We start from the raw sequence: 57,671 nt of genomic DNA, 5'->3' as shown, positions 1-57,671 counted from the left end.
GTCCTGTCCGTTCCCAGTCAATACGTGGAACCCGAAAGCCTGTATCATGTTGAATATTTTCAGCCATTTCAGATATAGCTGCTGCTTCTAGGCGTAAATCCATTTCAAGCCGTGTTGTTTGTGCTAAAGTATCCACTACACAAACAGGACGAAGCCTTCGAGAGGCAGGGATATAGCGCTCTTGTAAATGAGCAATGAGATAGAATCCTCTAAGATCTTTAGAAAAACGTGCTCTGATATTGGGACGAATAACTTTTACAGCACATTTTGTCGTATGGCCAGTTTCATCACTGTATTCAGCTGGATGAACTTGAGCAATAGAAGCGGCGGCAATGGGGGGATAAAAATTTACGAATAAATCATCAATAGAGCGACCAAGAGAACTTTCAATTTGAGCAATAGCGGCGGTACAAGAAAATGTTTGGACGCGATCTTGTAGTTGTGACAAATCTTTCGCAATATCATGGCCGACAATATCAGGCCTTGTTGCAAGAAATTGACCAAGTTTTATGTAAGAGGGTCCAAGCTTATTAATGGCATACGAAATATTTTCAGATCGCTGTTTCTTTTTTGTTTTGCGTCTTGCTAATGCGCCCGCTATACGATGACATAGCGCTGGAAATCCTTGAAGATCATCATGAGGAAGAGCACTTAAAACACCTTCACGTGTTAAAACCCATCCTGCACGCATCAATTGAAAGTAAGGGGAAATTTGCACCATTTTTAAATTTTCCAACCTGAATGCAGCGCTGCAATCGCACCGGTGAGATTGCGGTACGATACCCGCGAAAACCCCGCATGCTTGATCATATGGGCAAAATCATCTTGCTTAGGAAATTTGCGGATAGATTCAACCAAATAACGATAAGCATCGCCATCATTTGCGATAAATTGACCCAGCGTAGGGATAGCATGGAAAGACCAAAGATCATAAATTTTATCGAGCCAAGGCATCTCGACATTTGAAAATTCTAAACATAAGAAACGTCCACCGGGCTTTAAAACACGAAAAGCTTCTCTAAGAGCTTGATCAATATGAGGAACATTGCGAATTCCAAAAGCAATCGTGTAAGCGTCAAAGCTTTGATCTTCAAAAGGTAGATTTTCTGCATTGGCTTCAACAAAATCAATCAGAGGGGCAAGACCATTTTTTTGTGCGCGTTTTTTGCCAACGCTGAGCATTGAGCCATTAATATCAAGTACTGTAGCATGGGCTTTTTGGCGTGAAGCATTAAGAATACGAAAAGCAATATCACCTGTACCGCCAGCGACATCAAGAACTTTCCAATGAGAAAGTGCTGGTGGGGAAAGCCAAGCAACCATGGAATTTTTCCACACACGGTGTAGCCCTAAGGATAAGATATCATTCATCTTGTCATAATTTTCAGCGACAGAATGAAACACACCATCCACCATGGATTGTTTTTGCGTTTCATCTACTCTTGTAAAACCAAAAGAGTGCTCCATGCCACCCTTGGTTCCTACACGTTCTGTTTCAATTGCCATGTATATGATCTTCCTTATTTTTCTTTTATCGTAAATGAAATAGAGAGGGAATGTTCAACTACGAAAAAACAACGTATAAAACTACGACATTTACACAGCCAAAAACAGAAGAGTACCTTTAGATATCAAGATTGGCAACGTTTAAGGCATTGTCTTGAATAAAAATACGTCTAGGTTCAACTTCATCACCCATGAGACGAGAAAAAAGTGAATCTGCATCGGTTGCATCATTAATTTTTACTTGTAAAAGAGAACGTGCATTGGGATCAAGCGTCGTTTCCCAAAGTTGTTCAGCATTCATTTCCCCAAGACCTTTATAACGTTGAAGAGTAACACCTTTTTTACCGTTTGTAAAAATGCTTTCTAAGAGGCTCATAGGACCAAAAATACGCTCTGTTTTATCTTTGCGACGTAAAAGAACAGGAGGATGATATATGTCGATAAAATTTTGGGAAATGCGATCAATTTGACGTGCATCAGTTGAATTTATAAGTCCCACATCAAGCGTAACAACATCTTTAACACCACGCAAAATACGCTCAAAACATAAACTTCCATCTGCTGTATATTGTCCACTCCAACCTTGTTCCATATCATCAGCAATCAGATTAAGGCGGTGTGCTATAGTATCTGCTATTTTTTGCGCTTTTTCTTGTGATGCAAAGACTTCAAGATTAAAAGCGCCAACAATTGCTGCTTGTTCAACAATATTACGATCATAACGGGTATGAAGACCATTTAAAAGTTGACGTAATATACGAGCATCTTTAGCGAGTTGATACAAATCAGCCCCTGCACGAACTTCTCCCGTTGAAAGCTCAAGCGTTGTTTCTTCTAATCCAGTATCGATCAAGAATTCTTCAAACGCTGCTTCATTTTTAATATATTGGGAAGATTTTCCACGCGATACTTTATAAAGAGGAGGCTGAGCAATATAAAGATGACCACGTTCAATCAATTCAGGCATTTGTCTAAAAAAGAAAGTAAGCAGCAAAGTTCGAATATGGGCTCCATCAACGTCCGCATCCGTCATGATAATAATCTTATGATAACGTAATTTATCCGGTGAAAATTCATCTTTACCGATAGACGTTCCAAGAGCTGTAATAAGTGTTCCAATCATATCAGATGAGAGCATGCGGTCGAAACGTGCTCGTTCAACATTGAGGATTTTACCACGAAGGGGTAAAATTGCTTGATTTTGACGTGAGCGCCCACTTTTTGCTGAACCGCCAGCCGAATCCCCCTCGACAATAAAGATTTCTGATTTTGCAGGATCACGTTCTTGGCAATCGGCAAGCTTTCCTGGCAGAGAAGTGATATCAAGTGCCCCTTTTCGTCTTGTGAGTTCACGTGCTTTGCGCGCTGCTTCACGTGCTGTTGCAGCTTCTACCACTTTACTAATGAGAAGTTTTGCTTCATGAGGATGTTCTTCCAGCCATACTGAAAGACCTTCATTGACCAAATTTTCAACAATAGGGCGCACTTCAGAAGAGACTAACTTATCCTTTGTTTGTGAAGAAAACTTTGGATCAGGAACTTTGACAGAAAGAATAGCTGTTAATCCTTCACGGCAGTCATCACCGGTTAAGTTCACTTTTTCTTTTTTAGCAATACCTGAAGATTCAGCATAGCCATTAATTTGGCGCGTAAGGGCACTTCTAAAACCTATCAAATGAGTTCCACCGTCACGCTGAGGAATATTATTGGTAAAACACAAGACCTTCTCATGATAGGAATCATTCCACCATAGGGCAACATCAACGCTCATACCATCCTTTTCACTTGCAATATAAATAGGATTATCAAGCAGGGCTTTTTTTGATTGGTCAATATATTTGACAAACTCCGTTAATCCACCTTCATAATGCAATTCAACTGATTTAATATCAGCATGACGCTCGTCAACAAGAAGAATATAAACCCCAGAATTTAGAAAGGCTAATTCCCGTAAGCGGCGCTCCAAAGTTTCAAAATCAAACTCAACCATAGTAAAAGTTTCAGAACTTGGTAAAAATCTGATTTCTGTTCCACTTTCTCTATCGCAATCGCCAATAACTTTTAATGGAGCATCAGCTACCCCGTGGGTAAATGATATTTCATGAATTTTACCATTGCGTTTGATTTGCAATTTAAGCCAAACGGATAATGCATTCACAACAGAGACACCAACACCGTGTAATCCGCCTGAAACTTTATAAGAGTTTTGATCAAACTTTCCGCCGGCATGAAGCTGTGTCATAATAACTTCAGCTGCAGAAATACCTTCTGTTGGATGGATATCTGTCGGAATTCCACGTCCATTATCACGAACAGAACAAGAACCATCAGCATGGAGCGTGACGTTTACAAGAGTAGCATGACCGGCTAGAGTTTCATCAATAGCATTGTCTACAACTTCATAGACCATATGGTGTAAACCCGATCCATCATCAGTATCACCGATATACATACCAGGACGTTTGCGTACAGCATCAAGACCTTTGAGAACTTTGATAGAAGCGGCATCATAGTTATTGCTTTGTACTGGTGAGGTTATTTCATCACTCATAAGTTAGTCCATTCCTGTGTTCAATTTACAATATTTTATCCGCTTTTTTCAAAGCTCAATGTTCTGATCAGTTATTTATGGAATAACCACATTAAATATTTACCGTATATCAGATCTAGATTCAATATCTGTCGATATATAATGGAGAGAATGATGAAATGATAGTGTACTGTTATGCTGTAAAACACGAGGGCGGTGATATAAGGCGAATAAACACTTTTGACTTATACAAAAAGTTGTTTCATAAAACGATGCTATTTACTTTGTTTATTTTTGCATATGCGTAATGTTTTAAAATTAGTTATGCATTTTTGTGTTACTCTAACAGAGGTCTTACTTGTTTTATCCATAAATCAATTTTCAATCCTAATTCTACCATATATTTAAAACAAAGGTTACGAGCTCTCTAAGCAGTTCAAACTTTTGTATGTTAGATTGAGGCGAAAATATTGTGTATATTGGTTTGTGTCATCTTTAAAATGTGAAAAAAGCCTCATTTGAGGAAAATATAAACGCGTAAATATAAAAACACGTTTCCACGATCATCTTTTATATTCAACTTTACAATTTTAAAAAACGTCTACGGTGATGTTTTTGAATAATGAGGGTGATGACGCATTATCTTACGCTTTATGTTTTTCTCATTCCTGTAATGGAGGTTACGTCCCTCATTTAAAACAAAGCACCATTGCGCTGATATTCTCGCACTTTTTTAAGGAACATCTCTCAATGTTTCCAAACTCATTTTACAACGATGTTTGAATAATATAGCGCAAAATACCCTGTGAATACTACAAGATTCATGTCTCCCACCTTTCCCATCTTGACAATAAAGCACAAACCAGAATCATCATTTTATTTTTCAACTCTTAAATGTTGATGCAACCTTAATGTTGAGAAAAACCTCGGCATTTGAGGGGTATTTTTACTCTTTTCTTCAATAGTATCTATATACTTCCCTAGTTGTGATACGCAAGGAAATGGTCTTAATATTTTAAGATACGCGAGATATTTTGATAAAATAAAGTGTGCCACTAAAGTATATACAGCCTATTTCTTATATTTAAAAAATTAAATCGCCTTTCTCTAAAATTACCTTTTATATATTTATTTTGGAAAATTAACATCAGAAATCTAAGCATTTTCAATGGTTTCAAAAAAAATATATGAAAACTGTTAAATTTTTTAACAGTTTTAAAAAATAGCAAGAATTTTATTTATTAAACGCCAGATATTTTGGTGAAGTGCGTTAGATAATAGTTAAGAAGAGTTGCATCTTAGTTTTGAAAAATGGGGGAGAGATTTTGAAAATAAAAAAATCTATATATGTAAAACATCTTCAATTGCGTTTACGGTATCTTTTATTCAATAATCCATACAATATTTTTATTCGTATTTTATTTGTAGCAGGGGGGGTTCTATTTTCCTCTTACGCAGAAGCTGAAAGGCTGCCTTCTTTTTTTGATTCGCATGAACACTTGGTACAACCTGATACAACGGATATCTTTCGTTTGCGTTTTGTAACAACTTTTGATTTTCCTCCTTTTAATTTTATTGATCAAACGGGGCATCTTGCAGGTTATAATATCGATTTATTGCGCGCTATTTGTTCAAAATTAAAATTAGAGAAGCTTTGTGAAGTAGAAGTGATTCCTTGGAAAGAGCTTGTAGAACATGTTGAAAATGGTGATGCGGAAGTCATTATTGCGGGTTTAAAAGAAACAAGTAAAACCCAGCAAGATCTTGTTTTTACAAAGTCATATTTACGTTTTCCAGCGCGATTTGTTGCTTCTCGACGTTTAAATCTCGATGAGCCAATAAGCGATCAATTGATACATTTAACCAGTGGTGTTTTGTCTAAAAGTGTTCACGAAAAACTCTTTCAACATTATTTTCCTAAAGCCAAATGGCAAGGATTTAAAAAGAGAGAAGAGCTCTATAAAGCGTTACAAGAGCGTAAAATTGACCTTATTTTTGATGATGGATTTGCTTTATCATTATGGTTCAAAAAACAAAAATCTGTTGATTGCTGCCATTTTGTTGGGGGGGCATATATGGCGCCACAGTTATTGGGGCAAGGAATGCAGCTTGCTGTTGCAAAAAAGAATGAAAAATTGGTTGATATACTCAATTATGCGCTGAAATCACTAGAAGAAGATGGTAAACTTACAGAACTTTATTTGCGTTATTTTCCAATAAGTTTTTATTGATGAATAGTTTTTTAATTAAGGGCTGTTAATCTTTCTGCGCCTAGTCGATAGGAAATAGCTTCTGCGAGATGATAGCGTGAAAGAGTATCTGATCCGTCAAGATCAGCAATTGTGCGTGCAACTTTGAGAATGCGATGATAAGCGCGTGCAGAGAGGTGCATTTTTTCACTCACATCTCGTAAGAGTATGGTCGCACTTTTATCAGGAATGGCAATCTGTTCTATAATTTTGGCAGGGCAATCGCCATTGGTACGAATATGATCAAACCCCATTGTTGAAAAACGTTTAGCTTGAATGGTACGGCATCGTGCGACGCGTTTGGCAACGTCGCAGCTTTTTTCTGATTGTTCTGGTTGCATAAGGTCCATAGCTGTCAAAGCAGGGACATCAATCCGTAAATCAATTCGGTCAAGCAGAGGACCAGAAATACGGGACTGATAATCGATTTGACAGCGTATTCCTTTAGGGCAAACATGGTCTTTTTCGCCTGCCATACCACATCGGCAAGGATTCATTGCGGCAATGAGTTGGAAGCGAGCAGGATAGCTAATATGGTGATTAGCGCGGGCGATAACTGACTCCCCACTTTCTAAAGGTTGACGAAGAGAATCAAGAACCTGCGGAGAAAATTCAGGCAATTCATCAAGGAATAACACACCATTATGGGCAAGGGAGACCTCTCCCGGTCGTCCTTTAAGCCCCCCACCAATCATTGCGGCCATGGAAGCAGAATGATGTGGGGAACGAAAGGGGCAATGAAGTGAAATGGTATTATGAACCGTTTCTCCTGTAATAGAAGCAATCAGAGAGACATCTAAAAGCTCACGGCTATCAAGAGGTGGCAAAATGGAAGGTAAGCGTTGCGCTAACATAGATTTCCCAGCACCAGGGGGGCCTACAAACAAAAGGTTATGGCGTCCAGCAGCACAAACTTCTAAGGCACGTTTGGCTGTTTTTTGTCCTTTGATTTCGCAAAGATCTGGAAGTTCAGTTTCGATAGTATATTGGCGCGGTTGTGGACGTTTTTGAATTTGGGTTCCTTTGAAATGGTTGACTATAGTGAGCAGAGTCTCTGGAGCAAGAATATTTATTTCTGCATTTGCCCATGCTGCTTCAGGTCCACATTGGAAGGGACAAATCAGCCCTTTATCGAGTGATAAAGCTGTCATGGCGGCTGGTAAAACACCATTAACAGCGGTAAGTGAACCATCCAGTGATAATTCTCCTAAAATGATATAGTCTTGTGCTACTTCAGGAGGGAGGATTCCCATAGCAAGCATTAAGCCTACGGCGATTGGCAAATCATAATGCGATCCCTCTTTAGGCAAATCAGCTGGTGCAAGATTAATCGTAATTCGTTTAGTAGGCATAGAAAGTCCACAAGCGTGGAGGGCTGCTTGTACACGTTCACGGCTTTCTGCAACTGCCTTATCAGCTAATCCAACAATAGCCATTCCTATTTTACCAGACGAAATCATAACCTGTACATCGACAGGGACTGCTTCTAGACCGCGAAAAGCAACAGTTGTAATACGTGCGATCATTTATTTATTTTCCCCCTTTAGACTTGGTAGAGACAATCATATCTATTTATAAAAATCAAGAAGCATCTCTATGGTTTTTTTTATAGAGAGATCTATATACATGGGCAGTTTTTAGCGTTCTCATGGAAAGTCATTTGTACAAATTTAACCATGATAATATGGGACGCAATAAAACATTTATAATAAGCTAAATAAATATGTTAAGAAAAAAAGAATGAGGCTGTTCGTGTTATACAACAGTGCAGAATTTTATGAAAATATAAGGGGGGGGTGACGTTATGTATCGCAGAGTGTTATTTGATGTGATAAAACGCGTAAAATGTGCAAAGTAATTATATTTACCTTTCTTATTTTTATATTATTTAAAGCGTAGTAGATGCAAAGTGTATTATAAGGTATCTGATTTTATGGTATACCAGACAAGAATTTTGTTAAAATCAGGGACTGTGCGCTGTGTCTTTATAGGCTTGTGTTTTTCTTTTTCTTTTCCACAGCCTCTTGCTGCATTTGATTTTTTCGGCATTCCTCTTTTTGGTAAAAAGAAAACAAATTCTCCTTCACATTATGCCAAAAGTACAGAGAGATTTTATAAAGTTGATGTTATTGCACCGCCAGGAGCGCCATTAGAAGGTATAAAAATAGTTAAATCTGTTTCTTCTCTTGTTGCTGATAAAGAGAAAGCATCCGCTAGTTCTTCTGGTTTGCTAGCCAAGGCGCGTTCAGATTATCGAGCAATTCTTTCTGCTCTTTATGCTGATGGACGCTATGGTGGTGTTATTAGTATTAAAATTAATGGCTTAGAAGTCGCTGATTTAAGTCCGGTAACTCAACTTCCAACACAATCGAATATCGTTATTACAATTAATGCTGGTCCACAATATGTTTTTAGTATTGCCAATATTGATAAAGTAGCTCCGTTTGAAAAACGTAAAGCGCATAAAATGCCCACAATTGAAGAATTGGGCTATAAAGTTGGGGCTATTGCTAAATCTGAAACCATTTTGAAAGCAGAAAAATGGGCGATAGAAGGATGGCGGCAACAAGGTTATGCTAAAGCTAAAATTATGAAGAGTGAAGTCGTGGCTGATCATGCTACATTGCGTGTTGAAGGACGGATTGTTGTTGGTCCTGGACAAAAGGCTCATTATGGTCCTTTAAGTGTGCGTAATATAAGTAAGAAACCACGTGTAGATTCAGCTTATATCGCGTGGATGACTGGATTGAAACCAGGGCAGATATACGATTCCGATGCGTTAGCTAAGGCAAATGAACGTCTTGCGCGCCTTGGTGTTTTTCGTGCTATCAATATACGTGAGGCTGATACTATTAATCTAGATGGTAGTTTACCGCTTATGCTTGTTGTACAAGAACGTAAACCGCGTCGTTTTGGTGTAGGCGGTAGCTATTCAACATTAGATGGTGCTGGTTTTGAGACTTATTGGATGCATAACAATCTTTTGGGTCATGCAGAGACTCTTAAAATTGAAACAAAAATAAGTGGTGTTGGTAGCAATAAAAAGCAATCATATAATTTTAAAAATTTTGATTATCTTTTCGGTGGCACGTTTATAAAGCCTGGTGTACTCACGCCAGATACAGATCTCAGGTCAGAATTAAAAATACAACAAGATGTTTTAGAAAATTATACGACAAAAGCCATCAAAGGAAAATTAGGTATTACGCATATTTTCAATGGTAATCTATCGGGACAGGCTGCTGTAGAAGTTTCAAATGGTTATTCACGTGATATCTATTTTGGGAGCCGTAATTTTACAACAATCGGTTTCCCTAGCGGCTTGATTTACGATAGTCGTAATAATAAGTTTAATGCAACAAAAGGTTTATATGGTGAAGTTTTCATTGAGCCTTTTTATGAGATGCGTTTTAGCAACTTTGTTGCAAAAGTAACAGCAGAAGGTCGTTCTTATTGGGCGTTGGATGAAGGGGATCGTTTTGTTGTTGCTGCGCGGGCAAAGCTTGGTACAATTCTTGGGAATGATACAGCACAAGTACCCGCAAATACGCTTTTTTTTGCTGGTGGTGGGGGCTCTGTTCGTGGTTATGCTTACCGTAATATTGGTATCAAAATAGAAAATGATGCGGTTGTTGGTGGACGGGCGCTTATTGAGGGATCGGCAGAATTGCGTGTTTCTTTAAATGATAAAATAGGGGTTGTCGGTTTTCTTGATGGAGGTTTAGTAGGGGAAAAGGCGAATTTTGATTTTTCTCAAAAAATTAAATGGGGAGCCGGTATAGGAGGACGTTATATGACGGGTCTTGGTCCTTTACGCGTTGATTTAGCCTTTCCTTTAAAGAGAGAGAAGGGTGACCCTCGCATTGGTTTTTATGTGGGTATAGGGCAAGCATTTTAATGAAAAAAGGTGTACGTTTATCAGCTTTCTTCTTTGTATTTTTGTTTTTTGGGGTGGGTGGTTTTGTTTTTGCGCAAAGAGGAGACATTCTTCCCTCTAGCGAAATGAAAACAGATGATCGCTCATGGTTTGTTTCTTTAATTGAACGAAAGCTTTCAGCGCCTAATCGTCAAGTTCGTTTACACAATATGCAAGGGACACTGTCTTCTCAAACATCAATTGATACTATTACTGTCAGTGATAAAAAAGGGGTTTGGCTTAAAATTACCAATGCTAAAATGGATTGGAATCGTCTAGCATTGCTGAGTGGGCGGATGGATATTAACCAGCTTTCGGCAGAACAGGTTACATTCTTACGCAAACCGCAAGGCAATTCTTCTTTTGTTTCTTCCCTTGAGACGGGTAAGTTCTCTTTACCAAAATTACCGCTTGCTCTTTCTATCAATACGCTTACTGCTCAACATGTGACATTTGAACAGAATCTTTTTGGTTTTTCTGCTGATATGTCCTTAAAAGGCAATTTCACCTTGGCTAGTGGTAATTTTGATGTCGATATAGCGGCGCATCGTTTAGATGCACCGGGTTCTTTTTCTGTTCTCACCAAGATATCTGATAGTAATCGTACAGCTCAAATTGATATTTCTGCTAACGAACCACAAAATGGTATTTTGGCAAATATTTTTAACATTGAACAATGTCCAGCATTAAATCTCGTCCTGAAAGGTGATGGTACTTTTGATGATTTGGTTATCAAACTTTCTTTAGAGTCTGATCATCATTCTATTGTAGATGGTAATGTTATTCTTGCAAGTGTTCCAGAAGGACAGAGTTTTTCTACGAAACTAGAGGGAACACTGAGCCCTTTAATACCTTCTCAATATCGTAGTCTCTTCGAATCTAATATAACATTAAAAGCAAAGGCAAGAAGAACAAAAGAAGGTGTGACACACCTTGATCAGATGGTTATTCAGAACAAAGCAATGAACGTTATAGCCAATGCTGAAATAACCGCCGATGGATTTTTGCGACGGCTTTTTGTTGATGGAAAAATGGCTCTTGATAACGAAAAGGATTCTGTTCATTTACCTATATCAGACGTGCCAAAATCTGCGAATACTCTTGCTTTGAACATTGACTATGGTCGCGAAGGTCAACAATCTTGGAGTGGGCGGTTGGTTGTAAATCATTTAAGCAATAAAAATATTTATATTCGCGATGCAATTTTTGATATGGGAGGAGTAAGCGAAAATCTTGATAATGCAGCTTCTCGTCATGTTGGTGTTCAGGTTAAAGGGACGCTTCAAGGGGTTAAAAAGATTAAGGGAGCGTTAGTAGAAAATTTAAGCCAAGCGGTTCATGTGCATTTAGATACGGATATTGTTTCGAACAAACCAATTTTGATTCATGATCTGAGTGTTACGGCTCAGGGTTTTTCTTCTTGGTTAAAAGGGACAATGGAGAATTTTGTTTTTAAAGGCGATCTCGGTTTAAAAGCTCAAACATTAACTCCTTTGGAAGTGTTCAGTAAACAATCACTTTCTGGTAGTGCAGATATTAAAGCCAAAGGAACGATCAGTTTATTGAGTGGTATTTTTGATCTCCAATTATCAGGAATGGCTGACGATATGAAAATAGGCATGCAGTCTTTTGATCGTTTATTCAAAGGAAACATCACTCTTTCAGGTGGTGTTACTCGAAATACGAGGGGTGTCATTTTTCGTCATTTTAATTTGAAAAATCAATATACAAACATAGAGGCTAATGGTTATTTTTCAGATGAAAGCGCTAAAATGGATCTATCTGCTCAAATATCTGATTTGTCCAAATTAGATCCAAAGATAAGCGGTGCGCTTACAATTCAAAGTACGGCGAGAGGGCGCAATAGCCATATAAAACTAAATACACGTGCCCATATTGCTGAAGCATTAATTGTAGGGAAGAAACTTCAAAACACAACACTTAACATAGATGCATTTGTAGATAATACAGCACCAATTACTTCTTTAACGGGGGTGGTAAAAGGTGAAGGGATTTTTGCTAAGAAACCTTTGCATTTATCGGCCTCTTTTGAAGATTCTCATAAAATTCGAAAACTTAAAAATATCGATATTAGAGGGGGAAGTGCAAAAATAACGGGTGATCTTTCTCAACAACTTGGCGGTTTTTTGAAAGGAGCGCTGCATATTGATGCCGATGATATTTCCGTACTTTCAGCGTTATTTTTGCAGGATGGTAGTGGAAAAGTAAAAGGAGATTTTATTTTTGATGAACAAAATGGCAGACAAAAAACCAATGTGAAGGCGCATGTTAACCATTTGAATTTTTCCAAGAATAAAATAAAAAAATTGGCAATAGATGCTGACATATTCGATCCTTTTGGCATGACTCAGTTTGAAGGAGTTATCAATGCAGAACATATTCAAACACCTTTGGTAATGATCAATCGTTTAAATGCTCACGCTGATAGGAATAATGGACAAACGGTTTTTACTGTCCAAGCGATGTTGCATGATACTCTCAATGCACGGCTTTCTGGTCGTTTAATGGTTGAGGAACTTCCAGAAAGTATAAAACGAGAAGTGCAAATTGAAACTGTGGACTTAAAACAACATACTTTTCATGCAACATTGCCGAAGCCATCCATAATTGCTTTTGATAAAGATGGAATGACAATCAATGAATTAGGAATTGCAATAAATGGAGGCAACATCATCTTAGCAGGGAATATTCAAGATACCCTGAATTTGCAACTTACAATGAATGCGCTTCCTGCTGCTTTAGTCAATCTGTGGAAATCCGATCTTGGAGCAGCAGGGAGTGTAACAGGGCAGGTTATGATTCGTGGTCATTTAAAAAAACCTAATATAACTTACGATATAAAAGGTGAGGGACTGACAACCGTTGCTTTTCGAGATAAAAAAATTATGCCTTTTTCTCTTTCTGCTACGGGGAACACTGTAGATCAAAATCTTACTTTGAATGCAAATTTAACAGGAGAAGGAGTACAAGCACAAGCTCAGGGGCATGTATCTCTAGAGAAAAATGCGCTTGATCTTCATATTAATTTGCAAAATTTATCTGCACGTTTGGCGAATGGTTTTATTGCAGGACAAGCGCTTGATGGGACAGTGATAGGTAAAGTTGATATTGGTGGAACAATGAAGGATCCATCTGCTCATTTTGAGCTTTCTAGTCAAAATTTAACCGCTATGACGCATAAAGGACCGATGTCAATCAATATAAATGCTCGTGGTTCTTATAAAAAATCGACATTTCATATTGAAAATATGATAGCTACTGGAGATAAAGGATTAGATCTTTCCATCCATGGGCCTGTGTCTCTTAATGGTTCAGAGGCAAAATTAAACGTTAAAGGGATAATGCCTCTTGATTTTGTTAATCTCTTATTAGCCAAGCGTGGTGCACATATAACGGGTACAGCAAGAATTGATACAGCTCTTAATGGGGCGTTATCAAAGCCACAATTGTTAGGAAATATTTCTATAGGCGACGGTAGCTTTTTTGATTCACAAACAAATGTAGGATTGAATAATATAAAGCTTGAAGGCAAATTGAAAGGTGATCATATCCTTATAGAGAAAGCTTCAGCTTCTTCGTTTGAGGGGGGGGGAATTTCTGCTTCAGGTCGTATCTCTAATAGTCTAGAGACAGATTTGATATTTCATCTTGATAATGCCAATTATAATGATGGTTCTATGATTCTGGCAACATTATCAGGTGAGATGACAATGACAGGTCATTTTTTAAATAATCTTGTTCTTGGTGGTGATATCATCGTTGAAAAAGCTGAAGTTTTTGTTCCTGATCATTTTAAAAGTGCCAAGTTTCTTGATGTTAGAAATAAGAATTTAACTAAATCGATTCAAACAACACTTGAACGTGCTGATGTTAAGAACACGAACAAAAGCAAAAGCCGTATAGTTACACAAGAATCGTCATCTGTCGTGCTATCAAATATGCGTATTACAGCACGCAATCAATTTTTTGTACGCGGAAAAGGCTTAGATGCTGAACTGGGAGGACGCATTAATCTAGCAGGTCCATTGAATGATGTGCATCCAGTTGGTGAATTTAGAATGATTCGTGGACGTTTTGATATCCTGTCGCAACGTCTTAATTTTGATCAAGGACAAGCGAGTTTTAGTGGTAATCTTAATCCTACGGTTTATTTTGTAACCAACAATAACAGTGGTGATATTCGCGTCACTGTAACTGTAAGTGGGACGGTTGATAATCTTGATATTAATTTTTCTTCACAACCAAATTTGCCTCAGGATGAGATTTTGGCTCGTTTGATTTTTAATCGCTCTCTTAATGAATTATCACCATTTCAGATTGCTCAACTTGCAGCAGCAGCGGCTGATCTTGCAGGTGCTTCTAATACATCTTTGTTGAATACTTTACGAACTAAAATTGGACTTGATGATCTTGATGTTATCGTTAATGAGAAGGGTAATACAGGCTTACGTATTGGACGTTACATACACAATAATATTTATTTGGGCTTTGAAGCAGGGTCTGATGGAACGACGAAAGGGACAATTAATTTAGATATTTCGCGTCATCTCAAAGCTAAAGGTGCCATAGGAAATGAACAAAATTCTAGTATAGGTCTCTTTTATGAAAGAGATTATTAAAGATTGAATTTTAAAAAAACAATTTCTTCGTTTTTTGTCTTTCATTTCTAAATCTGAGGAAGGAGGCATAGACTAGAAATCCTATAAAAGAAGAAGCTTTTTGTTGAGGCGTGAAGAGATATATCTGAAATATTCGATTTTTTGTTATGCTATTCTCTAAAGGGACAAAATCTTCACGAAAGATAGTATGTTATTTTGCTGCTATATATTTATTTTAGAGAAATACCTTACCTTGTTTCAAGCCCATATCGTGCTGTTGCCTAAAGAATGTAGTGTGTGCAATATATTGATTTATAAAGATAATTTATTGTTATTCAACTTGAATTAGAACTTTGAATATCGTACGAATCTCTTTCGTATTGAATCAATCAAAACCATTCGGCTTGTATGCTACAAGCGGGGAATCCTGTGTGGATAAAACTATTAAGAAATGACTAAAAATGCCTCTTATGAATCATCTCGAGAGCTAAGAGCTGTCGCAACATTAGGGACTGGCAGAATAGTGTGAATGGTGCCGGTTTATTACTCCATAAGCGTAAAGATAGAGGGGGTTAATGGATTTATCGTTATACAATTCACGAATGTTATCGCGAAATGGGCTTAGGGAAGACTTTGAGAGAGGTCTCTTTAAAACAAGTACGTGAATTTGCAACACAATGGCATTCTGTTTTTACGTGAAGGACATGATTCCATTAAAGACCGTCAAAAGCATGAGGCAAGTAGAGAATTCATAAGATATCGATTTTATTGTCAAACGCATTTAAAGCAATATTTTTTAATAATAAAAATTACCTATTATTTTAGATTTTTGTTTATTGTGTCTTGAATGAGATCACTTTTCTTATAACGAATAGCTCCCCAAACAGAATACTCCAAAATATAACATTATTGTGTTGCAAGTTTATGTACTTGTTTTAAAGGAACATTTCTCAATGTGCGCTTGAGTCTATTTCATAAGATTGCTTGTGAAATGGTATAAAGTACCTCTTATGAATGGTATAAAATCTACACTACCGTTATTAATAAAGGTATAAGTATTTGCTAAAGCTATAAGCCGGCATTATCATTCTATTTTCCAGCTTTTCATGTTGCTGACAATCTTTTCACTTGAAAGTGTAGAGGTATTTTTATTGCTTATCTTAAGAGTTTTTATGCATATACCAATATCTCTTATGACGTACAACAAGCGCTTTTGATTGATTCATCATAAATATAAAGAAAATTTGCAATAAGCAAATTACATCTTATCTTTTGCATTCAACAAAACAACGAGTAAAGTTTTCATCTAAATCCAAGAATTTTATTTTCAATAAACCATAAATTCTTTACCAATTCTTGATTGAAGTAATGCTTTTTCTTGATAACAAGTCTTTTTTTATAAATGGAGCATTACCTTCTATCCATTTTTTATTTCAAATCTTATTTAAGGATCTAGAAATTAGGAGGTATGTTTTTTGAACTGGATATTATGAAGTTTTTTATAAAACCCATTTTCTTTTGCTAGCAATTCTTTTTGAGTACCTTGTTCAATTAGTTGTCCATTTTGTATGACCACAATTTTATGAGCACGAGCAATCGTTGAAAGGCGATGAGCAATAATGATCGTTGTGCGTCCTTTAGTAAGGTGGTGAATGGCTTCATTAATTTGTGCTTCGGTGTGTGAATCGAGCGCACTTGTTGCTTCATCAAGAATCAGAATTTCACTATCGTGAATCATTGCTCTAGCGATAGCGAGTCGTTGTTTTTGCCCCCCTGAAAGATTACAGCCATTATCACCTATCTGTGTATCATAACCATTTGGCAAACTCATAATAAAGTCATGAGCATTTGCTGCTTTTGCTGCTTCGATAATTTCGTCATCACTAGCCCCTTCTTTTCCAAGCCCGATATTATATTTAACAGTTCCTTGAAAGAGAAAAGTATCCTGTCCTACATAGGCCATCAGGTTTCTCAGAGAGCGAAATGTTGTGTAGCGAATGTCTTGATCATTAATCAATATGCGTCCTTTTGTGGGGTCATAGAGGCGCATAATAAGGTTGATAAGGGTTGATTTTCCCGAACCGGATGGTCCCACCAATGCTGTCATTTTTCCGGCTTCTATTTCTAGATTGATGTCTTTCAATATCATTTTGTTATTAGTGTATGCAAAAGAAACATGTTCGAAACGAATAGTTCCTTGCGTTTTATTCAGATCTTTAGCTTCTTTATGTTCTACAACTGTAAGGGGACAATCGAGTATTTCAAACATCGTACGGATATTGACCAAGCCAGATTCAATTTTAACACGTACATTTGCTAGTCTTTTTGCGGGTTCATAAGCTAAAAGTAAAGCAACAATAAAGGACATAAATTCACCTTGAACACCTGCGCGTTGGGTTGCAAGATAACCGGAAAAACAAATAATACCTGCAATGGCAACACCCGTGAGTGTTTCCATAATTGGATTGGTAATAGCTTCGAGTGTTGCAATACCGTTTGTTTGTTTTTCAACATCACAAATGGCTTTGTCCATCCGTTTTTTCATGACTTCTTCTAGTGAAAAGGCCTTGATGATTCGAATACCAACAGCCGTTTCCTGTACGATTTTGATAATTTCACCAAGTGAAAGGAGCTCTTTTTCCATCAAGCTGCGAACGCGTTTTAAAGCCATTCGAACGCCTAAAAAAGCTAGTGGTCCTACGATTAAAGTAATGGAGATTAACACAAAGTTTTGAATGAACATGACAAGCAACAGACCACTAACGGAAAGCAAATCACGTACAAAAGTTGTGATAATAGTATCAATTATATTACGTACGGCTGTTGCATTATGAGTTACACGAACAAGAAGATCAGATGAAGTGTTATTATGATAAAAAGAGACTCCTTGTTCCATAAGTCGTGCAAAAATTTTACGCTGTTGTTCAGCAATGATACTGTTGCCTGCTTTGTTTAGAAAGTAAGTTTGGAAAAAAGTTGCAACTCCTTTGAGAATAAAGATAAAAGCAATGAAGCTAGAAATCAAAACAATCATAGGAAAATTTTGTGCATCAATAATCTGATTAACAACATCCCGCATAATCCATGCACTGGTTGCTGTGGTACAAGAAATGATGATCATTGAGAAGATAGCCGCACTGTACCAACGCATATGTTTACGAAAATTTTCTCGTAAAAGGCGGATAATAAGATGTTTGTCGAAAGAGGAAATTTGTTTTTTAGCCATGAAGTGCTTCTATATTCTCTCATTATTTTATGCAAGATTGAAACACTCTTAATTAAAAAGCCCCTTAATCTTTTTTACAAAAATAGTCTTTTCTTTCAAGGCTCATCATATCAATTTCACGACGGCGAGAGTGAAGAATGTAGTGCAAAGTTTCTGTAAAAGGTATAACGAAAATTCGTTGTTCATCATTATTTTTAGTTTTCAATAAAAGATACCGGCGGGTTTCACTATTGTATTTACCAATTTCCGTATTGTGATAGCCTTTGGCACTTGAAATGGCTCACAAAAAACATTTCTGCTTTTTTAATAATTTTTTATGTATCATCTCCATTTGTGATGTGTAAGCAAACAATTTCGCCGCATTGCATGATAAGAGTGCTTGAAATAAGAAGGCCTTACGATGTTTGAGCTTTCTCATTTAATATGCAAAATAACGAATTCTTCTTATAAATCGATCAAGCATTATTAAACTCTTAAAAGGCTTTATACACATTTATAAAACCTTAAAAGCACCACAAAAACTCTATGTGGTGCTTCTAAAAATACCATACGCCCATGCTAATGAGTTGCATGCGAATATTATTCCAATGCAAAACTATTTAGGTGCTATCACCATCATCATTTGCCGGCCTTCAAGCTTTGGCTCCAATTCGATTTTGGCAATTTCACTTGTATCTTCTTTCACACGCTGAAGAAGCTTTAATCCAAGATCTTGGTGAGCCATCTCACGACCACGAAAACGCAAAGTAATCTTTACTTTATCACCATGATCAATAAAGCGATGAACAGCCTTGAGCTTGACTCCATAATCATGGACATCAACATTTGGGCGCATCTTAATCTCTTTGATTTCGATGACTTTTTGCTTCTTACGTGTTTCAGCAGCTTTTTTTTGGGTTTGATATTTTAATTTTCCCAAATCGATGATTTTACATACGGGTGGCTCTGCATTTGGTACAATCTCAACCAAATCAAGTCCCGCATCTGCAGCCATAGCAAGAGCTTCTTGTATCGCAACAACTCCCTGATGTTGTCCCTCATCATTGATAAGCTGAACATGAGGTACCCGAATATCCTTATTTGAACGTGGTCCGTCTTTTTGGGTAGGTGTCATTTTAAACGGTTTACGAATGGTTTATGCTCCTTAAATTTTGATTCAACTACAGTTAATTTAATATACAATTATGCACCTAAAAACAACTATAATTCGTGTTATTTTCATTATTTGATTTATTACTTTTTGGAATGATTTAGATTATAAAAGTTTTCTCTTAATTTAAAGAAATTGTTTTATGGAGGATAAAGAATCATGGATCAACATATTCCTTGTCAGTTTTTTTCGTTTGAGAACACCACACTTGCAGTACGCTATCGCAAGGGGCGCCAATCTCCAGGTTTGGTTTGGCTTCCTGGCTATCAATCCGATATGTTGGGAAGTAAGGCAACGTTAGTTGATCAGTTTGCTCAGAAGAATGATTTGTCTTGTTTACGTTTTGATTATTCTGGACATGGAGAATCTGAAGGTGATTTTTTTCAAGGAACAATTTCGCGTTGGGTTAAGGAAAGTTTAGCGACTTTTGAAACCTATTGTGAGGGTCCACAAATTTTGATTGGTTCCTCTATGGGTGGGTGGATTGCACTAAGGCTTGCTATGATGCTAGCACAGAAAAATAAGAAGCTTGCTGGCATGATATTGATTGCTCCAGCGCCTGATTTTACACAAACATTGGTGGAACCCAAATTAGGCCCAGAAGAATGGAAGATTTTGGAAGAAAAAGGCTATATTGAACGACCTGCTGTTGATGATACAGAGCCAATGCCCTTTACAAAAAAATTAATTGAAGATGGGCGCAAAAATTGTGTTATGAAAGGATGCATTGATGTTGGGTGTCCAGTCCATATTCTACAAGGGATGGAAGATGAAGATATTCCCTATCAGCATACATTGACTTTACTTGATCATTTACCTCTCCATGATGTAACGTTGACACTTGTTCGTGATGCTGATCATCGCTTTTCTCGTCCACAAGATTTAGATTGCCTTGAAACAGTATTGAGATCTTTTATTAATCAGATTAATGCAAAATAAGGGGTACATTTATTGATGAAGATAAAAATATATGAGCATTTCTAAACAGCATTTTATTTTTTCTGATCGCTCTGTACCTGTACGGGTGCGGGAAAATAAGTATGCACGCCGTCTTACCTTACGTATTGATGCCAGCAGTCAAGAGATTTGTGTAACAACACCACCAGCGATAAGTCTCTGTACGATTCAAAGTTTTATTGAAAAGCATCGATCTTGGATTGAGGCACGTCTTGCTCGTTTACAAATCTCTCATGAAAATGCTTATCTCAAAGAGGGGGCAATGATTCCTTTATTAGGTGTTTCCCATACCATAAAGCATAGAGAAGGGCGTGGGGTAACAGAAATCCTTACAGCAGATGCGGAGCAAGGACCTAAAATTATTGTTTATGGTCAATTAGAATACCTCCCAAGACGCATTGCTGACGTTTTGAAAAAACAAGCAGCACTTATTATAACACCTTTGGTGGCACATTATGCCCATAAAGTAGAGCGTAAAGTCAAATCAATTTGTTATAAAGATACGAGAAGTCGTTGGGGATCTTGTTCAATAGATAAGCGTCTTTCTTTTTCTTGGCGCCTTGTTATGGCACCAAAAGAAGTTGTGGAATATGTTGTTGCTCATGAGGTTGCTCATCTTGTTGAAATGAATCACGGACCAAGATTTTGGGCTCTTTGTGAAGAGCTATGTCCTGATAGTAAAACGTACCGTGCTTGGTTGAAGGAAAATGCCCATAGATTGCAAGCAATTAATTTTGATTCATATAATTTAGAGGCGTAAAAAACTTTCAAATGAAGGCAACATTTAACGGAACTTTTTGTTGAGTGTTTTGTTGTGTGTGTGCTTGCTCATTTATAATGAGGAAGCCATTGAAGCTCTCAGCACGATTGTTCTCCCCTGCTTGGTTTGCTGAGTGTCTTCAATGTTTTTTCTTTATCTTTTTTGTAATTCAGCGTAATAACCTTAAGTTCCGATGACTTATAAAAAATGGGAAGGGACCTTATGCCTGTTCTTACAGATCCACTTCAGCTACTAAAGAGACTTATCCGTTGTCCTTCTGTTACACCTCATGAAGCGGGGGCTTTATCAACTTTGGAACAATTTTTGAAAAAAATGGGATTTCACGTCGAGCGCCCTATTTTTACGGATAAAAATACAGATAATGTTGAAAATCTTTATGCAAAAATGGGAAATGAAGGACCCCATCTTATGTTTGCGGGTCATACAGATGTCGTACCACCAGGTGCATTGGAAGATTGGACTTATTCACCTTTTGAAGCTGTCATAGATCAGGGGAAATTATATGGGCGGGGTGCTGTTGATATGAAGGGCGGAATCGCTTGTTTTATTGCGGCGCTAGCGCGAGTTCTTGAGAAACGATCCATTAAAGGAATGGTAAGTTTTTTGATTACCGGTGATGAAGAGGGACCTGCTGTTAATGGTACCGTCAAACTTCTCAAATGGGCAGAAAAAAAAGGCGAAAAATGGACTGCGGCTCTTGTGGGGGAACCAACAAGTGTAAAGACTGTTGGGGATGTCATCAAAATCGGTCGCCGCGGATCGATTTCTGGTATCATTACCGTGAAAGGTCGCCAAGGTCATGTTGCTTTTCCAGAGCGGGCTACTAATCCCTTGCCTTTGGCAAGTAAGCTTATTCAAGCATTGACACAAACTGATTTAGATAAAGGGACAGAGAATTTTCAACCCAGTAATCTAGAGCTAACAAGCATCGATACCGGTAATTTAGCGGTCAATGTTATCCCAGCGCAGACAACAGTTCATTTTAATATACGCTACAATGATCTTTGGACAAAAGAAACACTGATGAAGGAAATTGAAAAGCGTCTTGCTTTGGTGCAATCAAAAAACAATGGTGACCAATATCCCTCTTATCAGCTTGAATGGATTCCAAGTTTAGGAGATGTTTTTTTGACCAAAAATGATAAACTCATTCAAACTTTATCCAATGCTATTAAAAGTGTAACAGGGAATATACCAGAATGTTCCACTTCTGGTGGTACTTCAGATGCGCGATTTATTAAGGATTATTGCCCAGTGATTGAATTTGGCTTACCAGGGCAAACGATGCATATGGTAGATGAGTGTGTGGCCCTTGATGCAGTGGAAACTCTTACTGCTATTTATGAGCGTTTTATTATTGAATTTTTTGCATAAAGAAAAGATTTTTGGTTCAAAAATACCTTTATCTTGTTGAGCTATAAGATATTGACATTTAAGGTGTGGTGATATGAGTCTCGTAAGACTTAATATATTAAGTGGTTTTAGAGTAAGTGATGAATATTCTTAAGTTGGGATTCTTGCCTGTAGAGTTTTTAGTTAAGTGAATTACATAATTGGAAAGCCAAGAGAGACCTGCTTGAAGAAGTAGAACTGTTTAGACCATATTGGATTGAAAATATTCGTTCTTTAAAGTGTAGAAAGGAAGTCACACGCAATCATATATGGAAAACAATGAATATTATATCATCATTGTGTGATGACAGGTTGAAGCCATAAAGACACACAAAAACATGCTGCTATTGTAAAAAGTTCGTACAACATAAATGCGCTCATTCACAGCTCATGTTTTGATATGTTTTCTGCACTCTCATAAAAGGTACTTCTTGTTCCAATTAGACTCTCTTAGAATAAAGCCTATAGGAAAAGCGCTTTAAGTTTGTTTTATTTCATATATTTTGCCATGCTTTTTTTGTCCCCAAGAACTTCCGTTGCAAAATCATTACGAGATAGAAGGTGAGCTTATTTAATCAGCTTTAATCTTGGTTATGATAAAGATACACAGAATTTTTTGTAGCAGCACGTTGACTTCTTGAGCCAAGGATTGTCCTAGTATTATTCTCAATTTTTTAATAAAATAACCTTAAAGGACGCGTACAGATACTCATAAGCATTATGCATACAAGTAAGATTATATGGGATTAACGTCGTTTCGCTCGCTAACAAAGCAATCTCGATTCATATCGGGTATATTTGCCATTTGAGTGCATTATTTGTTTAATAAAGCTCGTGATTTTGCTGTGACCTATAAATCAATACCAATCATACAGCCGCGTATCTCAAATAAATATTGGTTCAGTACTTTTTGCGATAACCGCTTTTACATGCCAGAATAGGATAAAAGTATTGCGTATATCTATTTTTTATAATCTCTGAAACAGACATACAATTTCATTGAGGAAAAATATAAAGGTATAAAGGTGAAAATCAGCGTGCTTTTTTACTTTCTTTTTTATTCGGCTTTACGGTTTTCAAAAGTAAATAGAGTAAGATCTTTTTACATAATCAAAAATTGATGCATGGTTTCATGCTTATTTCTATGGTTCTTTTAATGGTGCCACGATTTCATAAAGAAAAAATACATTATCGTGTTATGCATTCACGTATTTGTTTTAGAGAAATTTTCTCAATGTTTGTCACATTTGTGCTACTACGGTGCTTATGAATGTTGTAATATAAAATCTATAATGCCTCCCCATCTTTATGTTTATGAAAAATAAAGTTAGAGCACCATACACTTTCTAGCTCAAAATATTGCAATAGCTTTTAGCACTTAAGAGTGTTCATAAGAGGCCTTTTTACTCCTTTTTTATAGTTTTTATCCACATGCTTCTCTATTTTTAAGGTGTAAGCAAATGGCGATAACTAACTTGCTATAAATAGTTTTGAAATGAGAGAAGCTCACAATATTCTAATTTCACCTTGCTATGAAAAATGATAATTATGATTAAAATAAGTATGTTGTTATAAAAACTTTAATTTGCAAGTTGGCTGATGATGTGATCAAGAACAATACGTCCTTTGGTTGTTGCTTTTAAGCGTTGGTTATCCACCATTTCTATCAATTCTTGGTGTTGTAAATCGATCAGTTTTTCCATTGGGATACGTTTAGGGCTTAAGGTTTCATAGCGTATAAGTTCTAAGCCTTCGCAAAGGCGTAATCCCATAAGGAGCATTTCATTTGCCTGTTGTTCAGTGGTTAAATGTTCCGTTTCAATACAGCCATGTCCTGTTGTTTCTACCAAATTAAGCCACTGTTCGGGATGCTTTTCATTTATTGTGACATAACGTTCGCGGTTTTCAAGGTGTGATGACAATGTTTTTGAACAGAAAGAGGAATGATTCGATGCGTGCTCAATGAAACGTCCATGTGCTCCTGGACCAAAGCCTGCATATTGGTGATAACGCCAATAAAGAAGATTGTGTGCTGATTCGGCACCGGGCATTGCATGGTTTGAGATTTCATAGGCAGGAAGTCCATGTAGTGCCGTTATTTCTTGAGTAAGATGATACAGATCTGCTGCTAGCTCTGATGGGGGAAGGATAAGTCTTCCTGCATCATGAAGCCGTTTAAAGGCGGTTCCTTCTTCGATCGTCAATTGATAAAGAGAAAGATGGTCCGCTGCTAAATCAATTGCTTGTACAAGTTCAGATTTCCATTGTTCAAGGGTTTGTTCGGGGCGGGCATAAATGAGATCAAAAGATAAACGTGGAAAAATTTGCCGTGCTAAAGCAATGGCACAAAGAGCTTGTTCCACATTATGGAGTCGGCCAAGTTTGCGCAATGCTTTATCATTGAGCGCTTGTATCCCTAGAGATAAGCGATTAACACCTGCCGCACGGTATCCACGAAAGCGCTCTGCTTCCACACTGGATGGATTAGCTTCTAATGTAATTTCAACTTTATCATCGACTACCCATTTTTTTGCAAGTGCTTGCAATAGGGCATCGACAGTTTGCGGCTCCATAAGGGAAGGGGTTCCTCCACCAATAAAAATACTTGTAATATGGCGTGGGCCTATTTTGTGGTATTGCGTTTCTATTTCGCGCTTAAAGGCGGTGACAAAACGTGGTTGATCAACACCATGGATGCGAACATGCGAATTAAAGTCACAATAAGGACATTTAGCTGCACAAAAGGGCCAATGAATGTAAATGCCAAAAGGTTCTTTCATGAGAATGCTAAAAGGTTTTCTGCCAAAAGTTTGAAAGCACGTGCGCGATGTGAAAGAGGGGGAATATCATTACGTTTCCAGTTGTGTTTTTGCTCTGTTGACATTTCTCCAAAGGTATTTTCACATCCATCGGGTAAAAAAATAGGATCAAAACCAAAGCCTTTATCTCCCCGTGGAGGCCAAATGAACGTTCCTTCAACGCATCCACGGAAGTAATCTGCATGAGCATCAGGCCATGCAATGCAAATGACGGATATAAAACGGCATTTCCGTTGACTTTTTTCTCGTGCTCCGACTTTTTGGAGTTCATTTTCTATTTTTTTCATAGCTTTTGGAAAATTACGTGTACCATCGGCTTGAATTGCCCAATCAGCGGTATAAACGCCTGGCGCACCCTCCAATGCATCTACCTCTAAGCCTGAATCATCAGATAGGGCAGGAAGTCCTGTTTTTTTTGCTGCTGAAAAAGCTTTAATATAAGCATTTTCTTCAAATGTTTTTCCCGTTTCTTTTGGTTCTGGCAAGCCCAGTTCTTTTGCCGATTGTATTATTAAACCGAAAGGCGTAATTAAAGTAGTGATTTCATGCAATTTTCCGGTGTTATGTGTAGCAATGACAAGTTTTTTATCTGCTATGCTTCTCATATAGATTTCTCCAAAAATGAAAGGGGAATTATTTTTGTGCTAAAAACCGACTTTAATGCTCATACACACACATTTTACATGATATGATTATTTTACACGTTTAATGATATTTTATTCCAATAAAATTTTTTATCTTGTATGAAGATAACCTTGCAAAGATATGAAAGACATGTCTTTATTTATGATAGCATTTTTATGGTAAATTTCCAATTTCCTGCTTGCTCTAAAGGGTGAAATTTTCTATCTACAGCGGTTTTTAATCAATCTAGATTCTCTTGATAAGTCCCTACAGCAGACCACTTTACAGATCAACTCTTATCTTAAATATTTCTCACACACTCTAACAAAAAATATTTCCTGCGTAATTTATCAAGCATCACTCTGAAAGGTAGCATTTTACAGCTCAATAGGATAATATATTTTTATACTACTTTAGACTATTTGACCAAACCTTGACAAAACTTATATAAGAGATGAGGATTTTAAAAGTAGTGAAACAATTGTGATGAAGCACAAAACTATTGATAATGAACTAAAATATCTTGATGAACGTTCGCGTGATATTTTTCGCCATATTGTTGAAGCTTATCTTAATGATGGTGAACCTGTAGGGTCACGTAATCTTTCGCGGCTTTTACAACAGACATTATCGCCTGCGACGATTCGCAATGTGATGAGTGATCTTGAACATCTCGGTTTGATTTATGCACCACATGTTTCTGCGGGTCGAATGCCGACACAATCAGGTTTACGCTTTTTTGTTGATGCATTTATGGAAGCGGGTGATTTGCCAAACGAAGAGCGAGAAAATATTGAAATGCAAGTCAAAGAGGCTGGTCATGCACAATCGGTTGAACATTTTCTTGTTCAAGCAAGCCGAGTTCTTTCAGATCTTTCACGTGGGGCAGGGCTTGTTTTAGCAACAAAACAAGAAGGAACATTGAAACATATTGAATTTGTGCGCCTTGATAGGGAGCACGCTCTTGCCGTTTTGGTGACTCAACAAGGTGAAGTTGAAAATCGTATTGTTCATTTACCAGAAGGGGTTACCCATGCACAATTGACGGAAGCAACGAATTTTCTCAATGCCCATATTCAAGGGCGTACATTGAGTGAAGCTAAAGGGGAAATTGCCCGCTTATGCGCAGAAACAAGGGCCGCACTTGATGATTTATCACATCATCTTGTTGAAACGGGATTAGCTCTTTGGGGAGGAGAAGATGCTGATCATAAAATACACCTCATTGTTCGCGGGCGTAGCAATTTACTTGAAGATGTAAAAGCAGAAGAAGATTTAGAACGGTTACGCCATTTGTTTGATGATCTTGAAACGCGCGAGAGTATGGCACAGCTTCTCGATTTAACGGATGAAGGTTCTGGGGTTAGAATTTTTATTGGTTCAGAAAATAAATTATTTTCTCTTTCTGGTTCTTCTTTAGTTGTAGCACCTTATCGAGATTCACAACAAAGAGTCATTGGTGCTTTAGGTGTTATTGGTCCTACACGGCTTAATTATGCAAGGATTGTGCCCATGGTTGATTATACAGCTCAACTTGTGTCACAGTTATTGCGTTAAAACGATGCAAGTAAGTATTTGTACTATAAAAGCTCATTGTATTATATACATCGCTACCCCTTGATTTTTGTCTGTAGAATTTCGATATCGAGAATAACGAATCTTATGAAGGAATAAAATTTTTATGTCTGATGAAAAAAACAAATTTACTGACGCTTCATTTGAAAATTGTGATTTAAAAAATCCAGCTGATCGTAATACACTTAAACAGGCAGCCGATGAATTTTTAAAAACACATAAAACAGAGGAACACGAAGTCGTTGAAACAGAAAGCAATGAGGTTAGTGATCTTTTAGCGTCTTTGCAGGATGAAAATAAAGAACTGAAAGATCAGCTTTTACGTCTTGTTGCAGATATGGAAAATCTTCGACGCCGTACTATGCGAGATGTGGCGGATGCAAGAGCTTATTCCATTGCTAATTTTGCACGGGATATGTTATCGGTTTCTGACAATCTCAATCGTGCTTTGGAAGCTATTCCAGAAGGTGCACGGGAGAGTGATGCTGGTTTGAAATCATTGGCAGAAGGCGTTGAAATGACTGAACGTGCCATGATGGCAGCATTAGAACGTCATGGGGTGCAAAAAATTCATCCAGAGGGGCAAAAATTTGATCCTCACTTTCATCAAGCGATGTTTGAAATTCCCAATGCTGATGTTCCAGATAATACTGTTCAACAAGTGGTTCAGGCAGGTTATATTATCGGGGAAAGGGTGTTACGTCCAGCTATAGTGGGTGTAGCTAAAGGAGGAGCAAAAGAAGCTTCTGTTGAAGCTGATTCGGCTTAAAACACATCAATAACAAACCTCTATCGTAAAATGCAGTATTCCCTGCAGTTTCATATATATAGGGTCTTTTCTCAAAGAGTTTTTAAAGGGTGTGACAAACACCCTTTTATTTTTGAAGTGGCCAATTTCCTTTTACAATATAGGGAGCCTTATTTAAGGGAGAGGCCGATAACAATAAAACAAAATGATCAACTTCAAAAGGAGGGACAAAAAAATCATCTTGAAAAGATAGATAAGAAGAAAGATCTTTAAGATTAATATCAAATATTCGTGCAAGAGTGATATGCGGAATAAACAGTCTTTCATCAGGCTTTAACTCTAATTTATTCCGAATATATTGCATCTTTTCATGTAAAAGAGTAAGCTTTTCACAAGGTTCAATGCGAACCACAAGAGAATGGGGAGCATTTTCTGAACCAAAAACTTCAAAACCCTTTATCTGTAGCGTAAAAGAAGGAAGTTCTATAGTGTTAAAGGTATGCATAATTTCATCTGCTGTAGAACTTTCAACTTCGCCAAAAAAAGATAAGGTGACATGAAAATTTTGCGGGTTGATCCATTGCGCTTTTGGTAAGCCATTTTGCAATGATACGAGGGCTTTTGTTGTTTGTTGAGGAATCTGGAGAGCACTAAATAGACGACCCATGATATTATCTCCTTATAATGAAAGATGCTATCCCAAGCGCAATATAGATAATAAGGGCGGGGCACGTACCACATAAAACAAGGCAATAGTATAGAAAAAGAATGTCTAAAAAATGCTTACTATAATTATGAGCGTACAAAGCTTATTCGTTTTAAGAAAATGGTTATGACATTGATAAGAATTGCGTTTTCATGATCTGTATCACAATGATGTGCAATGGAAGATTACTTGTGTATTATAAATGCTACAAAGTTAGCAGAAAATAAGAAAAGTTGATAGATTGTTGATGTGCGAAATTATTTTGACATTTATCTTTAGCCTAAAATAAAGCATATTCTAATACAAGGTGAAGAGTTCTCTTTTCTGTAAAGATTTAATTATATGATTAAGTCGGGGAATAGCCATAATACGCAAAACTATTCAAATTGGTCAAATAATGTTAGGAAAGGAAGAAAAAACCAGCATAACAAAATTACTATAAGCTTTTACATTTATGATAATTATACCAATCTATAATGGATATGAATATTGGTATAAAAGCGGGAAGAGAAATTAAAATTCAAAATAATGATGGAAAGTTCCTATTTTCTAAGAATTATCATCTTTGTTTATGATGAAAAAGCACTAGTTTTCCTCTCCAAAGTTGTTATTGATGAGCTTTTCAAGAGCATTAAGAGCATCTGTTGCTTCTGGTCCTGAAACACGAATGGTGAGGTTGCAACCGGATGAAGCCGCTAGCATCATAAGTCCCATAATTGATGATCCGCCAACAATTTTCCCGTCCTTTTCAACTTCAACAGTAACATTAAAATTGTCAACAGTTTGTACAAATTTTGCAGAAGCACGTGCATGCAACCCACGTTTATTACAGATATTGAAATGACGACTTATACATGGGAGGGTATCTTTGGAAAACATTGGTATTTTATTATCCGCTAATCATACTTGGTACATTAATATATTTACGCCCTGCTTCTTGTGCTATTCTTAACGCGTCTGATAATGAAATATCCGGACATTTGCGAATAGAAATCAGTTTAATAAGCATGGGCAAATTAACACCCGCAATCATTTCAACGCGTCCTTTTTCAATAGCAGGAATAGCTATATTTGATGGTGTTCCACCGAACACATCTGTTAATATGATGACGCCATGATCCGTATCTGTATCGGTTACTGCGGCTATAATATCACCTCGGCGCTGATCTATATCGTCATCGGGATAAACGCATATTGTTGCGAACTTTTCTTGTACTCCAACAACATGTTCCACGGCATGTAAAAATTCGACAGCCAGCTCACCGTGCGTTACAAGCACGAGTCCAATCATTTACGCAAACTCCTGTTAACTAATAAGACCCAACCATATTGGTGGGAAAGACATTGTACAAGGCTTTATCTTGCTGCCAAGAAAAATTTGCAAAAAAAAGGCAAAAATTGTGATTTTTTTATCTTTAGAAAAAAATTAGACAGATTTTTGCCATATTTTTTTAAACAAAAATGCTTCAATAGCTTGACAAATGGCGGTACAATCGGCTTCACGAAGAGAGGGAAGTTTTAAAAGAGGAATGTGCAAATTTTCAAATTGAAAAGTTTTATTTGTGGAAAAACGTTCATATTCCGGACCGAGAAAAATAACACAATCGATAATTGTGTGCTTTTCAAATTCTATCATATAAAGACCAACGCCACGAATCTCGATGCCGCCCTCTAAATTATCGGGAGTGTATCCGTGAAGCTTTCCATTTTCCGCACGCAACATTGTATAATCATCACTGATAAGCTTCGCTTCACGTTTTGACCACTCAGCGCGGTCAAGCAAAGAAAGGGTGAGGGTTGATTTTCCTGATCCCGATGGACCTATAATTAACAGCCCCTTGCCGCCTAGTTGAAGGCAATTTGCGTGGAGTATTTCACATTTTGTTTTCATGTCTTTTACTTTGGATAAAAGATTTATTTAGCAAGCGGAAGCATAATAGTAAAACGTGCACCAGTTTTACACTTCCCAAGTGTAGGATCAATAATATTTTCGGCTGTAATTGTCCCATTATGAGCTTCGATGATTTGCCGACTAATAGAAAGGCCAAGTCCAGAGTTTTGCCCAAAAGCATCTTCATTTGGTCGATCTGTATAAAAACGTTCAAAAATGCGTTCAATATTTTCTGAACGAATACCTGGGCCATTATCTTCAATGGTTAAAATAAGGGTTGAAGCATGACTTTTCATAGTAATGCAAATTTTGCCACGATTCCGAGGAATAAAAGAACGCGCATTTTCAAGAAGATTTGAAATCACTTGTCCTAAACGGAGTTCGTGTCCCAATACAAGATAGGCTTTTCCATGAGGACGTGGGACAATATTAAGGCTTATATCAATGGTTTGCGTATTACGATACACTTCCTGAACAGCATGAACAAGACTTTCCAAAAGCGGTGTCATATCAACAATCTCTGCGGTTTCTCGTGCAAGCTCTGCATCGAGCCGTGATGCATCAGAAATATCTGTAATCAACCGATCAAGGCGGCGCACATCATGTTGAATAATTTCAAGCAATTTCTCTTGTGCTTCTTCATTTTTAGCCAGAGGGAGCGTTTCAACAGCACTGCGTAGAGAGGTGAGAGGATTTTTTAATTCGTGGCTTACATCAGCAGCAAAGCGTTCAATGGCTTCAATACGCATATAAAGGGCATTGGTCATATCACGAATAGAAGTTGAAAGGTGACCAATTTCATCTTCACGCATTGAAAAATCAGGAATTTCTACACGCTGATTATTGCCATTACGCACTCGATTAGCCGAGGCAGATAATTTACTTAATGGATGGGCAATCGTATGGGCCAAAAAGAGAGAAAGAACCAAAAGTACGCTACCTACAACGGCAAAAACTTTAAAGATAACCAATCTTTCGCCTTTTACAATGTTATCAATATCGGAACCAGTGGTTGAAAGAAGAAGAGCTCCAACCACTGCGCGATAGCGTTGAACAGGAACGGCAACAGAAACAATTAATTGCCCTTGTCTGTTGCGTCTTTTTGCCGTAGCAAGAGATCCGTTTAATGCGCGGTACACTTCTGGATAAGCAATACCACTGGTTTTTGTTTGTTCTCTGTCAAGAGCAATACCTTTACCATAAAATGCGCTTGAATACCATGAAGTAAGGCGATCCCACATGTTTTGTTCTGTTTTAAGTGGGGGTAAATCATAACTAAAAACTTCTCCACTAGAATAAAGAACGCGCGAATCAAGAAGGAGAGTAGCATCACGATCATAGATACGTGCTCTTGTCGTTTTAGGTGTGATGAGACGCCGTAAAAGAGGGGCAACTTGCTCAGGGTTAATAGGAAAATCCCAAGAATCGGTTGATTGAGGGGCTGGTGTAACGCTTTCACCAGTCTGTAACTCTAAGAGTTTTTGGGGATCAATGAGGATAGAATTTGTATCTACTGTTGCAGAAGCAGCAATAGCCCCAGCAATAATTTTTCCTTGGGTACATAAACTTTTAATTTTTGCTTCAATTAAACCATCGCGAAATTGGTTAAGGTATAAAATGCCTGTAACTAAAACGGCAAGGGCAGCAATGTTTAATATAACAATGCGACGTGTAAGGCTGGAAAAAAGCAATTGTCTAAAGAGACGTTGTATTCGAAGATGCAAACGAGAAAACATAAGAAATGGCGTTGAGGATGTACCATTAACGGTTGTTTTTTGTAAAGTTTCCAGTTGAGAATTGTCTGTCATCGATTTGATTGCCGTTCAAATTTTTGCGACAAAGTAGTTTTATACCTCGTGGAAACGATAACCTACACCATAAAGTGTTTCAATCATTGCAAAATCATCATCCACTTGTTTAAACTTTTTACGCAGACGTTTAATGTGACTATCAATGGTGCGATCATCTACGTAGACTTGATCACTATAGGCAGCATCCATTAAAGCATCACGACTTTTTACAACTCCTGGTCTTTGTGCTAAGGTTTGCAGAATCAAAAATTCCGTAACGGTTAAAATAACAGGTTTATCTTTCCATGTACAGGTATGGCGTTCTTGATCCATCACAAGATCTCCACGTTTGAGAGAAGAGGTGGAAGAAGTTCCTGTAGAAAGCGGTTGGTTACGTGCATTAGAACGGCGCAAAATAGCTTTCACGCGTTCAATAAGAAGACGTTGGGAGAAAGGTTTAGTAATAAAATCATCAGCTCCCATTTTGAGACCAAATAATTCATCAATTTCATCATCTTTAGAGGTGAGAAAAATAACTGGAAGATCAGATTTTTGACGCAAACGACGCAAAAGTTCCATCCCATCCATTCGGGGCATTTTAATATCAAAAATAGCTAAGTGTGGAGGGTGAAGTGTGAGACCCTTGAGTGCAGATGCTCCATCTGTATAGCTTTCAACCCGATATCCTTCTGTCTCAAGCGCAAAAGATAAAGATGTCAAAATATTGCGATCATCATCAACAAGTACAATCGTTTGTGTGATTGTTGGTGTATCTTTCATGGTTTCTTAGACCTTTCTATTGCTGTGGTAGCAAATTACCCACACTTATTTATATGGGAGTTCATATTTTTTTTGCAAAACAAATATGATACAAATTGTAGCAAAGTAAAAAACCTTTTGTCATTACTGTAAAATCTTGTTTTGCTTTCATAATTTATAATGTTTCTACGTCTATTAAGATCCCTTCATTTGAGAGAAAATTTTCATAAAGGCTTTTTTTATCAAGGTTTATTACAAAGTTTATTATTGTATTTGTCTCATAATTGAACAGATGTAGTTTTGATTGTTGAAGTTTAGAAAATCTGCCTATGTGTTTTAAGAGCAAAGAAAAGAATGTGGCAATATATGCACAAAAATTTGTTTCTGCTACACGAAAGGAGGTCGTAATGGGATTTTTTAATTTTATTAAAACTGTAGGGGAAAAGTTAGGTATTGGGGACCATGAACCAAAAGAAAAGGATTTTAAAAGAGCATTTGATGATTTTCAACTCGGTACAGAAAAAGTCAATATTCAAGTTGAAGACGGTAAAGCTATTTTAAGCGGTGAAGTTCCAGACAGGGAAACACTTGAAAAAGCACTGCTGGTTGTTGGCAATTCACAAGGTATCTCTTCTGTAGATGTTGATCAATTAAAGGTTATAGATACAACGCCTAGAAAAACTTCTCGCTTTTATGAGGTTAAATCTGGTGATAATCTTTGGAAAATTGCTGAAGAGGTTTATGGAAAAGGGCAAGGTAATAAAAACACATTTATTTTTGAAGCCAATAAGCCAATGCTAAAATCTCCCGATAAAATTTATCCTGGACAAGTTATACGTATTCCTGAAATTGACCATAGTTAATTCATCAAAGAGGATAATTTTTTACTGATGGCATTAAACAAAAAATAAAGGAGCGTAAAAAATTCACGCTCCTTCATTTTATAAAGTGTGTATTTATTGTGTATTTATATAAAAGGAGCTTAGTGAACAAGAGAGGATTTAGAAGGTGATGGTACTTTCATAGCGTTTACAGAGAAATCAACATCAATGGTTCCTGCTTTCTCAAATGTCAATTTTGCGCTAATTTTATCACCTAACTTGAATGGTTTTGAAAGCCCCATAAACATAATATGATCACCGCCAGGCTTAAGCGTGATTTCTCCATTTCCCGGAATTTCAATGCCATTGTGCATTTTTTCCATTTTCATAATATCATTAACGACAGCCATAGAGTGTATCTCTGTTGTTTTTACTCCGTTTGTGGAAATAGAAACCAAACGGTCTGGGGTATTACTGTGATTAATAATATAGAGATAACCGCTACCAACTCTTATACCTTTAGGTGTTTCTCGTGTCCAAGGATTGAGAATTTCTATGTCGCCAAGTTTATATTGCTGAGCACCTGCTGGCAGGGTTATACCAGCAAAGAGAAGAGCACACACGATATTTATGATAACCTTTTTGTATGGATATTGTGTATGGATTATATTCTTAAAGATGAGATTTGTTATTTTCTTAATAATAGATGTCATCATTGATTTACCCTCCTTCATAAGATTCACACTTTGAATATTTTTTTATTTTAGCAGAGCTTTTATTTAAAATAAAAGAAAGAAATACTAAAATGAAATTGATTTGAATATGAGAATAAAAATCATAGAATTATTTGATTTTAAAGGAAGGCAGTAAGGTTTACAACGACAACACACCTCTCAACGCTTCCGTGTTCATCTCATAAATAATATTTGTAAATGGTATAAAATCTATGATGCACTACTATTTTGCTTAATAAATATAATATAGAACAATCATCAACCACTTTACCAATTTTAATATTATGACAGCTCTTGGCATTTTAAAGCGTTTATACAGAGGCATTTTTATATATTTTCAAAGTTCAAAATTATATAGTTAAGAAAAAACGCTTTAGGTGAGTTTAAAGCATAGATTTCAAATAACCGCAAACAATGAGACCGTTAGAAGGAGAATTTTTGAAAGGAGATCGATGGATAATACCTTTACAGATGTGAGTATTAGATATGATGATTATTTTAGTCCAAGAAAAATTTATAATATTCGTGATATAAATTATTCGCCTTTTAAAAAGCTTTTACGGGAGTATCATTTTATCAATGATGAGAAGATCAAGAGCGAGAGTGCAATCGCTCTTTTATTTTTTTAATTTTTATAGAAAGATATATTTGTTGAGAATTGCAAGAAAAATATATTATGATCTCAAGTCTCTCATAAATATGGTATTTATGGGTCATTAGAGTGCCTATTTTAAAATAAATTTTTTATTTTAGAGATGTTTCTCTCATTATTCTCTTGTAGCAATAAAAGCCTGTTCTTATATACGAGGCAGCAAGGCTTGTTGCGACTTGCAGTTTATTATTATTTATGTTGCTTGAAGCAATATACGGGCTTTAGGTGTTATGAGGAGCTATCTTAAAAAGATGCTTTATGAAGGTTGAGGTAGCTTGCTGAATGGAGATTATAATATGGCAAAAGTAATTGGTATTGATTTGGGGACAACGAACTCTTGTGTGGCTGTTATGGATGGCAAAAACGCAAAAGTTATTGAAAACTCAGAAGGAGCGCGAACAACACCTTCCGTTGTTGCCTTTACTGATGGGGGGGAGCGTCTTGTTGGGCAGCCTGCTAAACGGCAGGCGGTGACAAATCCTGAAGGGACAGTTTTTGCAGTTAAACGTTTGATAGGGCGCCGTTTTGATGACCCTATGGTTGAAAAAGATAAAGCACTTGTGCCTTATAAAATTGTTAAAGGTGACAATGGTGATGCATGGGTTGAAGAAGCGGGAAAGAAATATTCTCCGTCGCAAATTTCAGCTATGATTTTGCAAAAGATGAAGGAAACAGCAGAATCTTATCTTGGTGAAAAAGTTGAACAAGCCGTTATTACGGTTCCTGCTTATTTTAATGATGCGCAACGCCAAGCTACGAAAGACGCGGGTAAAATTGCTGGACTTGAAGTTTTACGGATTATTAATGAGCCAACAGCTGCTGCTTTAGCTTATGGTTTGGACAAAAAAGACGGAAAAACAATAGCAGTTTACGATCTTGGTGGTGGTACATTTGATATTTCAGTTCTTGAAATTGGAGATGGCGTTTTTGAAGTTAAATCAACCAATGGAGATACGTTTTTAGGTGGTGAAGACTTTGATATGCGCCTAGTTGGTTATTTTGCAGATGAATTCAAAAAAGAGCAAGGAATTGATCTGAAAAATGATAAATTAGCTTTACAGCGCTTAAAAGAAGCGGCAGAAAAAGCAAAGATTGAGCTTTCTTCGTCACAGCAAACAGAAATCAATTTACCATTTATCACGGCAGATCAATCAGGTCCCAAGCACTTAACAATGAAATTGACTCGGGCAAAATTTGAATCTCTCGTTGACGATTTAGTGCAGCGTACCATCGAGCCTTGTAAAGCTGCGTTGAAAGATGCTGGATTAAAGGCTGGTGAAATTGACGAAGTTGTTTTAGTAGGTGGTATGACACGTATGCCCAAGATTCAGCAAGTCGTGCAGAGCTTCTTTGGTAAGGATCCACACAAAGGTGTTAATCCTGATGAAGTGGTCGCAATGGGTGCTGCCATCCAAGGAGGTGTATTGCAAGGCGATGTCAAAGACGTGTTGTTGCTAGATGTAACGCCTTTATCTTTGGGTATTGAAACCTTGGGTGGGGTTTTCACACGCCTTATTGAGCGCAATACCACTATCCCAACAAAAAAATCGCAAGTTTTTTCGACAGCTGATGATAATCAGAGTGCTGTGACGATTCGTGTTTTCCAAGGTGAACGGGAAATGGCAAGTGATAATAAGTTATTGGCTCAATTTGATCTTGTTGGTATTCCTCCAGCACCACGTGGTATACCTCAAATTGAAGTTACTTTTGATATCGATGCGAATGGTATTGTTAATGTTTCGGCCAAAGATAAGGGAACAGGTAAAGAGCATCAAATTCGTATTCAGGCATCAGGTGGTTTAAGTGATGCTGATATTGAAAAAATGGTAAAGGATGCAGAAGAGCACGCGGCTGAGGATAAAAAACGCCGTGAAGGTGTTGAAGCTAGAAATCAAGCGGAGGCTCTTATTCATTCAACTGAAAAGTCGCTCAATGAATATGGCGATAAAGTATCAGCTGAAGAAAAGGGACAGATTGAAACAGCAATATCTGATTTGAAATCTGCGCTTGAAGGCAGTGATACGGAAGAAGTAACAACAAAGATGCAAAAATTAGCAGAAGTCAGTATGAAGCTTGGACAGGCTATGTACGAAGCCTCACAAGCAGCGAGCGCTGACACTGAAACAGAGGCAAAGAATGATGATGTTGTTGATGCTGATTTTGAAGAAGTTAATGATAAGAAGAAATAGTGTCAGCATATGTGTTGATTAATTTATAAACCCGGCCTTTGAAATATAAGGCTGGGCTTTATTATTTGAGATAAGTTGCAACTTTGTTGCTAAAAATATAAATTAAAAGCAATATTATCCATAAAGATGGATGACAGAAAAATTATCAGGAATACATGATGAAGGTTGACTATTATGAAATTCTTGGCGTGACTCGCGAATGTGATGATAAAAAGTTGAAATCTGCTTTTCGTAAGTTGGCAATGCAATATCATCCTGATCGCAACGCGGGGGATAAAGAGGCAGAGCGAAAATTCAAAGAAATTGGCGAAGCCTATGAAGTTCTTAAAGATCCTCAGAAGCGTGCTGCTTATGATCGATTTGGCCATGCGGCCTTTGAAAATAGCGGTGGTCAAGGGGGAGCAAATCCCTTTGGCGGTTTTGCTGCTGGTGGTGGATTTGCGGATATTTTCGAAGACTTTTTTGGTGAGATTATGGGAGGGACACACCGTAAGCGTGGTGATAGTCGCGAACGTGGTGCAGATTTGAGTTATAATATGGAAGTGACTTTAGAAGAGGCATTTTCAGGAAAAACTGCAGAAATTAATATTCCCAGTTCCGTCACGTGTGATGTTTGTGAGGGATCAGGAGCGAGAAAGGGCTCTAAGCCGCAAGTTTGTGGAATATGTCATGGATCTGGTCGTGTGCGTGCAGCACAAGGTTTCTTTTCTATTGAGCGAACATGTCCTTCATGTCATGGACGTGGTGAAACTATTACGGATCCATGTCCCAAATGTCAGGGGACACGACGCATAGAGAAAAAACGTTCATTGAGCGTAAATGTTCCAGCTGGTATTGAAGATGGAACGCGTATTCGCCTTTCTGGTGAGGGTGATGCTGGTATTCGTGGTGGCCCCAATGGTGATCTTTATATTTTCCTTTCCATTAAACCGCATGAGTTTTTTCAGCGAGAAGGAGCAGATCTTCACTGTCGCGTTCCTATTTCAATGGTAACAGCTGCTTTAGGAGGAGAGTTTGAAGTTTCCGACCTTGATGGTGTTAAAGCACGCGTTAAGATTCCAGAAGGGACACAAAATGGACGTCAATTCCGCCTTAGAGGCAAAGGTATGCCCATGTTGCGCCGTCAGCAAGCAAGGGGTGATCTTTACATCCATATCACGATTGAGACACCGCAGAAATTAACGCAAGAACAACGTGAATTGTTGCAAAAATTTGAAAAGCTCTCAAATCATGAAAATTCACCGCAATCACATGGTTTTTTTTCACGTATGAAAGAATTTTTTGAAAATATTTCTGGTTAAAATATGTGAATGTTCTCAGAATAATTAGAGAGAGCTGTAGGAAAGTTATTTTCATTAAGTTTTCTATTATCTCATTGTCTTTGAAAAGCATTTTTTCTTGAAAAGAAAAGAGAGAGACAGCTAATTTAGGATAAACTCCTGCTGCTGATAGTTTTTATATTTCATGAGTTTTATGGATAAGTCTTATTTTTGAGTGTCTATGACATTTTAAAAAGGGCTTATCCATATAAGAACGCAATTGAGTGATTGATAATAAATATTGCCAGTGTCATGATAACTGCCTTTATGCATTCAGTATTTTTTGTGTTTCTTTTTAAAGGCTCTATAATAAAACTATAAAATAGGTAGCGGCTTGCCAAGAAACGCTAAATAAGCTGTTAGGCAATCCATCTTTTTCAAATAAAGTATCAACTTCTTATAACCGATTTTATTTTTGGCATTTTTCATAGTTTTAATCACTGCTTCCTTTAAAATAAGGGTTATTTTATTTGGAATAGCTTTTACATGCCTCATCTTAGCTTTTAGCAGTAATCATGTCTTTTTAGATGCGGATTTAGTTTTGTATTTCTGATGTCATAAATACTTCTTCCAGATAATAAAAAACGCTATAATCAAGTTTATTTTGTTCCAAAGAAATTGTGGAATGAGATAATGTGTGTTTAATGCTAAAGAAGACATAACAAAACACGTTTTGAGGTATTCGATGTATCTCTCTTGTAGGGAAACAGATTCGATGGAATTCACTTAATTGAATTTATTGGCATAATAAAAAGTTGGTGGGAAGATAGAAGACGTTACCTTTAAAAAGAAAAAATAAATACAATAAAAAAATAGCACAATATGCTTAGAAAACAGCACGACATATTATTGAAATTGTTAGTGATATGGAAAGAGAAGTATACGAAATGAATCTTTTTTCATAAAATAACATAATTAAAATAATACATTAAAAGAATTAACAATTCTAAAAAACATTGAATAATTCAAGCATGTATTGCTATGCAGAAAGAAAAACTTAATGACCGATCATGAAAAATGAGAAGTTTTATAAAACCTTACGAAGAGAGTAATCTAAACAATTAAATGCTTTTACGAAGATGCTTTTGAAGAGCTATCACAATATATGGATAAAGTTGCAAAGCCTTTTTTCGATTTTACGATATAAAAAGATAAATTATTATTATAAATCAACTTATTATGATTCTCCATGAGGAGCGTTCAATCGACATTTCCTCATGTTTAATGATTGAGAAAAAGTCAAATTTTTAAAACCAAAGTTATAGTTTATTGGGATAAGCTATAAAGCAGTTGAGTGATTTCTTATCTTAGGAATATGTTAATTTTATTATTATAAGAAACTTTATTTTTATCTTACAAAATCAATGGTTGTATATATTCCTATTCATTGTTAAGTATCCATAGGGATAAAATAATGAGTTGAATGTGCAGCGTAGCTTCAAAATTTTGCTTTTCAATTTTATATATAAGATCATAAAATAATGACGTTTTTTTACGCCTATTTTGTTTAATTTTTCGCTGTCAATTTTTAAAGGAAGTTTTTGTATTTCATTTCGCTATTCCTTTTTCGTAATTTAGAGGAAAATTGACGATTTTCAGGGGGGTGGGTAGAGTAAAGTTTGGTTTTATTGTTTTCACTTTTCCTAAATTTCATTAAGAGATGGTAAAAAGTGATGAGGAGGCTCTATTGATGGATGATGCTAAAAACGGTGATGTAGATGTTTTGGAAAAACAAGCAGCATTTTTATCGTCTGCTTTACCCTATATGCAAAAATATGAAAATGAAACGGTCGTGGTAAAATATGGCGGCCATGCTATGGGTGATCCTGCTTTGGGGCGAGCATTTGCGCGTGATATTGCTCTATTAAAGCAATCGGGGATTAATCCTGTTGTTGTTCATGGTGGTGGGCCTCAAATTGCTGAAATTTTAATGAAAATGGGGATTGAATCGCGATTTGAAAACGGATTACGGGTAACCGATGAGCGAATCGTTGAAGTGGTTGAAATGGTTTTAGCGGGTTCCATAAATAAAGAAATTGTTGCTCTCATCAATGCTGAGGGAGAATGGGCAATAGGATTATGCGGCAAGGATGGCAATATGGTTTTTGCCGAAAAGGCTTATAAAACTGTCATTGATCCTGATTCGCATATTGAACGTGTTTTAGATTTGGGGTTTGTTGGTGAGCCTGTTGAAGTTGACCGCACATTGCTAGATCTTTTAGCATGTTCTGAAATGATACCGGTTCTTGCTCCTGTGGCTCCAGGACGCGATGGTAAAACTTATAATATTAATGCTGATATTTTTGCTGGAGCTATTGCTGGTGCATTAGAGGCTAAACGCCTTTTATTTCTCACTGATGTTCCTGGTGTTTTGGATAACCAGGGTAAACTTTTAAAAGAATTGACAGTTTCTGAAGCTGAGAAATTTATTAAAAATGGGACAATTTCAGGAGGCATGATTCCAAAAGTAGAGACTTGTATAAAAGCCCTTCAAAATGGCGTGGAAGGTGTTGTCATTTTAAATGGTAAAACTCCTCATTCTGTTTTACTAGAGCTGTTTACCGAACAGGGAGTTGGAACGCTTATTGTTTCATAAATTGTGGGGAAAATTGGAAGAGAAAGTTTTTCATGGTGAATCTAAAACAGTTTAAATATCCTTTATTAAGTAAGCCAGAATTGGCAATATTTACTGCGACAATATTGTGGGGCATTACATTTTTAGTCATTCACATTGCGGTACGCTATAGTGGTCCTCTGTTTTTTGTTGGATTTCGTTTTATTGTTGCATCTCTTATATGTGGGGTAATTTTTTGGCGCTCTATAAAAGGTATAACTGTTTATGAAGTTTTCGCTGGGATGGCGATAGGTTTAGCCATGTTTTTTGGTTATGCTTTTCAAGCAGCTGGACTTCAAACAATTATTAGTAGTCAGTCAGCTTTTATTACAGCGCTTTATGTACCGATGGTTCCCATCTTGCAATGGATTGTTTTTAAAAAACCTCCCCGTTTAGCTTGTTGGATTGGTATTATTTTCGCTTTTATTGGGCTTGTATTTATTTCAGGACAAAAGCCGGGAAATTTTGATTTTTCAAAAGGCGAAATTTTAACTTTGTTAGGCGCTTTAGCGATTGCTGGAGAAGTCATACTCATCGGAATTTTTGCGAACAAGGTTGATAGTCGGCGTGTAACCATTATTCAGTTATTTTTTAGTGGTTTTTTTTCATTTGCTTGTATGCCTTTGATGGGTGAAAGCATCCCTGAATTTTCGTGGGTGTGGTTTAATATTGGTATAGGATTGGCATTAATGAGTGCCATCATTCAATTAGCTATGAATTGGGCACAAAAGTCTATTTCCCCTACGCGTGCGACACTCATTTACGCAGGTGAACCGGTATGGGCTGGTATTGTTGGGCGTTTGGCTGGCGAACATTTATCTCCCTTAGCTTTATTGGGCGGTTTGCTTATTCTGATTGGGATAATTGTGGCTGAATTACAACCTTCACAATGGCGTAAAAAAAATAAAGCAATTAAAAAAATTGATTAGCTATACATTTTTTTATTATGATTTTATTGCATGAGATTTTTGCTTGTAGAGTTTTCATTTTTGAAGCTTTTTTAATATTAAGATGATTAAGAAGTTCTATAAGTTATTCCAGCTTTTGCATGTATCTGTTTGCCTAACTTCTGAAACGGGAAGACAACCTTTATTGAGCCAAAGCATGAGGTGATATAAAGGTAAAAATTAACGCTCATCTTTACGATCATGTTTAAATTTGGCTTTAACAACTTTCAAAAACATCTACGGTAATGTTTTTGAATAATGAGAATTACGCACTGTCGTACGTTATTTCTTTTGTCCTTTAATAGAGTTACGCTTCTCATGCAAAATAGAACGCCCAAAGTACCCCCATAACGTTGTACATTAAAGCGTTTTTTAAAAGATAATTTTCTCAATATACATCATATTCATTGACAGTCCGCATGAAGTATAGAAAAACCACAGAGCATCATCATTTTACTTAAAATAAAGGGCACTAGCATTTTCTTTATCAGTTCTCAATATTATGATAGCCTTTGGCATTTGAAAGAGAGAGGCATTTTTACTCATTTCTTAAACGTTTTTATCCATACACTAGCTCTGTTTTATAATGGGGAAGCAAAAAATTTATTGATTCATTATGAGAAGATTTAAAATGAGAGAGGCTCGCGATATTCAGAGTTTTAATTTAAATCGCAAAACAATAAACGATCATTATAAATCAATGTGTTATCCAATGAATCGAAGAGGATTGGTGTGCTTTATGCTTAATGGAGGAAGGAAGGAGTTATATAAAAAGTATATAAAAACATCACTCAATAGAGCATATTTCTAAAGTTTTAAAAATTGAGAAGAAACTCCCGCGATATTCATATTATTTTATATAAGATTACTAAAAAAGAAGATTATTGCGTACAAATAAAAAAGCATTTCTTGCGAATTTATTGCAAGCCTAAGTGATATACACGCCCATCATATAAATATGATAATACATTGATTTATAATTATAATATAGCACTATTCACATTGAATTAGAACCCTGAATACCGTAAAATTTTCTCACGTCAAATCATTTTCATGTTAAATCAATCCAAATCACTTGCTTACACATCACAAGTGGGTGGGGGGCATGTGGGTAAAGACTGTACAAGAAAGGCATATCTCTTATAAACTTTTTCAAGTGTAAAGGATCGTCGTAATATTGGAGGCTGGCAAAGTGTGTGATGGTGCCGGCTTACTACAGCATATGAGTTATCAAATAAGATGTGAAAGGATCATTTTAGCACCCTTGGATTTAATTTAGCAAACAAAAGCCTCATTTTTTAGGCTATAAAAAGTTGTGTTTTGAGAAGCTTTTTAGGTTTATATTATTTTGATAGAAGCCGGAACATAATTGGTCTTTGCGTTTTGTATTATTCTTTGCTAAATCGCCTTATATGACAATAGATCGTAATTATATTCGTAATTTTTCCATCGTGGCGCATATTGATCACGGCAAATCAACTTTAGCTGATCGTTTGATTCAAATAACAGGTGGGCTTGATACACGTGAGATGAAAGAACAAGTACTCGATTCCATGGATATTGAGCGTGAACGTGGAATTACTATTAAAGCACAAACGGTACGTTTACACTATAAGGCAAAGAATGGTGAAACCTATATTTTAAATCTTATGGATACACCTGGTCATGTGGATTTTGCTTATGAGGTTTCGCGTTCATTGGCAGCTTGTGAAGGTTCTCTGTTGGTGGTGGATGCAAGCCAAGGCGTAGAGGCGCAGACGTTAGCAAATGTTTATCAAGCCATTGATAATTCCCATGAGTTGGTTGTTGTTCTCAATAAAGTTGATCTTCCAGCAGCAGAACCTGAGCGTGTTAAAGAACAAATTGAAGATGTAATAGGCATTGATACATCTCAAGCAGTAGAAATATCAGCAAAAACAGGTTTGGGTGTTCCTGATGTTTTGGAGGCAATTGTTGCACAATTACCACCTCCACATATAGGCGATGTTGCAAATCCCTTGAAAGCAATGTTGGTTGATAGCTGGTATGATGCATATCTTGGTGTTATTGTTTTGGTACGGGTGATAGATGGTATTTTAAAAAAAGGCCAAACCATTCGTATGATGGGTACAGGAGCAAAATATCCAGTTGAGCGCGTTGGGGTTTTTACACCTAAAATGGTACAGGTTGATGAATTAGGACCGGGCGAGATTGGTTTTATCACTGCTTCTATCAAAGAGGTAGCAGATACACGGGTTGGGGATACGATTACTGAAGAGCGCCGTCCTTGTGAAAATGCTTTACCTGGTTTTAAGCCTGCGCAACCGGTTGTCTTTTGTGGACTTTTTCCAATTGATGCTGCCGATTTTGATGATTTGCGTGCAGCCATGGGCAAATTACGCTTAAATGATGCGAGTTTTTCTTTTGAAATGGAAACATCTGCGGCTTTGGGGTTTGGTTTTCGCTGTGGCTTTTTGGGACTTCTGCATCTTGAAATTATTCAAGAGCGATTAGAGCGTGAGTTTAATTTGGATTTAATCGCGACAGCACCTTCGGTTGTTTATCGCATGAATATGAATGATAGTTCTGTTAAAGAGTTGCACAATCCAGCGGATATGCCTGATGTGGTTAAAATTTCTTCCATAGAAGAACCGTGGATTCGGGCGACAATCATGACTCCTGATAATTATCTTGGGTCAATTTTAGAACTATGCCAAGAGCGGCGCGGGGTACAGGTTGGTTTGTCCTATGTTGGAACCCGTGCTATGGTAACGTATGATTTACCACTGAATGAAGTTGTTTTTGATTTTTATGACCGGCTAAAATCAATCTCAAAGGGTTATGCTTCTTTTGATTATCAAATGACAGATTATGCAGAAGGTGATTTAGTTAAAATGTCTATTTTGGTGAATGGAGAGCCTATTGATGCATTATCGATGCTTGTTCACCGCACGATTGCAGAAAAGCGCGGGCGTTCCATGTGTGAAAAACTGAAAGATCTTATTCCCCAGCATATGTTTCAGATTCCAGTTCAAGCGGCTATTGGTGGTAAAGTTATAGCGCGCGAAACGATTCGTGCTTTGCGTAAAGATGTAACAGCGAAATGTTACGGGGGTGATGTTACGCGTAAGCGCAAACTTTTGGAAAAGCAAAAAGAAGGCAAAAAGCGGATGCGCCAATTTGGAAAAGTAGAAATTCCACAATCAGCATTTATTCAAGCGCTCAAAATGAACAAATAATGAAAAAAGGAGTATTTTCTCTCATTGATTGCGCTTTTGCTTTTGTCGATTGGTTCAGGTGTTTAAAGGACACTTTAAATAGAATTGCGCCGTGCTTCATGTTTTTGTGTATTGCGTAATGGTGTCACTTTCTCACGTAAAACAGAATGCTTTAAACAAAATGCGTTTGTGTTGCATATTTGTGCACGTATTTTAAATAAATATCTCTCAATACACTCGACCTCATTTCACGATAGCGTGCGTAGAAAGTATAACGGTAAAGCTTCCGTGAATGACATAAAACTCATAACCATATTTATTGTCATAAAGACACATGGTGCTTGAGAAAACTCATTAAAGACATTTTTATTCTTTTCTTAAAGTGCTTCTTACCCATACACCAACAGTGTTTATGAGACGAGCAGGAAATGATAGTGATTGATTCACTATGAAAGGATTTGAAATGAGAGAATCCTTGTATTCGAGGTTATTATTCAAGTTAAAAAACGATGAAATATTATTATGCATTAATCTTGTGTCTAAGAACGTAAAAGATCATTAATGGATGTTTTTTCTCGTGTTTTTTGATCAACACGTTTTACAATAACAGCACAATAAAGGCTAGGTCCTGCTTCACCATTTGGTAAAGGTTTTCCAGGGAGAGAACCTGGTACAACCACTGAATAGGCTGGTACTTCACCAATAAAAATTTCACCTGTTGTACGATCAATAATCTTTGTTGATTTTCCAATAAAGACTCCCATTCCCAAAACAGCACCTTCACGGATAATACAGCCTTCAACAATTTCAGAGCGAGCACCGATAAAGCAATGATCTTCAATGATTGTTGGATTTGCTTGCAGTGGTTCCAAAACACCTCCAATACCAACACCGCCAGAAAGATGGACATGTTTACCAATTTGTGCACAAGAACCAACGGTGGTCCATGTATCAACCATTGTGCCCTCATCGATAAAAGCACCAAGATTGACAAAGGAAGGCATCAATATAACGTTGGGTGCAATGTAAGCAGAATGACGTACAATGGCTCCAGGAACGGAACGGAAATCAGCACTTTTAAAATCTGCCTCTTGCCAACCAGAGAATTTTGAAGGAACTTTATCCCACCAATGTGTCCCATTGATTCCACCAGTAATAATTTGCATAGGATTAAGCCGAAAAGAGAGTAAAACCGCTTTTTTCAACCATTGATGAACATGCCATTGTCCATTTTTGTGTCGTTCTGCAACACGAATTTCACCTTTATCAAGAAGGTTCAATGCATGTTCAACACTCTCACGTATTTCGCCTTTTGTGGTAGTATCGATAGAATCGCGATCATCAAAAGCTTGTTCGATAATAATTTCAAGTTGTGTGATATGGGTCATGACGAGAGTTCCGTTAAACAAGTTGAAAGCTTCAAGATTTATTCTCTATGAACTACGCGAAGAAATGTGTTCAGTCAATAAAACGATGAGGAAGTAGGACAGGTGTATGAAAAAAAGCTGTAAAGAAAAAAGAAAAGCAGAGCAAGAAAACTGGGCACCACTTCTCCATGCGAAGGATGCTCTACAACAAATACATAAAGTTTCTAATTCAGCACAAATGCGTTCGTCTACTTATCGTTTAGCCTATACCGATCAAGATTTTATGATGCGTCCAGAGCTGCGCTCACAACGTATTAGTCTTGAATTTTTAAAGCCGGAAATAACCCTTAAAGAATATGATATTCAATCAACAGTTGTTTTGTTTGGTGGTGCGCGTATTCCTGAACCTGGGCAAGCAGCGTGGGCTGCAAAAAATGAAATACAAAAGAAAAATTTGCATGCTATGTCACATTATTACGATGAAGCAAGAGAGTTTGCGCGTTTGTGCTCACTTTATTCTGCTACGACAGAATATCGTGAATTTGTGGTTGTTACGGGAGGCGGACCAGGAATCATGGAGGCGGGAAATCGTGGTGCTTGTGATGTTGGTGCCCCAACGATTGGCTTGAATATTATTTTACCACATGAGCAAGAGCCTAATTCGTATGTGTCGCCGCATTTGTGTTTCAATTTTCATTATTTGGGGATGCGCAAAATGCATTTTTTAGTACGAGCGAAAGCCCTAGCCATTTTCCCTGGAGGATTTGGGACTCTGGATGAATTGTTTGAGACGTTAACTTTAGTACAGACAGGGCGTATGAAACAGGTACCAATTTTATTGTTTGGCAAAGAATTTTGGAGCAATACTATCAATTTTGAGTATCTGTCTGCACAAGGTACAATCTCTCCTACTGATGTTAATTTTGTGAAATTTGTTAATACAGCAGCAGAAGCTTTTGAAGAAATTCGTTCTTTTTATAAACTGCCTTAACGACTTTTGAGACGCTCACTCTTGAAGGATCATTAATACTCTACTTTGGTTAAATAAAGTCCTGAGGGGGGGGCAACAACACCACAACGTTTACGATCTTTAGCATGAAGAGCTGCTTCGAGATCTTGAGCTGTCCAACGTCCAATACCCACTTCCATGAGGCTTCCTGCGAATGAACGGATTTGATGATGAAGAAAAGAACGAGCTTGTGCATAAAGAAAAATTTCTTCACCTTCTCTTTGAATATCGAGGCGTTCAAGGGTGCGAATAGGGCTTTTGGCTTGGCAATGTGCTGAACGGAAAGTTGTAAAATCATGTTGTCCTACAAGCTTTTGCGCAGCTTCATGCATGGCGTCAGCATTAAGAGGCTTTGGCAACCACCACACGCGTTTGGCATTTAAAGCTGGTGGAGAGCGACGATTGAGGATTTTGAAAAGATAATGGCGTTTGGTTGCGGAAAATCGTGCATCAAAGTCATCAGGGACATTTTCTACATTTAAGATTGAAATCGCCTCTCCCTGTTTACGTAAAAGAGCATTGAGCGCATCTCGTACAGTATGGGAGAGCCAGTTTTTTTCAAAATCAACATGCGCAACTTGTCCCGTAGCGTGTACGCCCGCATCCGTTCGTCCTGCTGTTGTTATGGTCAATTGTTGTCCACTAAAGCAAAAAATCGCTTGTTCAAGAGCTCCTTGTATCGTGTGAAGTTTTGCTTGACGCTGCCAACCAGCATAATTTGAACCATCATATTCAAGAGTGAGTTTAAAACGTGGCATCTTAAAAAACAGCAGAAATATGAGCACCTCGCAAAAAGGTTGCGCTATCAAGAATTTTACCGCCAGATCTTTGGAGAGAGGTTATTTCTATCCGTCCTTGCCCACAATGGATAATCAAAGAATCTGGTTCTATCCGTCCAATTTCAAGAGAAGGACCTGTTGTTAAGCGACTATCAAAAATTTTTACACGTTCTTCTCGTCCACCGATATTCATATTGCACCAGCAACTAGGAGAGGGAGAGAGCGCGCGAATATGCCTATGAATAAACTCTGCTGGTTTTGTCCAATCAATGCGGGTCTCTTCTTTTCTAATTTTGGCGGCATAGGTGATGCCTTCTTCTGATTGTGGGGTCAGTTTAAGTCGTCCTTTTTCAAGAGTGGATAAAGTCTCTACCATAAGTTCTGCGCCAATATGTGAAAGTCTGTTTGAAAGCTCAGCAGTGGTGGTGTTATCCGTAATGGGGATGGAGCGAGAAAGAGCGATAGGCCCCGTATCAAGTCCTTCATCCATTTTCATGATCATGATACCTGTTTCTTTATCACCAGCCATAATTGCTCGTTGAATAGGCGCAGCACCACGCCAACGTGGTAAGAGTGAAGCGTGGGCATTAAAACAACCAAAACGCGGCGTTTCGAGAATAGCTTTGGGTAAAAGGAGTCCATAAGCCACCACAATAGCAGCATCAACAGAAAGTGCTGCAAATTTCTCCTGTTGTTCGATTGTTTTAAGTGTTTGAGGTGTAAAGATGGGAATAGATTTCTCTTTTGCTACGGTGTGAACAGCGGAGGGGATTAATTTAAGCCCTCGACGTCCTGCTGGGCGAGGGGGTTGACTATAAACAGCAACAACATCATGACCTGCATCCAATAAAGCATGTAAAATAGGAACAGAAAAATCTGGTGTTCCCATAAAACTTAATCGTAAAGCCATTACAAAACTGCTTCCTGCATGTTTTTTTCTTTTGCGCGTTTTTTAAATTTTCGTATCACCATATCGCGTTTGATCTTTGAAATGTAATCAATAAAAAGGCGCCCATCTAAATGATCAATTTCATGCTGCAAGCAAGTTGCCAAGAGATCGTCTGCTTCAATTTCTGTTTGTTTTCCTTCACGGTTCTGATAGCGAACACAAAGGCGTTTAGGACGTTCAACCTCTGCAAAATAATCAGGAATAGAAAGACAACCTTCTTTGTAAATATTACGCTCATCTGAAAGCCATAAAATTTCAGGGTTGATAATAACAAGTGGTTTTTTCTGCTCATCTTCAGAATTTCCAGAGACATCTATAACCAACATACGTAGCGGTATACCAATTTGAATAGCAGCAAGACCAACGCCCTTAGCATTATACATGGTTTCCAACATGTCATCTGCAAGTTTTTGGAGAGCTGAATCGACCTGCTCAACAGGTTTGGACACTTCCCGTAAAATCGGATCAGGTAAAGTAATTAAAGATCTCATTGGCATAGGCATAAGTAGAGATTAATCAATGGTTTGTTATTGGTCAATATTGAATAACGGATTCTTGCGTTTTTTTACAACAAGAGCGTTATATTACAATTTATGTTTGATTCGTTTTTTTCCATACTCGCTGGTGAGTTTTTTTCTAAACTAATGTTTTTGTTTTTATTTGTACTTGTCTGTTTGGCATTTTGTATGTTGATACATTCTCATCGAAAAAAAGCATTTTTGGAAAATGAAATTGCTGAACGCGCACGTGAGGCACAAATGCAGATGGCTACCTTGCTGAAAACACAAGCTGAAATGCAAGGGCGAATGCAAACGATGGCGGAAATTTTTGGTCAACGACAGGCTGAATTGAATAAATCACTCAGTGAGCAACTCAATGGGATGACAACAAGCTTAGGCCAAACACTTCAGGTACAGACTAAATCCACTTATGAAAATTTGAATCGTTTGCAAGAGCGTTTAGCAGTGATTGATGCGGCACAAAATAATATTCAATCGCTTACGGGACAAGTTGTTCAGTTACAGTCTATTTTAAGCAATAAACAGACACGTGGTACTTTCGGTCAGGGGCGGATGGAAGCAATTATTGCCGATGCCTTACCAACAAATGCTTATGCTTTTCAGGCCGTTCTTTCTAATGGAAAGCGCCCAGATTGTCTCATTCATATGCCCAATAAAGCCCCTTCTCTTGTTGTTGATGCTAAATTCCCTCTGGAGGCTTGGAATGCTATGCGTAAGGCAGAATCAGCGCAAGAGCGTCAAGAGGCAGAACGCCAATTTCGTACCAATATGGAAGTCCATATTCGTGATATTGCACAAAAATATTTGATTCCTGGAGAAACTCATGACACTGCTTTCCTTTTCGTGCCATCTGAATCGATTTTTGCAACAATTTATGAGGACTTTGAGGCATTGGTACAAAAATCCAATAGAGCTCATGTGATTATTGTTTCACCATCTTTGTTGATGCTCTCTGTCCAAGTGGTACAAACCATTATGAAAGATGCGCGGATGCGTGAACAAGCGCATTTAATTCAATCAGAAGTAGCAAAATTGATGGAAGATTTTGGACGAATGGATATGCGTGTTCGCGCATTACAGAAGCACTTTCACAAAGCAGGTGAAGATATAGAGGGTATTTTGATATCGTCCTCCAAAATTATGAAACGGGCAAATCGCATTGAAACTGTTGAATTAAAAGAAAATTACTCTGAACCAACAAAAATGACAACATTAGCTCAGTCGCAAACATTGCGTTTTGCTGATGAGGAATAAAGCAAAGCAAGCTTCTTAAATATCACAAGTTAGATCATGTTCTTTATTGATTGGTAATCATTTTTTAGTATCTCTATCTTGTTTTATTTCTTAAACGAGAGGAATAGGAATATGCGACACCTTTTGTTTTTAGGGGCACTGGTGTTTTTGCTAGAGGGATGTGCAACAACCACTCCCATCCACACAAATAATGCTTGTGCTATTTTGGCACAAAAAAATGGTTTTTTTGACAATTGGGGTAAAGTGTCTCAAAGAGCGGAAATGCGCTATGGAATTCCTATGCCTATCATTCTTGCAACCATTAAGATGGAATCGAGCTTTCGACACAATGCACGTCCTCCACGCAAAAAACTACTTGGTTTTATCCCATGGAAGCGTCGGTCGACAGCTTATGGTTATGCTCAAGCGCTTGACAGTACATGGGCAATGTATCTTCGCTCGACAGGAAAGTCTTTTGCATGGCGTACGAATTTCGCAGATGCTGCTGATTTTGTTGCTTGGTATCATCGCCAAAGTGTTCAACGCAATGGGGTGAGATTTGATGATGCATATAGCCTTTATTTAAATTATCATATGGGACATGGTGCTTATGCGCGTAGTGGCGGGCATGCCACTACGGCACTCTCACAGGCAGCACAGCGCATGGCAAGGATATCGAGGCTCTATGAACAGCAATTAAAAAGATGTGGATGGCATTAGGGAAGATTTTTGAAAATCTCAATCAGGGAATTGATGTGGTAAAATCATTTGAGGGAAAAATTTTTTATGATACGACAAGGCTGTCTCGTTTTTCTGATCATTCAATGAAATAAATTGTTATTTTTTAGAATAAACTCAAGTAACAGAAAGCTTTTGCAATACACAATATATTTGAAGATACTCTCGACATTTTTACCTCCTTTGTTTAAAAAATTTACAATGGAAACTATCTTCTATTTAGCGCTGGTATTTCGCATTGGGCTAAGTACTAGAGGTTATTGAAGAAAAATTTTAAAATATAATATCATTTTTTATTTTCATTATGCGTATTACTGGCTGATTATTATATGAATATTTTCTTTGTTAAGCGTATAAAATAGCAATTAAAACAAATGCAATTCGGGCATCATAAAAAGGGTAAAATATTCAATATAAAAAAACGAGAAATGCATTAAACGAAAAAACGTTGTTTTGTATAAAGAGGGCGCTACAGTCCTCAAAAGAACTAAGTATATTTAGTATTGTATGAAATAAAACATACTCGTCCATCCAGTCCATTTTAATTGAAAGACGTTATCTTATTGTATTGTAAAAACACTATCGTTTATAGGATGATAAGGTATATGCAACTTTACACACAATGAATATTCAGGGTAGGGAGTATTCAGAGAAAGATTTGTAGCGCCTATGAAGTAACAAGTCAGTCTCCAATGTTGTGATAGCTTTTGCATTTGAGAATATTTATGAGAAGCATTTTTATTCTTTTTCTTAAATTGTTTAAGCATATTGATTTATAAAGATAATATATCGTTATTCATATTAAAGTAAGAATTTCGAATGACGTAGGGCTTTATCGTTTCAGATCTCTTGAGGTTGAATCAATAAAACCATTGGTTTGCACATAACAAGCGCAATTGGCATGTGGATAAAAACTGTGAAAGAAAAGACTAAAAATGTTTTTTATGAACATTCTAAAATGTAAGAATTATCGCCAACATTGGGAATTAGCACAATAATGATGGCGCTACTTTGCTCTCACACCTCAACCTTTCTTGTGATGCACAAGGAAAAAAACAATTGATTCAATATATTATTTAAGCGTTAATATACCTTAGTATTGAGCAGGTAGATGCTAATCAAAGTGAGTAATTTTTTTGGCAGGACATCTGATCAGATTAAAAATACTCAAAAAAAGCTCTAATTTTCAATAATTGAGAAGTATATTTTAATATTTTATTCTCTACTCTTTGTTTAAGCACTTCATACCTTTTAAAAAGATATCGGTAGCCAACATATTATGATTTTGTGGAAATATTGTGGTAAAGGAAATTCAAACTTTGTCCTTGAAGACAAGGCGTAGGTTAAACAGCACATTTTCTATTTCTGTGCAAAACATAAAAGAATTATCTACTTTCACGGTTGCAACAGTAAAATTTTATAATCCAACAAATGATTAAAAACGTATTATAATATCATTAAAATGCAAGGAACAAGCGCTATTGGAATTATGATTAAATAGCAAATAAACCTTTTAAATTGATGTACACATCCTTTATTATAATTGATTCCCTTGATAGAACAGTTTGTCCTTTTGGTGGAGCTAAGCGGGATCGAACCGCTGACCTCTTGCATGCCATGCAAGCGCTCTCCCAGCTGAGCTATAGCCCCTATAAAAACAAATTTTTCCAAAAGGACAGTATACAATTCCAACTTTTCTAGAACGATCAAAGTTGAAGATCAAGAAGAATTTACATTCAATGGAAAAGATGTCCTTTTTTATTTCTCTTAAGCATCGTCATCATTAGAAACACCGCCTCCGAGAATATTAGTAACGTCATCATCTTCATCGTCACCATCATGAGATAAAAATGTATCATCATCATCACCAAGATCTACATCACTATCTTCTAAATCAGGAAGATCGTCATCTTTAGAATCCTCATCATCCTCTTCAAGAAGCATAAAAGCAGATTTTTCAAGTGCTGTATCAAGCTCTTCAGTATCAACTTCTTCCTCATTGTTTGCTTCAGCTGCTGCAACTTCAAAGTAAGAACGCGGATAAGAAATTCCTGTATAGGGCGACACAATAGGATCGCGATTTAGATCGTAAAATTTTTTTCCTGTTTCTGGATCAACACGTTTAGTTCCAAGTTCTTGTTTTGCCATAAACCGTGCCTCTTTGATTAACTATTATTCCATTAAAAGATAAATTTTATGGTGCTTAATCGAAAAATAATACCTTTGTCAAAGATAAATACACTGTTCCACAGTGATTTTTTCATGACGTCTTTTAAAGCATGTGCTAAAGGATGCACAATTTCATAAAAGTTAGATAGAATTAAATAGAATTTCCATGCAAAAAGCAATCCCTATAACCACCTATAAATCGAGTAGTCTCTCTGGAAAAATTCAAATACCAGGAGATAAATCAATCTCTCACCGCTCTCTTATATTGGGAGGATTAGCAAGTGGTGAGACATATATTCATGGATTACTTGAAAGCGCTGATGTACTCAATACAGCTGCTGCTATGCAAGCTATGGGTGCCTGTATTATTAAAAAAGATGACTTCTGGATCATACGAGGAACAGGGAATGGTTGCCTTTTAGCTGCACAAAAACCTTTAGACTTTGGAAACGCTGGAACAGGTGCTCGTTTGGTTATGGGAATGGTTGGTCCGTATCATATGAAAACAACCTTTATTGGTGATGCTTCTCTCTCTAAACGTCCAATGGGACGTATCCTTGATCCACTGCGTCTCATGGGGGTTGAAATTGAGGCAACGCGCGACGATCATCTTCCTTTAACGCTTTATGGTCCGAAAATGGCTAATCCGATTCGTTACCGTGTTCCAATAGCTTCCTCCCAAATTAAATCAGCAATCCTGCTTGCTGGACTCAATACCGCCGGCATTACAACTGTTATTGAACCAGTTCTGACACGAGATCATACGGAAAAAATGTTAAAAGCATTCGGTGCGCAACTTGAAATAGAAAAAGATAACGAAGGTGCGCGTTTGATTCACCTTAATGGTCAACCCCATCTTACTGGGCAAACGATTCATATTCCGGGGGATCCTTCTTCTGCTGCTTTTCCAATTATCGCAGCCCTTCTTGTAGAAGACTCTGATATCACCATTGAAAATGTTTTGATAAATAACTCTCGAATAGGACTTATCGAAACATTGTGGGAAATGGGTGCTCAAATTGAATTTTTGAACCGACGTCAAACAGGTGGAGAGGATGTTGCTGATCTACGGATAAAATCATCGGTCCTTAGAGGCGTTACGGTGCCCAAAGAACGTGCTCCATCGATGATTGATGAATATCCTGCTTTGGCAGTAGCAGCAGCCTTTGCAGAAGGCAAAACAGTAATGCTAGGAATTGAAGAGTTGCGTGTAAAAGAATCAGATCGACTGTCTGCTGTTGCTCAAGGACTCGAAATTAATTGCGTAGACTGTGAAGAAGGTCAAGATTTTCTTATTGTTTATGGAAAAGGTTCTGCCAAAGGTTTGGGTGGTGGACATGTCTCCACACATCTTGATCATCGAATTGCTATGTGTTTTCTCATTTTTGGGCTTGTATCAGAAAAACCTGTTACTATTGATGATAAACGAATGATCGCTACGAGCTTTCCAGAATTTATTCCTTTTATAAAACAACTTGGGGGAAAAATCGCTTGAAGCCTTTTGTTATCGCCATTGATGGACCTGCAGCCTCAGGCAAAGGAACCTTAGCACGCAAAATTGCTGCACATTATCGCCTTCGCCATCTCGATACTGGTCTTACTTATCGTAGTGTTGCTCATACGCTTTTACAACAAAATTTAGCTCTTAATGATGAAAAAAATGCTATTATTTATGCTAAAGAACTTGATTTTAATACCTTAAATCCTTCCCTTCTTTCTTCTCATGAACTTGGTGAAGCGGCTTCAAAAATAGCAATTAATCCTGCTGTACGCAAAATTCTTGTCGAAAAACAACGCAACTTTGCTAAAGTTTTGCCCGGCTGTGTGCTTGATGGGCGTGATATCGGAACTATTGTTTGTCCTGATGCCGATATCAAGTTTTATATTCTAGCCAATGTCCAAACACGCGCCAAACGTCGCTACCAAGAGATTTTAAAAAAAGGTGTTCAAGCAAATTATCATGAAATCCTAGCTCAACTTGAACAGCGCGACAGTCGCGATATAACGCGCAAACAAAGTCCATTAAAACCAGCAAAAAACGCCCACTTGCTTGATACGTCAGAATTGAGTATAGAAGCAACATTTGAAGTTGCATGCAGTTTTATTGATCCAATCATAAAAATGCATATAATTGGATAAATTCGTTAAGGTAACTTCCAGCCTAGCGCTAACTTTTTTTCCTTTATTCAAGGAAAAAGGCTAAGAAGTTGCTTATGTTAACACTAACCCAGCGCTCATACCTTATAATACAAGGTATATATTAGGAGTTCTTATGTCACAATACAATCCCACAACAGCGGATTTTGAAGCCCTTTTAACAGAATCTTTTCAAACTAATGATCTTAATGAAGGATCTGTTGTTAAAGGTCGTGTTATTGCAATCGAAAAAGACATGGCCATTATTGATGCTGGTCTTAAAGTCGAAGGACGTATTCCTCTCAAAGAATTTGGAGCTAAAGCAAAAGATGGTTCTTTGCAAGTTGGCGATGAAGTTGAGGTTTACATTGAACGCATTGAAAATGCGATGGGTGAAGCTGTTTTATCGCGTGAAAAAGCACGGCGCGAAGAAAGTTGGGTCCGTTTGGAGGAAAAATTCAATGCTGGTGCACGCGTTGATGGAGTGATCTTTAGCCAAGTAAAAGGTGGTTTTACAGTCGATCTTGATGGTGCCGTTGCTTTCTTGCCTCGCAGCCAAGTTGATATTCGTCCCATTCGTGATGTTTCACCCCTCATGCATAATTCACAGTCCTTTGAAATTTTGAAGATGGATCGTCGTCGTGGCAATATTGTGGTTTCACGTCGCACTGTCTTAGAAGAAAGTCGCGCTGAGCAACGTTCAGAAATCGTACAAAATCTTGAAGAAAACCAAATCGTTGAAGGTGTGGTGAAAAATATTACAGATTATGGTGCCTTTGTTGATCTTGGTGGAATTGATGGTCTCTTGCACGTTACAGATATGGCATGGCGGCGTGTTAATCACCCATCTGAGGTGCTCACAATTGGCCAAACGATTAAAGTTCAGATTATTCGCATTAATCAAGACACGCACCGTATTTCTCTTGGAATGAAACAGCTTGAAAGTGATCCTTGGGAAAGCATCAGTGTCCGGTATCCGATTGGTAAAAAAATTACGGGTGCTGTTACCAACATTACTGATTACGGTGGTTTTGTTGAAATTGAACCAGGAATCGAAGG

Annotated in this window: 42 protein-coding genes and 1 tRNA gene (2 of these 43 running past the window's edge); 22 read left to right on the top strand and 21 right to left on the bottom strand. The window is 37.3% G+C overall.

The window, feature by feature from the left end:
• The 3 genes from ubiB to gyrB form a co-directional block, all read right to left on the bottom strand.
• Positions 1-721 carry the beginning of a 2-polyprenylphenol 6-hydroxylase gene (gene ubiB / locus ACFIKN_RS04555; protein ID WP_273790209.1) on the bottom strand. The gene continues 866 nt to the left of window position 1, outside the view, so 721 of the gene's 1,587 nt are visible here — the first part of the coding sequence; its start codon is at positions 719-721; its stop codon lies off the left edge, out of view.
• Positions 722-723: 2 nt separating this feature from the next.
• A complete protein-coding gene (ubiE, locus tag ACFIKN_RS04550; RefSeq protein ID WP_273790210.1) occupies positions 724-1,506 on the bottom strand; it encodes a bifunctional demethylmenaquinone methyltransferase/2-methoxy-6-polyprenyl-1,4-benzoquinol methylase UbiE in 783 nt (260 codons plus the stop codon).
• A 118-nt stretch (positions 1,507-1,624) separates the two neighbouring features.
• The gene (gene gyrB / locus ACFIKN_RS04545; RefSeq protein WP_273790211.1) at positions 1,625-4,057 is read right to left on the bottom strand and encodes a DNA topoisomerase (ATP-hydrolyzing) subunit B; all 2,433 of its coding nucleotides are present in this window, start codon (positions 4,055-4,057) and stop codon (positions 1,625-1,627) included.
• A gap of 1,304 nt (positions 4,058-5,361) precedes the next feature.
• Between gyrB and ACFIKN_RS04540 the strand changes: the two genes are divergently transcribed.
• Entirely contained in the window at positions 5,362-6,267 is a 906-nt protein-coding gene (locus ACFIKN_RS04540; protein WP_273790212.1) for a transporter substrate-binding domain-containing protein, read from the top strand.
• An 11-nt stretch (positions 6,268-6,278) separates the two neighbouring features.
• Here ACFIKN_RS04540 and ACFIKN_RS04535 read toward each other — a convergent pair whose 3' ends face one another.
• Positions 6,279-7,811 (bottom strand): YifB family Mg chelatase-like AAA ATPase, encoded by a 1,533-nt coding sequence (locus tag ACFIKN_RS04535; RefSeq protein ID WP_375630585.1) that lies wholly within the window; start codon positions 7,809-7,811, stop codon positions 6,279-6,281.
• A 407-nt stretch (positions 7,812-8,218) separates the two neighbouring features.
• On the opposite strand from ACFIKN_RS04535, the gene ACFIKN_RS04530 reads away from it, so the two are divergent.
• Both ACFIKN_RS04530 and ACFIKN_RS04525 read left to right on the top strand, forming a co-directional pair.
• The gene (locus ACFIKN_RS04530) at positions 8,219-10,183 is read left to right on the top strand and encodes an autotransporter assembly complex family protein (RefSeq protein WP_375657975.1); all 1,965 of its coding nucleotides are present in this window, start codon (positions 8,219-8,221) and stop codon (positions 10,181-10,183) included.
• The gene (locus ACFIKN_RS04525) at positions 10,183-14,841 is read left to right on the top strand and encodes a translocation/assembly module TamB domain-containing protein (protein ID WP_375657974.1); all 4,659 of its coding nucleotides are present in this window, start codon (positions 10,183-10,185) and stop codon (positions 14,839-14,841) included. The genes ACFIKN_RS04530 and ACFIKN_RS04525 overlap by 1 nt, the downstream gene beginning before the upstream one ends.
• A 1,438-nt stretch (positions 14,842-16,279) precedes the next feature.
• On the opposite strand, the gene ACFIKN_RS04520 is transcribed toward ACFIKN_RS04525, so the two are convergent.
• Together ACFIKN_RS04520 and infC are read right to left on the bottom strand one after the other, a co-directional pair.
• Positions 16,280-18,046: an ABC transporter ATP-binding protein gene (locus tag ACFIKN_RS04520; RefSeq protein WP_375657973.1), complete on the bottom strand. Its 1,767-nt coding sequence runs from the start codon at positions 18,044-18,046 to the stop codon at positions 16,280-16,282.
• A gap of 595 nt (positions 18,047-18,641) precedes the next feature.
• The gene (infC, locus tag ACFIKN_RS04515; RefSeq protein WP_273790218.1) at positions 18,642-19,160 is read right to left on the bottom strand and encodes a translation initiation factor IF-3; all 519 of its coding nucleotides are present in this window, start codon (positions 19,158-19,160) and stop codon (positions 18,642-18,644) included.
• Between the two features lie 195 nt (positions 19,161-19,355).
• On the opposite strand from infC, the gene ACFIKN_RS04510 reads away from it, so the two are divergent.
• The 3 genes from ACFIKN_RS04510 (at position 19,356) to dapE (ending at position 22,308) form a co-directional block, all read left to right on the top strand.
• Positions 19,356-20,135: an alpha/beta hydrolase gene (locus tag ACFIKN_RS04510; RefSeq protein WP_375630579.1), complete on the top strand. Its 780-nt coding sequence runs from the start codon at positions 19,356-19,358 to the stop codon at positions 20,133-20,135.
• 31 nt (positions 20,136-20,166) lie between these two features.
• A complete protein-coding gene (locus ACFIKN_RS04505; RefSeq protein WP_273790220.1) occupies positions 20,167-20,913 on the top strand; it encodes a M48 family metallopeptidase in 747 nt (248 codons plus the stop codon).
• A 222-nt stretch (positions 20,914-21,135) separates the two neighbouring features.
• Positions 21,136-22,308 carry a succinyl-diaminopimelate desuccinylase gene (gene dapE, locus ACFIKN_RS04500; RefSeq protein ID WP_375637237.1) on the top strand — a complete coding sequence of 391 codons (1,173 nt, stop codon included), beginning with the start codon at positions 21,136-21,138 and terminating at the stop codon, positions 22,306-22,308.
• A gap of 1,598 nt (positions 22,309-23,906) precedes the next feature.
• Here dapE and hemW read toward each other — a convergent pair.
• Complete coding sequence (gene hemW, locus ACFIKN_RS04495) at positions 23,907-25,106, bottom strand: radical SAM family heme chaperone HemW (RefSeq protein WP_375630575.1); 1,200 nt, start codon at positions 25,104-25,106, stop codon at positions 23,907-23,909.
• Positions 25,103-25,750 (bottom strand): RdgB/HAM1 family non-canonical purine NTP pyrophosphatase, encoded by a 648-nt coding sequence (gene rdgB, locus ACFIKN_RS04490; protein WP_273790223.1) that lies wholly within the window; start codon positions 25,748-25,750, stop codon positions 25,103-25,105. Before rdgB ends, hemW begins: the two co-directional genes overlap by 4 nt.
• A 505-nt stretch (positions 25,751-26,255) precedes the next feature.
• On the opposite strand from rdgB, the gene hrcA reads away from it, so the two are divergent.
• Positions 26,256-27,326 carry a heat-inducible transcriptional repressor HrcA gene (gene hrcA / locus ACFIKN_RS04485; protein WP_273790224.1) on the top strand — a complete coding sequence of 357 codons (1,071 nt, stop codon included), beginning with the start codon at positions 26,256-26,258 and terminating at the stop codon, positions 27,324-27,326.
• Between the two features lie 124 nt (positions 27,327-27,450).
• Entirely contained in the window at positions 27,451-28,113 is a 663-nt protein-coding gene (gene grpE / locus ACFIKN_RS04480; protein WP_375611384.1) for a nucleotide exchange factor GrpE, read from the top strand.
• A gap of 106 nt (positions 28,114-28,219) precedes the next feature.
• Here the strand turns inward: grpE and thpR are convergent, their stop codons facing one another.
• The 6 genes from thpR to ACFIKN_RS04450 form a co-directional block, all read right to left on the bottom strand.
• Positions 28,220-28,759, bottom strand: coding sequence for an RNA 2',3'-cyclic phosphodiesterase (thpR, locus tag ACFIKN_RS04475; RefSeq protein ID WP_375637228.1), 540 nt, complete (start codon positions 28,757-28,759; stop codon positions 28,220-28,222).
• Between the two features lie 624 nt (positions 28,760-29,383).
• Positions 29,384-29,677 carry an HPr family phosphocarrier protein gene (locus ACFIKN_RS04470; protein ID WP_012754483.1) on the bottom strand — a complete coding sequence of 98 codons (294 nt, stop codon included), beginning with the start codon at positions 29,675-29,677 and terminating at the stop codon, positions 29,384-29,386.
• 10 nt (positions 29,678-29,687) lie between these two features.
• A complete protein-coding gene (locus ACFIKN_RS04465) occupies positions 29,688-30,089 on the bottom strand; it encodes a PTS sugar transporter subunit IIA (protein WP_273790227.1) in 402 nt (133 codons plus the stop codon).
• 135 nt (positions 30,090-30,224) lie between these two features.
• On the bottom strand, positions 30,225-30,689 hold the full coding sequence (locus ACFIKN_RS04460) for an HPr kinase/phosphatase C-terminal domain-containing protein (protein ID WP_273790228.1): 465 nt from the start codon (positions 30,687-30,689) through the stop codon (positions 30,225-30,227).
• Positions 30,690-30,712: 23 nt separating this feature from the next.
• Positions 30,713-32,497 (bottom strand): sensor histidine kinase, encoded by a 1,785-nt coding sequence (locus ACFIKN_RS04455; RefSeq protein ID WP_273790229.1) that lies wholly within the window; start codon positions 32,495-32,497, stop codon positions 30,713-30,715.
• Positions 32,498-32,536: 39 nt separating this feature from the next.
• Positions 32,537-33,259: a response regulator transcription factor gene (locus ACFIKN_RS04450; RefSeq protein WP_005774392.1), complete on the bottom strand. Its 723-nt coding sequence runs from the start codon at positions 33,257-33,259 to the stop codon at positions 32,537-32,539.
• Between the two features lie 386 nt (positions 33,260-33,645).
• Between ACFIKN_RS04450 and lysM the strand changes: the two genes are divergently transcribed.
• Entirely contained in the window at positions 33,646-34,101 is a 456-nt protein-coding gene (gene lysM / locus ACFIKN_RS04445) for a peptidoglycan-binding protein LysM (protein WP_375657972.1), read from the top strand.
• A 119-nt stretch (positions 34,102-34,220) separates the two neighbouring features.
• On the opposite strand, the gene ACFIKN_RS04440 is transcribed toward lysM, so the two are convergent.
• Positions 34,221-34,775 (bottom strand): copper chaperone PCu(A)C, encoded by a 555-nt coding sequence (locus ACFIKN_RS04440; protein ID WP_273790231.1) that lies wholly within the window; start codon positions 34,773-34,775, stop codon positions 34,221-34,223.
• A gap of 470 nt (positions 34,776-35,245) precedes the next feature.
• Here ACFIKN_RS04440 and ACFIKN_RS04435 point away from each other — a divergent pair, with 470 nt between their 5' ends.
• From ACFIKN_RS04435 to lepA, 6 genes are all read left to right on the top strand, one after another.
• On the top strand, positions 35,246-35,422 hold the full coding sequence (locus ACFIKN_RS04435; RefSeq protein WP_375637224.1) for a hypothetical protein: 177 nt from the start codon (positions 35,246-35,248) through the stop codon (positions 35,420-35,422).
• Positions 35,423-35,741: 319 nt separating this feature from the next.
• Positions 35,742-37,634, top strand: coding sequence for a molecular chaperone DnaK (gene dnaK / locus ACFIKN_RS04430; protein ID WP_273790233.1), 1,893 nt, complete (start codon positions 35,742-35,744; stop codon positions 37,632-37,634).
• A gap of 158 nt (positions 37,635-37,792) precedes the next feature.
• Positions 37,793-38,935: a molecular chaperone DnaJ gene (gene dnaJ, locus ACFIKN_RS04425; protein WP_273790234.1), complete on the top strand. Its 1,143-nt coding sequence runs from the start codon at positions 37,793-37,795 to the stop codon at positions 38,933-38,935.
• A gap of 1,708 nt (positions 38,936-40,643) precedes the next feature.
• On the top strand, positions 40,644-41,549 hold the full coding sequence (gene argB, locus ACFIKN_RS04420) for an acetylglutamate kinase (RefSeq protein ID WP_273790235.1): 906 nt from the start codon (positions 40,644-40,646) through the stop codon (positions 41,547-41,549).
• A gap of 32 nt (positions 41,550-41,581) precedes the next feature.
• Positions 41,582-42,496 carry a DMT family transporter gene (locus ACFIKN_RS04415; RefSeq protein ID WP_375611392.1) on the top strand — a complete coding sequence of 305 codons (915 nt, stop codon included), beginning with the start codon at positions 41,582-41,584 and terminating at the stop codon, positions 42,494-42,496.
• Positions 42,497-43,926: 1,430 nt separating this feature from the next.
• On the top strand, positions 43,927-45,732 hold the full coding sequence (lepA, locus tag ACFIKN_RS04410; protein ID WP_375657971.1) for a translation elongation factor 4: 1,806 nt from the start codon (positions 43,927-43,929) through the stop codon (positions 45,730-45,732).
• Positions 45,733-46,250: 518 nt separating this feature from the next.
• On the opposite strand, the gene dapD is transcribed toward lepA, so the two are convergent.
• Complete coding sequence (dapD, locus tag ACFIKN_RS04405) at positions 46,251-47,099, bottom strand: 2,3,4,5-tetrahydropyridine-2,6-dicarboxylate N-succinyltransferase (protein ID WP_375630559.1); 849 nt, start codon at positions 47,097-47,099, stop codon at positions 46,251-46,253.
• 106 nt (positions 47,100-47,205) lie between these two features.
• Between dapD and ACFIKN_RS04400 the strand changes: the two genes are divergently transcribed.
• Entirely contained in the window at positions 47,206-48,069 is an 864-nt protein-coding gene (locus ACFIKN_RS04400; protein ID WP_375630557.1) for an LOG family protein, read from the top strand.
• Between the two features lie 32 nt (positions 48,070-48,101).
• Here the strand turns inward: ACFIKN_RS04400 and truA are convergent, their stop codons facing one another.
• Genes truA through def form a run of 3 tightly spaced genes read right to left on the bottom strand, consistent with a single transcriptional unit; the run spans position 48,102 to position 50,312 of the window.
• Positions 48,102-48,845, bottom strand: coding sequence for a tRNA pseudouridine(38-40) synthase TruA (gene truA / locus ACFIKN_RS04395; protein WP_375630555.1), 744 nt, complete (start codon positions 48,843-48,845; stop codon positions 48,102-48,104).
• 1 nt (position 48,846) lies between these two features.
• Positions 48,847-49,776, bottom strand: coding sequence for a methionyl-tRNA formyltransferase (gene fmt / locus ACFIKN_RS04390; RefSeq protein WP_375657970.1), 930 nt, complete (start codon positions 49,774-49,776; stop codon positions 48,847-48,849).
• The gene (gene def / locus ACFIKN_RS04385; protein ID WP_375658047.1) at positions 49,776-50,312 is read right to left on the bottom strand and encodes a peptide deformylase; all 537 of its coding nucleotides are present in this window, start codon (positions 50,310-50,312) and stop codon (positions 49,776-49,778) included. The genes fmt and def overlap by 1 nt, the downstream gene beginning before the upstream one ends.
• A 96-nt stretch (positions 50,313-50,408) precedes the next feature.
• Here def and ACFIKN_RS04380 point away from each other — a divergent pair, with 96 nt between their 5' ends.
• The 3 genes from ACFIKN_RS04380 to ACFIKN_RS04370 all read left to right on the top strand — a co-directional run bounded on the left by ACFIKN_RS04380 (position 50,409) and on the right by ACFIKN_RS04370 (position 52,402).
• On the top strand, positions 50,409-51,590 hold the full coding sequence (locus ACFIKN_RS04380) for a DNA recombination protein RmuC (RefSeq protein ID WP_375657969.1): 1,182 nt from the start codon (positions 50,409-50,411) through the stop codon (positions 51,588-51,590).
• A gap of 111 nt (positions 51,591-51,701) precedes the next feature.
• Positions 51,702-52,289, top strand: a complete 588-nt coding sequence (locus ACFIKN_RS04375; protein ID WP_273790243.1) for a hypothetical protein — start codon at positions 51,702-51,704, stop codon at positions 52,287-52,289.
• Complete coding sequence (locus tag ACFIKN_RS04370) at positions 52,280-52,402, top strand: hypothetical protein (RefSeq protein WP_375630550.1); 123 nt, start codon at positions 52,280-52,282, stop codon at positions 52,400-52,402. The genes ACFIKN_RS04375 and ACFIKN_RS04370 overlap by 10 nt, the downstream gene beginning before the upstream one ends.
• A 1,479-nt stretch (positions 52,403-53,881) precedes the next feature.
• On the opposite strand, the gene ACFIKN_RS04365 is transcribed toward ACFIKN_RS04370, so the two are convergent.
• A tRNA-Ala gene (locus ACFIKN_RS04365) sits at positions 53,882-53,957 on the bottom strand.
• A gap of 117 nt (positions 53,958-54,074) precedes the next feature.
• A complete protein-coding gene (locus ACFIKN_RS04360; protein WP_273790244.1) occupies positions 54,075-54,455 on the bottom strand; it encodes a TIGR02300 family protein in 381 nt (126 codons plus the stop codon).
• 187 nt (positions 54,456-54,642) lie between these two features.
• Here ACFIKN_RS04360 and aroA point away from each other — a divergent pair, with 187 nt between their 5' ends.
• The 3 genes from aroA to rpsA all read left to right on the top strand — a co-directional run.
• Positions 54,643-55,971, top strand: coding sequence for a 3-phosphoshikimate 1-carboxyvinyltransferase (aroA, locus tag ACFIKN_RS04355; RefSeq protein WP_273790245.1), 1,329 nt, complete (start codon positions 54,643-54,645; stop codon positions 55,969-55,971).
• The gene (gene cmk / locus ACFIKN_RS04350) at positions 55,968-56,615 is read left to right on the top strand and encodes a (d)CMP kinase (protein WP_375617510.1); all 648 of its coding nucleotides are present in this window, start codon (positions 55,968-55,970) and stop codon (positions 56,613-56,615) included. Before aroA ends, cmk begins: the two co-directional genes overlap by 4 nt.
• Positions 56,616-56,748: 133 nt before the next feature.
• Positions 56,749-57,671, top strand: the 5' portion of a protein-coding gene (rpsA, locus tag ACFIKN_RS04345; RefSeq protein WP_026500132.1) for a 30S ribosomal protein S1. 778 nt of this gene lie beyond the right edge of the window; 923 of the gene's 1,701 nt are visible here — the first part of the coding sequence; the start codon lies at positions 56,749-56,751; the stop codon falls past the right edge of the window.

The organism is Bartonella sp. CL436QHHD (assembly GCF_042195105.1).
In the GTDB taxonomy this organism is placed as follows: Bacteria; Pseudomonadota; Alphaproteobacteria; order Rhizobiales; family Rhizobiaceae; genus Bartonella.
This window is presented reverse-complemented; position numbering and strand designations above follow the sequence as displayed.

Coding starts and splice junctions, on each gene's coding strand:
- hrcA (WP_273790224.1), top strand. CDS start 26,256: ATGAAGCACAAAACTATTGATAATGAACTAAAATATCTTGATGAACGT.
- ACFIKN_RS04415 (WP_375611392.1), top strand. CDS start 41,582: ATGGTGAATCTAAAACAGTTTAAATATCCTTTATTAAGTAAGCCAGAA.
- ACFIKN_RS04510 (WP_375630579.1), top strand. CDS start 19,356: ATGGATCAACATATTCCTTGTCAGTTTTTTTCGTTTGAGAACACCACA.
- thpR (WP_375637228.1), bottom strand. CDS start 28,759: ATGGGTCGTCTATTTAGTGCTCTCCAGATTCCTCAACAAACAACAAAA.
- ACFIKN_RS04455 (WP_273790229.1), bottom strand. CDS start 32,497: ATGACAGACAATTCTCAACTGGAAACTTTACAAAAAACAACCGTTAAT.
- lysM (WP_375657972.1), top strand. CDS start 33,646: ATGGGATTTTTTAATTTTATTAAAACTGTAGGGGAAAAGTTAGGTATT.
- ACFIKN_RS04460 (WP_273790228.1), bottom strand. CDS start 30,689: ATGAAAACAAAATGTGAAATACTCCACGCAAATTGCCTTCAACTAGGC.
- ACFIKN_RS04450 (WP_005774392.1), bottom strand. CDS start 33,259: ATGAAAGATACACCAACAATCACACAAACGATTGTACTTGTTGATGAT.
- ACFIKN_RS04470 (WP_012754483.1), bottom strand. CDS start 29,677: ATGTTTTCCAAAGATACCCTCCCATGTATAAGTCGTCATTTCAATATC.
- truA (WP_375630555.1), bottom strand. CDS start 48,845: ATGCCACGTTTTAAACTCACTCTTGAATATGATGGTTCAAATTATGCT.
- hemW (WP_375630575.1), bottom strand. CDS start 25,106: ATGAAAGAACCTTTTGGCATTTACATTCATTGGCCCTTTTGTGCAGCT.
- infC (WP_273790218.1), bottom strand. CDS start 19,160: ATGACACCTACCCAAAAAGACGGACCACGTTCAAATAAGGATATTCGG.
- lepA (WP_375657971.1), top strand. CDS start 43,927: ATGACAATAGATCGTAATTATATTCGTAATTTTTCCATCGTGGCGCAT.
- ACFIKN_RS04530 (WP_375657975.1), top strand. CDS start 8,219: ATGGTATACCAGACAAGAATTTTGTTAAAATCAGGGACTGTGCGCTGT.
- def (WP_375658047.1), bottom strand. CDS start 50,312: ATGCCAATGAGATCTTTAATTACTTTACCTGATCCGATTTTACGGGAA.
- ACFIKN_RS04525 (WP_375657974.1), top strand. CDS start 10,183: ATGAAAAAAGGTGTACGTTTATCAGCTTTCTTCTTTGTATTTTTGTTT.
- ACFIKN_RS04370 (WP_375630550.1), top strand. CDS start 52,280: ATGGCATTAGGGAAGATTTTTGAAAATCTCAATCAGGGAATTGATGTG.
- ACFIKN_RS04400 (WP_375630557.1), top strand. CDS start 47,206: ATGAAAAAAAGCTGTAAAGAAAAAAGAAAAGCAGAGCAAGAAAACTGG.
- ACFIKN_RS04520 (WP_375657973.1), bottom strand. CDS start 18,046: ATGGCTAAAAAACAAATTTCCTCTTTCGACAAACATCTTATTATCCGC.
- ACFIKN_RS04535 (WP_375630585.1), bottom strand. CDS start 7,811: ATGATCGCACGTATTACAACTGTTGCTTTTCGCGGTCTAGAAGCAGTC.
- ubiE (WP_273790210.1), bottom strand. CDS start 1,506: ATGGCAATTGAAACAGAACGTGTAGGAACCAAGGGTGGCATGGAGCAC.
- ACFIKN_RS04505 (WP_273790220.1), top strand. CDS start 20,167: ATGAGCATTTCTAAACAGCATTTTATTTTTTCTGATCGCTCTGTACCT.
- ACFIKN_RS04440 (WP_273790231.1), bottom strand. CDS start 34,775: ATGATGACATCTATTATTAAGAAAATAACAAATCTCATCTTTAAGAAT.
- ACFIKN_RS04380 (WP_375657969.1), top strand. CDS start 50,409: ATGTTTGATTCGTTTTTTTCCATACTCGCTGGTGAGTTTTTTTCTAAA.
- grpE (WP_375611384.1), top strand. CDS start 27,451: ATGTCTGATGAAAAAAACAAATTTACTGACGCTTCATTTGAAAATTGT.
- dnaK (WP_273790233.1), top strand. CDS start 35,742: ATGGCAAAAGTAATTGGTATTGATTTGGGGACAACGAACTCTTGTGTG.
- rdgB (WP_273790223.1), bottom strand. CDS start 25,750: ATGAGAAGCATAGCAGATAAAAAACTTGTCATTGCTACACATAACACC.
- dapE (WP_375637237.1), top strand. CDS start 21,136: ATGCCTGTTCTTACAGATCCACTTCAGCTACTAAAGAGACTTATCCGT.
- gyrB (WP_273790211.1), bottom strand. CDS start 4,057: ATGAGTGATGAAATAACCTCACCAGTACAAAGCAATAACTATGATGCC.
- fmt (WP_375657970.1), bottom strand. CDS start 49,776: ATGGCTTTACGATTAAGTTTTATGGGAACACCAGATTTTTCTGTTCCT.
- ACFIKN_RS04375 (WP_273790243.1), top strand. CDS start 51,702: ATGCGACACCTTTTGTTTTTAGGGGCACTGGTGTTTTTGCTAGAGGGA.
- ACFIKN_RS04360 (WP_273790244.1), bottom strand. CDS start 54,455: ATGGCAAAACAAGAACTTGGAACTAAACGTGTTGATCCAGAAACAGGA.
- dapD (WP_375630559.1), bottom strand. CDS start 47,099: ATGACCCATATCACACAACTTGAAATTATTATCGAACAAGCTTTTGAT.
- argB (WP_273790235.1), top strand. CDS start 40,644: ATGGATGATGCTAAAAACGGTGATGTAGATGTTTTGGAAAAACAAGCA.
- aroA (WP_273790245.1), top strand. CDS start 54,643: ATGCAAAAAGCAATCCCTATAACCACCTATAAATCGAGTAGTCTCTCT.
- ACFIKN_RS04435 (WP_375637224.1), top strand. CDS start 35,246: ATGGATAATACCTTTACAGATGTGAGTATTAGATATGATGATTATTTT.
- dnaJ (WP_273790234.1), top strand. CDS start 37,793: ATGAAGGTTGACTATTATGAAATTCTTGGCGTGACTCGCGAATGTGAT.
- ACFIKN_RS04465 (WP_273790227.1), bottom strand. CDS start 30,089: ATGATTGGACTCGTGCTTGTAACGCACGGTGAGCTGGCTGTCGAATTT.